We start from the raw sequence: 57671 nt of genomic DNA on the forward strand, positions 1-57671 counted from the left end.
TGATCGCCTGCAGCGGGTTGAAGATGCGGCTTTCCTGCACCGACACCCGCAGCAACGACAGGGCGTTGCGCACCGGCCCGATGATGTTCTGCGCCATGGGCGTGGGCACCATGCCCTGGGCGGTGCGCACGAACAGCGGGTCGTTGAAGGTTTCACGCAGCCGCGCCAGTGCGTTGGACACCGCAGGCTGGGTGATGCCGACGATCTGTCCGGCGCGGGTCAGGTTGGCCTCGGTGTAGATGGCATCGAACACGATGAAGAGGTTGAGATCGACCTTGCTCAGATTCATTGCTGCGCGCCCCCTGCGGATTTTTGTTGTCGGTTTTTTCGAGTCTTGCTGCTCGACCATTCGCCGATCATATATCGGTGATGAATGTTTATACACGCCGAGAATAGGTTAGATAAATAGAGAGGCGTGATCTAGCATCCGCTCATGTCTTGAAAACACCTCATCGGAAGGTAGCTGCCCATGGATTTCGCTTACTCCCCCAAGGTCCAGGAACTGCGCGAGCGCGTCACCGCGTTCATGGACGCTTACGTCTATCCCGCAGAGGCGGTGTTCGAGCGCCAGGTGGCCGAGGGGGATCGCTGGCAGCCCACCGCGATCATGGAAGAGCTCAAGGCCCGGGCCAAGGCCGAGGGCTTGTGGAACCTTTTCCTGCCCGAGTCGGAACTGGGGGCCGGGCTGACCAACCTGGAATACGCGCCGCTGGCGGAAATCATGGGTCGCTCGCTGCTGGGGCCTGAGCCGTTCAACTGCTCGGCGCCGGACACCGGCAACATGGAGGTGCTGGTGCGCTACGCCAGCGAAGCGCAGAAGCAGCAGTGGCTTGAGCCTTTGCTGCGCGGCGAGATCCGTTCGGCGTTCGCCATGACCGAGCCCGACGTTGCGTCGTCCGACGCCACCAACATGGCAGCCCGCGCGGTGCGCGACGGCGACCAGTGGGTGATCAACGGCCGTAAATGGTGGACTTCCGGTGCCTGCGATCCGCGCTGCAAGATCATGATTTTCATGGGCCTGAGCAACCCGGACGGCCCGCGCCATCAGCAGCATTCGATGATTCTGGTGCCTACTGATACGCCGGGCGTGAAGATCGTGCGGCCGTTGCCGGTGTTCGGTTACGACGACGCGCCCCACGGCCACGCCGAGGTGCTGTTCGAGAACGTGCGCGTGCCTTACGAGAACGTGCTGCTGGGCGAAGGGCGGGGCTTTGAGATCGCTCAGGGCCGCCTGGGGCCGGGGCGGATTCACCACTGCATGCGTTCGATCGGCATGGCCGAACGTGCGCTGGAACTGATGTGCAAACGTTCGGTGCAGCGTACGGCGTTTGGCCGACCTTTGGCGCGTTTGGGCGGCAATATCGACAAGATTGCCGATTCTCGCATGGAAATCGACATGGCCCGGCTGCTGACCCTCAAGGCCGCGTACATGATGGACACTGTCGGCAACAAGGTCGCCAAGAGCGAAATCGCCCAGATCAAGGTGGTCGCGCCCAACGTCGCGTTGCGGGTGATCGACCGGGCGATCCAGATCCACGGCGGCGCCGGCGTCAGCGGCGATTTCCCGCTGGCCTACATGTACGCGATGCAGCGTACCCTGCGCCTGGCGGACGGGCCGGACGAGGTGCATCGGGCGGCGATCGGCAAGTATGAAGTGGGCAAATATGTGCCCAAGGAGATGATGCGCAGCGAGCATCGTTGATACAGATACGGTGGGTAGGTGACATGTGGGAGTGAGCTTGCTCACGAAGGTGGTTCAGTCATGCGAATGTGTCGGTTTGACTGGGCATTCGTGAGCAAGCTCACTCCCACGATCAAAATTTTCGGCTGTCAGGGCGGTTATCACTCCACCCACACCTCGACCCGCCGGTTCTTGATCCGGCCCTCGTCGACTTCATTGGTCGCCACCGGCATTTCATCGCCCAATCCCTGCACATCGCGCAGGATCACCTGGCTTTTCAGCAATTCCCGGCGTACGGCCATGGCGCGCAGTTTCGACAGCAGCTGCGCCCGGGCCGGGTCGCTCTTGGCATCGCCGAAGCCCACCAGCGTGACCTTCTGATTGAGCTTGTCGTGGGATTTCAGGTATTCGACCACGCGCTTGATATCCAGCCGGGCCTTTGAGTCCAGCGTGGCGCTGCCCTGGGCGAAGCGGAAGTTCACCGACAGCCGCTCGGCCTCGCGGGTCAGTTCCTGATACTGCACGGGCATTTCCTGGGTCGGGCGCACCTTGACCGCTTGCACCGTCTGCGCGACGAATCCGTTCTGCGCCACGATCGACTGGCCTTGCGGGCTCTGGGCAAAGCGCACCAGCGCCTTGGCCCAGCGCTGCTGGCTGTCGGGCGGCAGATAGAAGTACAGGCGGCGGGAAAGCGGGTAGTCCTCGGTGGCGATCAGGCTGATGGTCGGCAGCATCGGCTTGGAATCCCCGTCGATGATCGCCACCGCTCGCGCCTTGCGCACGTAGGGCAGGCCGATGAAACCGATGCCTTGACGGTCACGGCTGACCTGGTCGGACAGTTCTTCGCTGGACTCGAAACGTTTGGCGTCAGGGTCCAGGGCCTTGCCGAACTTGGCCAGCACCAGCTCGAAGAAGGTGTCGAAGGTGCCGGACTGCTGATCCCGGGCATAGAGATGAATCGCGCCGCCGGTGCCTCCGACTTGTTCCCAATCGTGAATCGCTCCGGAAAAGATCCCGGCCAGATGGGCGGTGGTCAGCTCGCGCACGGGGTTGGCCGGGTTGAGGATCACCGCCACGCCGTCGATGGCGATCACTTGTTCGGCCTTGGGGTTGTGCAGGTTGCCCAGCGCCGCCAGTTCAGTGACTTCGCTGTCGCGGATGGGGCGGGAGGAGGCGGCAAGGTCCGCGCGGTTGGATTTCAGCGCGCTGAAACCGGTGCTGGAGCCGTGGGCGGCGATCTCGATATGCACCTGTTCACCGGACGGCAGTTGGCCCACGACGCGGGTTTCATTGGGGCGCGTGCCGGGTTGCTGCGCGACGGACCGCGCGCCTTGCTCGCCAAGCAGGCCCATGACCAGCGCCGGGCCCAGCTGCGCGCCAATGGTGTTGGAACCCTGGATGCGCAAGGCGGGGCTGCCGTCGGCGGGCGCGGGTAGCGGGGAGGCAAGAGAGAATCCCGGAAGCACTGCTGCCAGGGTGGCGGCGATGACCATGGAGAGAAAAGCGGTGCGCTGCATCTGCGGCATCTTCTTGTAAACAAAAGTTGCCGGAGAATAAGACAGTGGCGTTACAGGTATGTGACGAATGTGGGCCGATCATCACCCTCTGTAGGAGCGAATTTATTCGCGAAGCAATCGTGCATCCGACAAAAATGCGTCGGATGTACCGGCCATTCGCGAATGAATTCGCTCCTACAGAGCCGCCAGGGCCGCGTCAGCTCAATTCCAGCCAGATCGGCGCATGATCGGAAGGCTTTTCCATCCCGCGCAGTTCATAGTCCACGCCTGCGGCCTTGATCCGCGGCTGCAGGCCGTGGGACGCCATGATCAGATCGATGCGCAGGCCGCGCTTGGGTTCGTCTTCGAAACCGCGGCTGCGGTAGTCGAACCAGCTGAACTGGTCGATCACTTCCGGATACAGATGGCGGAAGCTGTCCACCAGGCCCCAGTTCTTCAGCTTGGCCATCCACTCGCGTTCTTCGGGCAGGAAGCTGCATTTGCCAGTCTTGAGCCAGCGCTTGGCGTTGTCGGGGCCGATGCCGATGTCGCTGTCTTCCGGGGAAATATTCACATCGCCCATCACCAGCAGCGGCTGATCGTTGGTGAAGCGGGTTTCCAGCAACTGCTGCAAGTCGGCGTAGAACTTGGTCTTGGCCGGGAACTTGGTGGGGTGATCGCGGCTTTCGCCCTGTGGGAAGTAGCCGTTCATGATCGTCACCGGCAAGCCGTTGCGATCAGCGAACGTGCCCCAGATGAAGCGGCGCTGGGCTTCCTCATCATCGGTGTCGAAACCTTTGTGCAGGCTCAGTGGCGCCTGGCGCGAGAGCAGGGCGACGCCGTAATGGCCCTTCTGGCCGTGGAAGTGAACGTGGTAGCCCAGCGCTTCGATTTCCGCTTGCGGGAACTGGTCGTCCGAGACCTTGGTTTCCTGCAGGCCGATGACGTCAGGCTGGTGTTTTTCAATCAGCGCCGCCAACTGGTGCGGACGGGCGCGCAGGCCGTTGATGTTGAAAGAAACAATTTTCATAGACGGCAGTCCTGGCAAAAAACAAAAAGCGATGCTAGCTGAGCGCGCCGTCAACGGCCAGCGCTGAGGCGTAATCTCGGATTGCGGGCTGCCTGCTACGCTGTAGGAAATGCCCAAAAAACTCGCCGGAACTGTCGTGGGAGCCCGCCACTCGAAGGTGTGGAATCAGTAAGGTGGCCGATCGACTCCGGCGGCCATGGAAAGGGACGACGCAAATGCCTGAATCAACCAATGCCACTGCCGACATTCGTCAACTGGACGGCGGCTATTCCCGAGAAGCCCGCTCCCTGCTGTATCAGGCCTATCTTGAAGAACCCAGCTTCGCCTACCTGTTCGAATCCCAGCGTCCCGGCTATGAGCAGCGGGTGCGCGCCACCATTCGCGAGCTGGTCAAACAGCATTTCAGCCAGGACCTTCCTGCCCTGGGCATGTTCATCGAAGACCGGTTGATTGGCGTCGCGCTGATTGCGCCGCCGCAGCGCCGGCTGGGCATCACCGAAAGCTGGGTGTGGCGTCTGCGCATGGTGATGAGCGCGGGATTGCGCTCCACTCAGCGCTATCTGGCGTACCACGAGTCAGTGTTGTCGTGCCTGCCGTCCGAGGCGGTGCATATCCTGCCACTTTTGGCCATCCGCCGGGATTTTCAGCATCAGCGCTACGGCGAGCAACTGTTGCAGGCGCTGCACGACTGGTGCGCGGTGGATGAAAATTCTCAGGGCGTAGTTCTCGACACCGGAAATGACAATTATCTGGAGTTCTACAGGCGACAGGGGTACGAGGAAATCGGTGAAATTGCTGTAGGACCTGTCCGAGAGCATGTGTTTTTTCACCCCAATCCCCAGGTTTCATTGGGTTCCATGGCTTGACCGCGGATTAATTCTCAATTACTGCGGGTTTCAGCAGTGCCCGCCGCTCGTGTAGCATCCGCGCCTATGAAGTTTCCCGGTCGATTCACCAGTGGTTTTCTCCTGATGGTTTCCAGCTGCGCGGTGTTTGCCGATGCGCAGCTGGATGTGAAGATAAAACCGTCCAATTCCGAGCTCAAATCCAACATTGAAGGGTACGTGGGCAGCCTCGGCGAGCGTGACGAGCCGGCGCTCGAGCGTTTCAGCGTGGGCGCCGTTGAGCAGGCGCAGAAAGCCGCCCAGGCCCTGGGCTATTACCAGGCGCAGATCGACAGCGAGGTCAAACGCATCGACAAGGACCTGCACCTGGTCCTCACCGTGCAGGCGGGCGAGCCGGTGCACCTGCGCAATGTCACCGTGCGCATCGAAGGCCCGGCCAGCCAGCTCAAGGCGTTCAGGGTGCCCAAGAGCGAAGCGCTCAAAACCGGCGCCGTGCTCAACCATGGCAACTATGAAGACGCCAAGAAGCTGATCCAGAACCAGGCCGCGCGCTACGGCTTTTTCAATGGCCGCTTCGTCACTCAGCGCCTGTCGGTCGATCCGCGTGCCGGGGTGGCCGACATCGAGCTGGTCTACGACAGCGGCGCGCGCTTTTCCCTGGGCAAGGTCAGTTTCAGCGGCGATGCGCCCTTCGATGAAGACCTGCTCAAGCGCATGGTGCCGTTCAAGGAAAACACCCCGTACGATTCCGAGCTGATCGCCGAACTCAATCAGGCGATGCAGTCCAGCGGCTATTTCGAAGGCGTGCGCGTCGATGCCTCGCCCACCGACGCGCAAGGCCAGATCATCCCGGTGAACGTGCAACTGCAGACCCGCAAGCCCCGCACCATGGGCCTGGGTGTCGGCTATTCCACTGACGTCGGCCCCAGGGTCAAGGCCAACTGGACGCGGCACTGGGTCAACCCGCAAGGGCACAGTTATGGCATCGAGTCGGAGCTGTCGGCGCCGCGGCAGAACGTCGGGCTGTTCTACGACATCCCGCTGGACCCGCCGCTCACCGACAAACTGCGCTTCGCCGGTGGCTATCAATATGAAGAAATCGCCGACACCGACAGCCTCAGCAAGCTGCTGACGGTGGGGCCGGAGTGGCACAGCAAGTTGCCCAGCGGCTGGGAGCGGGTGATTTCCCTGAAATGGCAGCGTGAGGAATACCGCCTGGGCAACGACTCGGGCTTGAGCACGCTGCTGATGCCCGGCATCAGTTATTCCTATCTGCGCAGCGACAACCGCATCGACCCGCACAATGGCTACCGCCTGCAATTCGACACGCAAGTGGCCAAGGAAGGGCTCGGCTCGGATGCCAACGTGTTGCACGGCACTGCGCTGGTCAAGGGCCTGACCACCATCGCCCAGAATCACCGGCTCCTCGGGCGGATTCAGGTCGGCGGCACTGCCACCAACGGCTATAAATCCATTCCGCCGTCGCTGCGTTTCTTCGCTGGTGGCGACCAGAGCGTGCGCGGTTATGACTACCAGTCGCTGTCCCCGGAGAACTCCGACGGCGACAAGATCGGCGGCCGCTACATGGTTGCCGGCAGCGCCGAATATCAGTACTCGATCGCCGAGAAATGGCGCATCGCAGCCTTCATCGACGAGGGCAACTCGTTCAACTCGCTGGACTTCCCCAGCCTCAAGACCGGTGTCGGCATCGGTATACGCTGGGTTTCACCGGTCGGCCCGCTGCGGCTGGACCTTGCACATGCACTGGATGATGACGGCGGTATTCGTCTGCACTTCTCGATGGGACCTGAACTGTGACGAGTACGGCCTTGCTCAAACGTATCGCAATCATCACTGCGATCACCCTGTTGGCAGTGTTGCTGCTGGTGGTCGCCGCCGTTGGCCTGATTCTGGGGACGCAACCGGGCAGCCGCATGGTCCTTGGCTGGGTGCCGGGTGTTCAGGTGGAAAACTTCTCGGGGCATCTGGCCGGGCACTGGCAGGCTGATTCGCTGGTCTGGCAGGACGGCGACAGCAAGGTTGAGGTCGACGCACCGGTCTTCGACTGGTCGCCGTCCTGCCTGACCCGCATGACGCTGTGCATCGACACCCTGCAGGCGGGCGACGTGCGCATGCACTTTGCACCTTCTGCGGCTGAAGAAAGCAGCGGCCCGATCACTTTGCCCGACCTCAAGCTGCCGCTGGCCATCGAGCTGGGTCAGGTGCAGGTCGGCAGCATTCACCTGGACGGCAGCGAGCAGGTGCGCGACCTGCAACTGGCGGCGCACTGGACCGCTGACGGCCTGAAGATTGATTCGGTTCACGCGCAACGCGACGACATCGTGGTGGACCTGAACGGCCTGCTCAAACCTTTCGCCGACTGGCCGTTGACCGCCAAAGGGCAGGTCAAACTGCCGGATATCAGCGGCAAGCCCTTGTCGCTGACGCTGGACGTGACGGGTGATCTGCTCAAGACGCTTAACTTGAATGCGCAGACCAGTGGCTACATCGACGCCCGACTGGTGGGGCAGTTGCAGCCGCTGGTGGAAAACCTCCCCGCTGAAGTGGCGATCACCAGCGACGCCTTCAAGCCCGCCGACGATCTGCCCGACACCCTGCAGCTCAACAAGCTGACCCTCAACGCCAAAGGCGATCTGGCCCAGGGTTACGCGATTCTCGGTAATGCGACGCTGCCCGCCGAGCAAGGCCTGGTGACCCTGGCGCTGCAAGGCCGCGTCGACGCCAAGGGCGCACAAATCGCCGCGCTGGACCTGACCGCCAGCAACGAACAGCGGCTGAAACTCAGCGCCAACCTGGACTGGCAGAAAGGCTTGAGCGCCGATGCGAAGGTCGACTGGCTGGATTTCCCCTGGCATCGCCTCTATCCGGTGGTCGACGAGCCAGCGGTGAGCGTTCACAGCTTCAAGGGCGAAGTGTCCTACACCGACGGCAAGTACCTGGGCAACTTTGCGGGCGACTTCAAGGGCCCGGCCGGCCCGTTCAGCCTGCAGAGCCCGTTCAGCGGCGACCTGCAGCAGATCTTCCTGCCGCAACTGGAGCTGGTGGCCGGGCAGGGCAAGGCCACGGGGCATCTGAATGTTCAATTCGCCGATGGCGTGGGCTGGGACACGGCGCTGGACCTGAGCGCCATCGATCCTGCGTTCTGGGTCGCCGAGTTGCCGGGCAATCTCGCGGGGCCGCTGCGCAGCAAGGGCACCTTCAAGAATGAACAACTGAACCTCAACGCCGACCTTGACCTCAAGGGCCGGCTGCGCGGGCAGCCCGCGGTGTTGCAGACCAAGGCCGATGGTGCCGGTGAAAAGTGGAACCTCAGCGCGCTGGACATCCGCCTGGGCGACAACCACATTCAGGGCAGCGGCAGCCTGCAACAGAAGCTGGCCGGGCAACTGGACATCAACCTGCCGCGCCTGGGCCAGCTCTGGCCGCGCTTGCAGGGGCAGGTCAAAGGCCGCCTCGATCTGGCCGGTACCCTGCAGGCGCCCCAAGGGCAACTGGGTTTGCAGGGCTCGCAACTGGCCTATGAAACCAACAAGCTGCAGAGCCTGAATCTGGCGGCCAGACTGGACGGCGCCCAGCGCGCCAACATTGAACTCAAGACCACCGGCATTCAGGCGGGCGACACCGCGCTGGGTACGCTGACCGTCGACGGCCAAGGCGATATCAAGCGTCAGCAGGTCAAGCTGGACCTGCAAGGCCCGCTGCTCAAACTGGCGTTGGCGCTGGATGGCAATCTGGACAAGGGCAGCTGGCGCGGGCGCCTGGCCAGCGGCGATGTGCAGACCGGCGGACAGGACTGGAAGCTTGCACAACCGGCAAAGCTGGAGCGGCTGGCCGACGGCAGGATCAACTTCGGCGCCCATTGTTGGATGTCCGGCAACGCCAGCCTGTGCGGCGAAGACCAGCGCCTGATGCCCGATCCGCGCTTGCGCTATCACCTCAAGCAGTTCCCGCTGGAGAGCCTGGCGCAATGGCTGCCCAAGGACTTCGCCTGGAAAGGCCTGCTCAACGCCGATGTGCAACTGGATGTTCCAGCCTCCGGGCCCAAGGGCCAGATCGTCATCGACGCCAGTGGCGGCACGTTGCGGGTCAAGGACAAGAATCAGTGGCTGGATTTCCCGTATCAGGCGTTGCGCCTGACCAGCAACCTGACACCGAAAAAAGTCGACACCAGTCTGGATTTCCGCGGCGGCAAGCTGGGTGACTTGATCGCACGCCTGAGCATCGATCCGCTGGCGAAGAACAAGACCGTCAACGGCGATTTCAACCTCAGCGGGCTGGACGTTTCGGTCGCGCGGCCGTTCGTGCCGATGGTGGAAAAACTCAACGGCAAGCTCAATGGCAGTGGCAGCATTACCGGCGGCCTGCTGGCGCCGCAGGTCAATGGCAACGTGACCTTGAGCGACGGCGAGGTGTCCGGGCCGGAACTGCCGATCAGCCTGGAAAAGCTCAACCTGCAGGCATTGATTGCCGGCGAGAACGTGCAACTCAAGGGCAACTGGAGCAGCGGCGCCGCCGGGCAGGGCAGCATTGGCGGGCATGTCGCCTGGACTCAGGGGCTGGATGTCGACATCGCCTTGCAGGGCTCGCGCCTGCCGATCACGGTGGAGCCCTACGCCAAACTGGAAGCGGCGCCTGATCTGAAAATCACATTGCTCAATGATCGGCTCGCGGTGTCCGGCAAGGTGCTGATCCCTAGAGGCGAGATCACTGTACGGCAATTGCCGCCCTCGACGGTCAAGGTCTCCGACGACACGGTCATCGTTGGTGCGCAGACACCGGAAGGCAAACCGCCCATGGCCATTGCCATGGACGTTAACGTCGAAGTGGGTCAGGACAAGCTCAGTTTCAGCGGCTTCGGCCTGACCGCCAATCTGGCCGGGCATGTGCACATCGGCGACAACCTCGACACCCGCGGCGAACTGAACCTCAACGACGGTCGCTACCGTGCCTACGGCCAGCGCCTGACCATCCGCAAGGCGCGGTTGCTGTTTGCAGGGCCCCTGGATCAGCCGTATCTGGACATCGAAGCGATTCGCCAGACCGACGACGTGATCGCCGGTATCCGCCTGACCGGCAGCGCCGAGCAACCCACCACCACGGTGTTCTCGGAACCGGCCATGAGCCAGGAGCAGGCGTTGTCCTATCTGGTACTGGGCCGGCCGCTGAGCACCAACGGCGAAGACAACAACATGATGGCCCAGGCCGCGCTGGCGCTGGGGCTGGCGGGCAGTTCGGGGACGGCTGGCAAGCTGGCATCGGGCCTTGGCATCAAGGATTTCGACCTGGACACCTCCGGCAGTGGCGACAAGACCTCGGTGGTCGCCAGCGGCAAGATCACCGACAAGCTCAGCCTGCGCTATGGGGTAGGGGTGTTCGAACCGGCCAATACCATTGCCTTGCGTTACATGCTCAGCAAGAAGGTGTATCTGGAAGCGGCGGGCGGCGTGGCCAGTTCGCTGGATATCTTCTACAAGCGGGATTTTTGAGTTTGTACATCTCACCCTCGTAGCAGCACGGCTTGCCGGCGGTCTGGGGCGAAGCGGCAGCAAATCCTGTGCATGCGGTGGGTCTGGTACAACGCGGTTGTATTTTCGACGTGAGGATCAAGATCAAGATCAAGAGCGTTCTTCCTAACGTCAGACCTGTTTCGACTTCGTCGAGTTACTTGAAAGGACCAAGTAACTCGACGAAGTCGAAACAGGTCTGACGTTAGGAAGAACGCCTTTGATCTTGATCTTCCAACAGCCGAACCTGTGAATGCGGTATGTCTGACACGCCCCGGTCGTCTGGATTTACTGCCGCTTTGCACCAGACCGCCGGCAATCCGCGCTGCTACGGGTCTGAGTCGTGGATCAGCCGTTAACCAGCTTCAACGCCGCCTCCGGATACCGCCCGCCGGCCACAGCCGTCACCGGGAACAGATCCTTCAGCGCCTGCAGTTCCGCAAGGCTGAGCTTGACGTCCAGCGCCGCCACGTTTTCCTCCAGGTACTTGCGCTGCTTGGTCCCCGGAATCGGGATCACGTCATTGCCTTGCGCCAGCACCCAGGCCAGCGCCAGTTGCCCGGCCGTGACGCCTTTCTCGGTCGCCATGTGTTGCACTTTTTCCACCAGCAGCAGGTTCTTGGCGAAGTTTTCGCCCTGAAAGCGCGGGCTGGTGCGGCGGTAGTCGTCGGCGGCGAAGTCGTCCGGGCTTTTCAGGGCGCCGGTCAGAAAACCCCGGCCCAGTGGGCTGTACGGCACAAAAGCGATGCCCAGCCGCCGGCAGGTCTCCAGCACGCCGTTTTCTTCGGGCTCGCGGCTCCACAGCGAGTACTCGGTCTGCAGCGCGGCGATCGGATGAACCTTGTGTGCGCGCTCCAGGGTTTTCGCCGACGCCTCGCTCAGCCCCACGTAACGCACTTTGCCTGCCTTGACCAGCTCGGCCAAGGCGCCCACCGATTCCTCGATGGCAATGTTCGGATCGATGCGGTGCTGGTAGTACAGGTCCAGGGTGTCGATCTTCAGCCGTTGCAGGGTGCCGTCGATGGCGGCGCGAATGTATTCGGGGCTGCCGTTCACGCTGCGGGCCGCGGCGTCGCCGGGCGTGCGTACGATACCGAACTTGCTGGCGATAAAGGCCTGATCGCGTTTGCCGGCCAGCGCCTTGCCGAGCAGTTCTTCGTTGGTGTGCGGGCCGTACATGTCGGCGGTGTCGAACAGGGTCACGCCCAGCTCCAGCGCGCGATGGATCGTGGCGACGGCTTCACGGGTGTCGCTGCCCCGGGTATAGAAGTCAGTCATGCCCATGCAGCCAAGGCCCATGGCTGAAACCTGCGGGCCGTTCTTGCCGAGTTGACGGGTTTGCATGTCGAGTTCCTTTTCAGTGTTTAAGACCTGCCCATTGTTGCCCTTGGGAAGAATCTTGATAAACCGGCTAAAAATGCTTTCACTATTGGTTATTTCTAAATAATCAGCGGGAAGCCACTGATGGATCGTCTCAATGCCATGCGCGCATTTACCCGGATCGTCGAGCTGGGCGGCTTTGCCAGGGCCGCCGACAGCCTGCACATGCCGCGTGCATCGGTGACCATTCTGATCAAGCAGCTGGAGGCCTACTTGGGCGTACAGTTGCTGCTGCGCACCACCCGGCAAGTGACGCCGACGCTGGACGGGCAGGCCTACTACCAGCGCTGTGTGAGCTTGCTCAATGATCTGGACGACGCCGAGTCAGCGTTTTCGTCAGTGGCCAGGCAGCCTCAGGGCGTGTTGCGGGTGGACATGCCCGCCGGGGTCGGCCGACTGATCGTGATGCCGGCGCTGCCGGAGTTCACTGAGCGTTATCCAGGGCTGGAGCTGGAAGTGGGCATGAACGACCGCCCGGTGGACCTGATTCGCGAAGGCTTCGATTGCGTGATTCGGGGCGGTCAGCCGCTGGATCATTCGTTGGTGGCAAGGCCTTTGGCGCAGATGCGTCAGGTGGTCTGTGCAAGCCCTGCGTATCTGGCGCGAGCTGGCGTGCCCCGAACGCTTGTGGACCTCGAAGATCACAAGGTCATCGAATATTTTTCCACGACCACCAATAAACGTTACGGCCTGGAATTCGTCATAGAGGGCAGGGACCAGGAGGTGAGCCTGGCCAAGACCCTGGCTACCAACAGCGCCGATGGTTATCTGGCGGCCTGCAAGGCGGGTTACGGTCTCGTGCAGACGCCGTACTACCACGCGGCCGGGCCATTGCGCCGGGGTGAGCTGGTCGAGGTGCTGGCAGACGTGCCGCAGCCGACCCTGGCCCTGACCGCGCTGTACCCGGCGCACCGGCAAATGTCACGGCGGGTGAGGGTGTTCGTCGACTGGCTGGTGGAGCTGTGTTCACGCCCCGGCCTTATCGACAGGCCCGAGACAGAGCGCACAGGCTGACAAACAAATTCATGTACAGCGGTAGGTCGCCCGGCGGTTTCGTGGTTAACTTCCGTCCTTGGCTTCACCACCTGCAACAAACCCGCAGCATTCTCAGAACTGCAACCTCAGAATAAGGACTCAGCTCATGGCTCAAGTGACTCGTAGAGGCTCCCCGGTACAGATCAGTGGCGAGTTGCCAAAGGTCGGCAGCAAGGCGCCTGCCTTCAAACTGGTCGGCGGCGATCTGGCTGACGTGACCCTGGAAACCTTCGCCGGCAAGCGCAAGGTGCTGAACATCTTCCCAAGCGTCGATACCCCGACCTGCGCCACCTCGGTGCGCAAGTTCAATGCCCAGGCCAACGAGCTGAACAACGCCGTCGTCCTGTGCATCTCCGCTGACCTGCCGTTCGCCCAGGCGCGTTTCTGCGGTGCCGAAGGCCTGGAAAACGTGAAGAACCTGTCGACCATGCGTGGCGCTGACTTCATGGAAAACTACGGCGTGGCCATCGCCGACGGCCCGATGGTCGGCCTGACCACCCGCGCGGTGGTGGTACTGGACGAAAACGACAACGTCCTGCACAGCGAGCTGGTTCCGGAGATCGGCCAGGAGCCGAACTACGACGCCGCGCTGGCCGTTCTGAAGTAAGCGGTCCGTTGCGTATTGTCCACGTGGTAACCGGCAATACAGCGCAACACAAAACGGCCTGACTTGATCAGGCCGTTTTCATTTGCACGTCAGCACCTTACCAAAGTAAGCGCTAGGTAAATTGCCGGTAAAGGCCCTTTGCTTGGCACGTATCTATGCTTATTGTTCAGCCTCCCGAAGACGCTCACGCGCACACTGGTCGACTCATTCATGCAATCGTCTGCTCCTCGCAAATCTCGTCGCTGGCTGTTCAGCCTGCTGGTTATCCTGATCGTCGCAGGTGTCTGCTGGCATTTCTGGCCCCGTCTGACCGGTGAGTCGTCGGCCGCCAAGACCGATGCCACCGCGCAGAAGAGCGAGCAGCCGCACAAGGGTGCGAGCCGCACTGGCGGGGCAGGCCGAATGGGCGGGGCGCGTCCCGGTTTCGGCGGCAGCACGGGCCCGGTGCCGGTGCGTGTGGCGGCGGCGACCACCGGCGATTTCCCGATCTACTACAAAGCACTGGGCACCGTCACGGCGATGAACACCATCAACGTGCGCAGCCGGGTGGCGGGCGAGCTGGTCAAGATCAACTTCCAGGAAGGCCAGCAGGTCAAGGCCGGCGACTTGCTGGCGGTGATCGACCCGCGCAGCTACCAGATCGCCCTGCAGCAGGCCGAAGGCTCGCTGATGCAGAACCAGGCGCTGCTCAAGAACGCGCAGATCGACGTACAGCGTTATCGGGACCTGTACAAAGAAGACAGCATCGCCAAGCAGACGCTGGACACCGCAGAATCCTTGGTGGGCCAGTATCAGGGCACGGTCAAGACCAATCAGGCGGCGGTGGGCGATGCCAAACTGAACCTGGATTTCACCCAGATCCGCGCGCCGATCTCCGGACGCATCGGCCTGCGCCAGCTGGACATCGGCAACCTGGTGGCGGCCAACGACACCACGGCGCTGGCGGTCATCACCCAGACCAAACCGATCACCGTCAACTTCACCCTGCCGGAAAAAGACCTGGCCGACGTGCTCAGCCACTATCGCAACGGCGACAAACTGGCCGTCGAAGCCTGGGACCGCGGCGACGTGAAACTGCAGGCCAAGGGCGTGCTGGCGAGCATCGACAACCAGATCGACATCACCACCGGCACCCTGAAGTTCAAGGCGCGCTTCGATAACGACAACGAAGCGCTGTTCCCCAACCAGTTCGTCAACGCGCGTCTTTTGGCCAACACCCTCAAGGGCGTGGTGCTGATTCCGTCGGCGGCTGTGCAGTTCGGCGTCAACGGCACCTTCGTCTACGTGATGGACGGCGACAAGAAGGTGCGCATTCGCCAGCTCAAGACCGGCCCCAGCGACGAAAACACCACGGTCATCAGCGATGGCCTGAATGCGGGCGACCGCGTGGTGCTGGAAGGCACCGACCGCCTGAAAGACGGCAGCGACGTGGAAGTGGTCAACGACAGCAAGGACGTACCGGCCACCCCGGGCCAGAAACTGCAGGGCAAACCGTCCAAGGACAAGGAATCCGGTGAGTCGGCCGCCGCCGACGCCGGGCAGAAAGGCAACGTATGAACCTGTCCCGCCTGTTCATCCTCAGGCCCGTCGCCACCACGCTGAGCATGCTGGCCATCGTCCTGGCCGGCCTGATCGCCTACACCTTGCTGCCGGTTTCGGCGTTGCCGCAGGTGGACTACCCGACCATCCGGGTCATGACGCTCTATCCCGGCGCCAGCCCGCAAGTGATGACCAGCGCGGTGACCGCGCCGCTGGAGCGCCAGTTCGGGCAGATGCCGGGCCTGACGCAGATGGCCTCGACCAGCTCCGGCGGCGCCTCGGTGATTACCCTGCGTTTCAGCCTGGACCTGAACATGGACGTCGCCGAGCAGGAAGTGCAGGCGGCGATCAATGGCGCGACCAACCTGTTGCCCAACGATTTGCCTGCGCCGCCGACCTATAACAAGGTCAACCCGGCCGACACGCCGGTGCTGACCCTGGCGATCACTTCGAAAACCATGCTGCTGCCCAAGCTCAACGATCTGGTCGACACGCGCATGGCGCAGAAGATCGCCCAGATCAGCGGAGTGGGCATGGTCAGCATCGCCGGCGGCCAGCGTCAGGCCGTGCGGATCAAAGTCAACCCTGAAGCGCTGGCAGCCAATGGCCTGAACCTGTCGGACGTGCGCACGCTAGTCAGCGCCTCCAACGTCAACACGCCCAAGGGCAACTTCGACGGCCCGACCCGGGTGTCGATGCTCGACGCCAACGACCAGCTCAAATCCCCTGACGAATACGCCAACCTGATCCTCGCCTACGCCAACGGCGGGCCGCTGCGGCTCAAGGACGTGGCGCAGATTGCCGACGGCGCGGAAAACGAGCGTCTGGCAGCCTGGGCCAATGAAAACCAGGCGGTGCTGCTGAACATCCAGCGTCAACCGGGCGCCAACGTCATCGAAGTGGTCGACCGGATCAAGACGCTGTTGCCGAGCATCACCGACAACCTGCCGGCCGGGATCGACGTCACGGTGCTGACCGACCGCACCCAGACCATCCGCGCCTCGGTCAGCGACGTGCAGCACGAACTGATGATTTCCATCGTGCTGGTGGTGCTGGTGACCTTCCTGTTCCTGCGCCGCCTGAGCGCGACCATTATCCCGTCGGTGGCTGTGCCGCTGTCGCTGGTCGGCACCTTTGGCGTGATGTACCTGGCCGGTTTCTCGGTCAACAACCTGACCCTGATGGCCATGACCATCGCCACCGGTTTCGTGGTGGACGACGCCATCGTCATGCTGGAGAACATTTCCCGGCATCTGGAGGAGGGCGAGACGCCGCTGCAGGCCGCGCTCAAGGGCGCCAAGCAGATCGGCTTCACCCTGATTTCCCTGACCATCTCGCTGATCGCGGTGCTGATTCCGCTGCTGTTCATGGCCGATGTGGTCGGGCGGCTGTTCCGTGAGTTCGCCATCACCCTGGCGGTGGCTATCCTGATTTCCCTGGTGGTGTCCCTGACCCTGACGCCGATGATGTGCGCGCGCCTGCTCAAGCGCGAGCCGAAGGAGGAAGAACAGGGCCGCTTCTACCACGCCAGCGGCGTGTGGATCGACTGGCTGATCGCCGCCTACGGGCGCAAGTTGCAGTGGGTACTCAAGCATCAGCCGCTGACCCTGCTGATCGCCATCGCCACCCTCGGCATCACCGTGCTGCTGTATCTGGCGGTGCCCAAAGGCTTCTTCCCGGTGCAGGACACCGGCGTGATCCAGGGCATCACCGAAGCGCCGCAGTCGGTGTCATTTGCGTCCATGAGTGCGCGTCAGCAGGAGCTGGCCAAAGTCATCCTGCAGGATCCGGCCGTGGTCAGCCTGTCGTCCTATATCGGCGTCGACGGCGACAACTCCACGTTGAACAGCGGGCGCATGCTGATCAACCTCAAGCCGCACAAGGAGCGTGACCTGTCGGCGACCCAGGTGATCCAGCGCCTGCAGCCGCAGGTCGATCAACTCTCGGACATCCGCCTGTTCATGCAGCCGGTGCAGGACCTGACCATCGAGGACAGCGTCAGCCGCACCCAGTACCAGTTCAGCATGTCCTCGCCGGACTCCGAGCTGCTGGCCCTGTGGAGCGGCAAGCTGGTCGACGCCTTGAGCGAGCGCCCGGAGCTGAGCGACGTGGCCAGCGACCTGCAGGACAAGGGCTTGCAGGTGTACCTCAATATCGACCGCGACGCCGCCAGCCGGGTAGGCGTTTCGGTGTCCAACATCACCGACGCGCTGTACGACGCTTTCGGCCAGCGGCAGATTTCCACCATTTACACCCAGGCCAGCCAGTACCGCGTGGTGCTGCAGGCTGCGGCTGGTAACGATCTGGGGCCCAAGGCGCTGGAGCAGATCCACGTCAAGACCACCGATGGCGGGCAGGTCAAGCTGTCGAGCCTGGCGCGCATCGAGCAGCGTCAGGCGCAGCTGGCGATTTCCCACATCGGCCAGTTCCCGGCGGTGACCATGTCGTTCAACCTGGCGCCCGGTGTGGCCCTGGGCGAGGCGGTCAAGGTCATCGAGCAGGTGCAGAAGGACATTGGCATGCCGATCGGCGTGCAGACCCAGTTCCAGGGCGCCGCCGAAGCGTTCCAGGCCTCGCTGTCGAGCACGCTGCTGCTGGTGCTGGCGGCGGTGATCACCATGTACATCGTGCTGGGCGTGCTCTACGAGAGCTACATCCACCCGATCACCATCCTCTCGACCCTGCCGTCGGCAGCCATCGGCGCCTTGTTGGCGCTGATCCTGAGTGGCAACGACCTGGGCATGATCGCCATCATCGGCATCATTCTGTTGATCGGCATCGTCAAGAAGAACGCGATCATGATGATCGACTTCGCCCTGGACGCTGAGCGCAATCGCGGCATCGACCCGCAGACGGCGATCTATGAGGCGGCGTTGTTGCGCTTCCGGCCGATCCTGATGACTACCCTGGCGGCGTTGTTCGGCGCCATTCCGCTGATGTTCGCCACCGGTTCCGGCGCAGAGCTGCGTCAGCCGCTGGGTCTGGTGATGGTCGGCGGGCTGCTGGTGAGTCAGGTGTTGACGCTGTTTACCACGCCGGTCATCTATCTGTTTTTCGATCGTCTGGGCCGCCGCTGGAACCGCAAGCCACAGGCGCCCGCCGCTCTGGATCGGGCTGACGCATGAACCTTTCAGCCCCGTTCATCCGCCGCCCCGTGGCGACCATGCTGCTGAGCCTGGCGATCATGCTGCTGGGCGGCCTGAGCTTCGGCCTGCTGCCGGTGTCGCCGCTGCCGAACATGGACTTCCCGGTGATCGTGGTCAGCGCCACGCTGCCCGGTGCCAGCCCGGAAATCATGGCTTCCAGCGTGGCGACACCGCTGGAGCGCTCCCTGGGCACCATCGCCGGGGTCAACACCATGAGCAGCCGCTCCAGCCAGGGCACCACGCGGGTGATTCTGCAGTTCGACATGGACCGCGACATCAACGGCGCGGCGCGGGAGGTGCAGGCGGCGATCAACGCTTCGCGCAACCTGCTGCCCAGCGGGATGCGCAGCATGCCGACCTACAAGAAGGTCAACCCGTCCCAGGCGCCGATCATGGTGCTGTCGCTGACCTCCGATGTGCTGGAAAAGGGCCAGCTGTACGACCTGGCGTCGACCATCCTGTCCCAGAGCCTGTCCCAGGTCAGCGGCGTGGGCGAGGTGCAGATCGGCGGCAGCTCGCTGCCGGCGGTGCGGGTCGAGCTGGAACCCAAGTTGCTGGACCAGTACGGCGTGTCGCTGGACGACGTGCGCACCACCATTTCCAATTCCAACGTGCGGCGGCCCAAGGGCTTCGTGGAAAACCCCGACCACAACTGGCAGGTGCAGGCCAATGACCAGCTGGAAAAGGCCAAGGACTACGAGCCGCTGATCATCCACTACCAGAACGGCGCGGCGCTGCGCTTGAAAGACGTGGCCAAGGTCAAGGATTCGGTGGAAGACCGCTACAACAGCGGCTTCTTCAACAAGGACGCCGCCGTATTGCTGGTGATCAACCGCCAGGCCGGGGCCAACATCATCGAAACCGTGGCTGCGATCAAGGCCCAGCTGCCGGCGTTGCAGGCCGTTTTGCCCGCCAGCGTCAAGCTCGACCTGGCCATGGACCGCTCGCCGGTGATCAAGGCCACCTTGCATGAAGCGGAAATGACCCTGTTGATCGCCGTGGTGCTGGTGATCCTGGTGGTGTTCCTGTTTCTGGGTAATTTCCGCGCCTCGCTGATCCCGACCCTGGCAGTGCCGGTGTCGCTGGTGGGCACCTTCGCCATCATGTACCTGTGCGGGTTCTCGTTGAACAACCTGTCGCTGATGGCGCTGATCCTGGCCACGGGGCTGGTGGTGGACGATGCCATCGTGGTGCTGGAGAACATCTCCCGGCACATGGACGAGGGCGTGCCGCCGATGCAGGCCGCTTATAAGGGCGCGGAGGAGGTGGGTTTTACCCTGCTGTCGATGAACGTGTCGCTGGTGGCGGTGTTCATCTCGATCCTGTTCATGGGCGGGCTGGTGGAAAACCTGTTCCGCGAATTCTCGATCACGCTCTCGGTGTCGATCATCGTCTCGCTGGTGGTGTCCCTGACATTGACGCCGATGCTCTGCGCGCGCTGGCTCAAACCCCATGTGCCGGGCAGCGAGAACCGCCTGCAACGCTGGACCCAGCGGGTCAACGAGCGCATGGTCGCCGGGTACGACAAGAGCCTGCAGTGGGCCTTGCGTCATCGGCGCCTGACCATGATCACGCTGTTGATCACCATCGGCGTCAACATCGCGCTGTACGTGGTGGTGCCCAAGACCTTCCTGCCGCAGCAGGACACCGGTCAGTTGATGGGCTTTGTGCGCGGCGACGACGGCCTGTCGTTCTCGGTCATGCAGCCGAAGATGGACGTGTTCCGCAACGCAATCCTCAAGGACCCGGCGGTGGAAAGCGTGGCTGGTTTCATCGGCGGCAACGGTGGCACCGGCAACGCGTTCATCATCGTGCGCCTCAAGCCGATCGCCGAGCGCAAGATCGGCGCCGAGCAGGTGGTCGAGCGCCTGCGCAAGGAAATGCCGCAAGTGCCGGGCGGGCGCCTGTTCCTGCAGCCTGACCAGGACCTGCAACTGGGCGGCGGTCGCGAGCAGACCACCTCGCAGTACCAGTACATCCTGCAAAGCGGCGACCTGGAAATGCTCCGGGCCTGGTACCCGAAAGTGGTCACCGCGCTGAAATCCCTCCAGGAGCTGACCGCCATCGACGCCAACGACGGCGGCGGCACCCAGCAAGTGACGCTCATCGTCGATCGCGACGCGGCCAAGCGCCTGGGCATCGACATGAACATGGTCACCACGGTGCTGAACAACGCCTACAGCCAGCGCCAGGTGTCGACCATCTATGACCCGCTGAACCAGTATCAGGTGGTCATGGAGGTCAATCCGAAGTACGCGCTGGACCCGGTGACCCTGGAGCAGGTGCAGGTCATCACCGCCGACGGCGCGCGGGTGCCGCTGTCGACCATCGCCCATTACGAGCGCAGCCTGGAAGACGACCGCGTGACCCACGACGGGCAGTTCGCCTCGGACAACATCTCGTTCGACCTGGCCGACGGCGTGACCCTGGATCAGGCCACTGCGGCCATCGAGCGCGCCGTGGCGGCTGTCGGCTTGCCGGAAGACGTGATCGCCAAGATGGCCGGCACCGCCGACGCCTTCGCCGCCACGCAAAAGAGCCAGCCGTGGATGATTCTCGGCGCGCTGGTCGCGGTGTACCTGGTGCTGGGGATTCTCTATGAGAGCTACATCCACCCGCTGACCATCCTGTCGACGCTGCCGTCGGCCGGGGTCGGCGCGCTGCTGAGCATCTACCTCACCGGCGGGCAGTTCAGCCTGATTTCGCTGCTGGGGCTGTTCCTGCTGATCGGCGTGGTGAAAAAGAACGCGATCCTGATGATCGACCTGGCCCTGCAACTGGAACGCGGCAGCGGCATGACCCCGCTGGAATCGATCCGCAATGCCTGCCTGCAGCGTCTGCGGCCGATTCTGATGACCACATTGGCGGCGATTCTCGGCGCCGTGCCCTTGCTGCTCAGCAGCGCCGAAGGTGCGGAAATGCGCCGCCCGCTGGGCCTGACCATCATTGGCGGCCTGATTCTCAGCCAGATTCTCACGCTGTACACCACGCCTGTGGTTTACCTTTACCTCGACCGTCTGCGCCATCGCTTCAACAAGTGGCGCGGGGTGCAGACGGATGCCGCTCTGGAAACGCCGCTATGAACACTCGTCCGACTCTTTCTGCCTGCAAGCGGCCGCTGCCATTTCGGCGCATCTTCGGCGTCAGCCTTTGCGCGCTGCTGCTCAGTGCCTGCGCCGTCGGCCCGGACTATAAAAAGCCGGACGTGGCCTCGCCTGCGCACTTCAAACAGGCCGACGGCTGGACCCAGGCCAACCCCAGCGATGCGATCACCAAGGGGGCCTGGTGGGAAATCTACGGCGATGCGCAGCTGAACGCGTTGGTCGAAAAGCTCAACACGTCCAACCAGACCATCGCCCAGAACGAGGCGCAGTACCGCCAGGCGCTTGCCTTGGTGAAAAGCGCCCGGGGCGCGTTCTTCCCGACGCTGGACCTGACCACCAGCAAGAACCGTTCGAGCCAGGGCACCGGCAGCAGCAATTCGAGCCTGAGCAGCTCCAGCAGCGGAATTCGCGACACCTACAACGCCCAATTGGGCGTGAGCTGGGAAGCGGACGTCTGGGGCAAGCTGCGTCGTGGCCTTGAAGCCGACAAGGCCAGCGCCCAGGCGAGCCTGGCCGACTGGGCGTCGATTCGTCTCAGCCAGCAGTCGCAACTGGTGCAGAACTACCTGCAGTTGCGGGTGATCGATGAGCAGAAGCGCCTGCTGGAGGCCACGGTCGAGGCTTACGAGCGTTCGCTGAAACTGACCCAGAACCAGTACCGCGCCGGGATTTCCGGGCGTGACGCCGTGGCCCAGGCGCAAACCCAGCTCAAGAGCACCCAGGCCGACCTGATCGACCTGGCCTGGCAGCGGGCGCAGTTCGAGAGCGCGATTGCCGTGCTGATGGGCCAGCCGCCGGCAGATTTCACCCTGGCGCCGACCACCAGCATTCCCGCACTGCCGCAGATTCCGGCGCAGTTGCCGTCGCAACTGCTTGAGCGCCGCCCTGACATCGCCGCCGCCGAGCGCTCGGTGATGGCCGCCAACGCCAACATCGGCGTGGCCAAGGCCGCCTATTACCCGGACCTGACCCTGAGCATGAACGGCGGCTACAGCAGCAGTACCTTCAGCAACTGGATCAGCCTGCCGAACCGTTTCTGGTCGGTAGGGCCGCAACTGGCCATGACCCTGTTCGATGGCGGCCAGCGCTCCGCGGAGGTCGACCGCACCGAGGCGGTGTATGACCAGACCGTGGCGCAATACCGCCAGACCGTGCTCGACGGCTTCAAGGAAGTCGAGGACTACATGGCGCAATTGCGCGTGTATGAACAGGAGGCCGGGGTGCGCAAGGAGGCGCTGGATGCCGCCCGCGAATCGCTGCGTCTGACCAGTAACCAGTACAAAGCCGGATTGATTGGCTATCTTGATGTAGTGAACGTACAGACCACTGCATTGAGTAACGAACGCAGCGTGTTGACACTGCTGCAAAGCCGACTGATTGCCAGCGTCCAGTTGATCGCGGCATTGGGTGGCGGCTGGGATTCGCACGCCGGGCTGGAACAGGAACCTGCTTTTAGCCGTCGCTGATCAAGGGTCAAGGCCTTTTGCCATGATTGCGACGGATAGACCGCGACTTTCCTGGGAAAACCGGTAGAATCCGCCGCCGTATTCCTGGGCTGTCAGAGCCTTTCCTGGTTGAGTCATGAGTCGCGCCCCATGCTGATTGGACACTACACGTTGTCGCTGGTCCTGGTCTCCATTCTGGTGGCGATCCTGGCGTCCTACACCGCGCTGGACCTGGCCGGGCGCATCGTGGCTTCCAGTGGCCGATCACGGGCCATGTGGATTGGCGGTGGTGCCTTGTCCATGGGCATCGGCGTGTGGTCGATGCACTTTATCGGCATGCTCGCCTTCAGCCTGCCGATCGATCTGGGTTTTGATCTCTCCCTGACCCTGTTCTCGCTGCTGGTGGCCGTGGCCTCGTCGGGGTTTGCCTTGTGGCTGGTCAGCCACAAGCACGTGCCGCTGCTGCATGTGCTGTTCGGCGCGCTGGTGATGGGTACCGGCATCAGCACCATGCATTACACCGGCATGGCTGCCTTGCACATGCAGCCGGGCATCGATTACGACCCCACGCTGTTCGTCGCTTCACTGATCATTGCCGTGACGGCGTCGGCCGCTGCACTGCTCATCGCTCTACGCCTGCGCAAGGAAACGCCCTACGTGCGCCTGTGGCGTGGCGGTGCGGCAGTCGTGATGGGCTTTGCCATCGTCGGCATGCATTACACCGGCATGGCGGCGGCGAACTTCCCGGAAGGCAGTTTCTGTGGCGCGGCCATCACCGGCCTGCGCGCCGACGGCCTGGACAAACTGGTGCTGGTCACCAGCCTTGCGGTGATGGCCATCTCGCTGCTCACTTCGGTGCTGGATGCGCGTCTGGAAGCGCGCACCGCGCAGCTGGCCAAATCCCTGAGCGAAGCCAACCGCGAGCTGACCCAGCTGGCCTTGCACGACACCCTGACCGGGCTGCCCAACCGCATCCTGCTGGCCGACCGGATCGAGCAGGCCATGCGCAAGGTTGATTCCCAGGGCGGGCTGTTCGCGCTGATGTTCATGGACCTGGACGGCTTCAAGCCAGTCAACGATGCCTTCGGCCACCACGTGGGCGATCTGCTGCTCAAGGAAGTGGCGGCGCGTATGCGCGAGAATTTCCACCGCCACGACACCCTGGCCCGTATCGGCGGCGACGAATTCGTGCTGCTGGTGGAACTGGAAGAAATCGACGACGCCACCACAGTCGCCTCGCGCCAGGTGGCGCTGGTCAGCAAGCCGTTCAACGTCCAGGACCACGATCTGCAAGTGACGGTGAGCATCGGCATCAGTCTGTACCCGGGCAACGGCCGCACCCAGCAGGAGCTGCTGATGAACGCCGACGCCGCGATGTACCACGCCAAGAGCGCGGGTAAGAACGGCTACAGCTTCTTCGACGCCTCGATGAACACCAACGCACGCAATCAACTGCAACTGCTGCAGGACTTGCGCATCGGCCTGCGCGAAAACCAGTTCTGCCTGCATTATCAGCCCAAGTTCGCTGCAGGTTCCGGCGATCCGGTGGGCGCCGAGGCGCTGGTGCGCTGGAATCACCCCGAACACGGCCTGCTGATGCCGGACAAATTCATCGGTCTGGCCGAAAAGACCGGCCTGATCATCAACATCGGCGAGTGGGTGCTCAACGAAGCCTGCCGGCAGATGCGCGTCTGGTACGACGGTGGATTCACTCACTGGCGCATCGCGGTGAACCTCTCGGCGCTGCAGTTCTGCCATGCGGGGCTGGTGAAAAACGTCGCGCAAGCTCTGGCAACGCACGGGCTGCCGGCTAACTGCCTGACCCTGGAGATCACCGAAACCACCGCCATGAGCGACGCCGATGCCAGCATGACCGTGCTGCAGAAGTTGTCGGACATGGGCGTGGACCTGTCGATCGACGATTTTGGCACCGGTTATTCGAGCCTGATGTACCTCAAGCGCTTGCCGGCCAACGAGCTGAAGATCGACCGCGGCTTCGTGCGCGAGCTGGAGCGCGACAGCGATGACGCGGCGATTGTCTCGGCCATCGTCGCCCTGGGCCAGGCGCTGAACCTGCGCATCGTCGCCGAGGGCGTGGAGACCACCAGCCAGCAAAGCTTCCTGACGCAGCTGGGATGTGACTCGCTGCAAGGTTATCTGCTGGGGCATCCATTGCCAGCGGACCGCTTCATGGCGGATATTAGCGCGGCGCGCAAACGCATCGAAGAGAGCACCCTCTAGCAACGACACGCTCTGACGTACCACGTGTGGCACCCCTCTAAAAGGCTTGGATTTTTAATCGGAAATTCCATGGATAAAAACCTCCTCATCACTGGCGGCTCCAGAGGTATCGGCGCGGCCACGGCAGTTTTGGCGGCATCGCAGGGTTATCGCGTCTGTATCAACTACCTTTCCGATCACGCCGCAGCCGAACGGGTCTGCGGGCAGATTCGCGAGGCGGGCGGGCATGCCATCGCGGTCCAGGCCGACGTCAGCAACGAAGACGAAATCATCCGCCTGTTTTCCCGGGTCGACTCCGAACTTGGGCGCATCACCGCGCTGGTCAACAATGCCGGCACCGTGGGCGAGACGTCCCGGGTCGATACCATGTCCGAGTTTCGCCTGCTCAAGATCATGATGAGCAACGTGGTCGGCCCCATGCTGTGCAGCAAACACGCGCTGCTGCGCATGCTGCCGCGCCACGGCGGCCACGGTGGCAGCATCGTCAACGTGTCCTCGGTGGCGGCGCGGCTGGGCTCGCCGGGCGAATACGTCGACTACGCCGCCTCCAAGGGCGCGCTGGACACCTTCACCATTGGTCTTGCCAAGGAAGTGGCGGGCGAGGGCGTGCGGGTCAATGCGGTGCGTCCCGGTTACATCTTCACCGAGTTCCACACCCTCAGCGGCGATCCGCAACGGGTCAGCAAGCTGGAGCCGACCATTCCCATGGGCCGTGGTGGCCTGGCTGACGAAGTGGCCGAGGCGATTGTCTGGCTGCTGTCGGACAAGGCGTCGTACTCCACCGGGACTTTCATTGATCTGGGTGGCGGCCGCTAGTCGTCTTCTGGCATCGCGATCACGGCGCGACGGGTTATCGCGACTCAGTCTAACCACCGGTCAACCTCCACCCTTGGCCCTGGTGGAGACCTTCTAGCCTGAAAGGACTGCATAAGGAAGTTGCACTCCGGGCCCGGTACACGCTGTGCCGGGCAATGAGCCGTCGAAAGACGGTGACAGGCCAGAAAGGACTCCGCCATGGACCAGGGACGGCTCGCGCTCTTCAATACTCTTGCCGCACAGAGCGGCTTTTCTTCCCTTGCCGCCGTATCGCTGCTGGCACCGGCTGCGTTCATTCAGCGTATGCAAGACCAGTTGGCGCCTGATGACGCGTTGGCCATGCACGCCAGCGCAAGGCAGGCTCATGACGAGCTGCGTTTGCTGGAAAAAAACATTCTGGTGCGCAGTTCGCCGCGCCTGCCGGAAGCCGTGCGGCTGGGCCTGCGTTACCCCGATGTGTCGCTGGACGATTACCAGGAATGGTTCGGCGGGCGGGCCATGGCCTACGTCAGCCAGGGCAGCGTGGCCTCTATGTTTTCCCCGGCGGCCTATCTCACAGAGCTGTATCGCGCAGCCTGTACGCTGTACCCGGCGGACAGCCGGTGGAGCATCCAGACCCGGCGCCCGGACCTCGCAGGACTGGCGCTGAGCCAGTTCAACATGGATACCGAAGTCACCGCCCTGACGTTGTCCAACGAGATCCTGATGAGCCACGGGCGAGACGTGCTGACAGCCGCGGGCGAAGAGGAGGTGACTGACGATGCGGTGATGCAGGTATTGGCGACCCACGACACCAGTAGCGCCACCCCTTGGCACTACCACCATGCGCGGCTGCGCCAGGTGCGCGAGCTGCAGGACCCGTCATTCAAGCATCTTTTGCTGTCCCCGGCAGTCACCGGCGAACTGAGCGGTCCTACCCGAGCGGGCATGTACTACGACGTTTCGCCCTCGCTGTATGCGCTGCTGACGGAGGAGGTGACGGCCGAAAATGCCGAGGAGTTGTTCGCTGAACACTTTGGCGATATCGAGCCCGAGATGTTTTTGCAGCCCAGTCAGTTGCGGCGGTGGTATGACCTGACTGACGAGGAGCTGCGGGCGTTTTTGGTCGAGGCAAGGGGGGAGGGCTCCCGGTATGTCGACAGGACGTTAAACACTTGGTTGGGTGGGCAGCTGTTGCGATTAAGTTATACACACGGTGCCAGCAATCCCGGGAGTGCTATCAATTACATGAACATCTTTCCGCTCTCAGCGACCGAGTGGCGGATTGAGGCAAGCAGAACAGCGATTAATCCCGCTGGTTGTTTTTTCGTTCTGTACGGAGAGGCGTTCGATGAAAGCATTACGGTTCGAGATGATGCCCCAGTGGCCAGTAACGAGCCGACGATCCAGGTCATTACGAACGCGAGAGGTTTTCCCACCTACGGCAGTTTCACGTTGCAGGTCGGCAACGCTGACAATGGCGGTGCATCGACGGCCAACTACAACATCCAGACGCTACCCGCACACGCTTTCGCCCTCAAACTGAACAAGGCCATCCGCCTCTACAAGGCCACTGGCCTGGCACCGCGGGTTCTGGAAAACCTCGTCAACAGCGTCAACCCTTCGCAGATCACCGATGAAACCTTGAGTCTGTTGTTCCAAAGCGCAGTGGTAACAGAGCGGTATTCCATCGCCCATGACGACGCCATCGTTCTGTGTGCCGGGTTGATTTCGGTGCAGGGGCACAATGACCAAGCGAGTCAGTTCGACCGTTTGTTCAATCTGCCACCGTTGATCGAGGGCGGCTTTTACCCTGATACAACCCTCCAGATTGACCTGAGGCTCGACGCAGTTCAGACACACAGCGCGATCAAAGCAGTGCTCAAACGCGCCTGCCATACTGATGATGCCGGGTTGTATGCGTTGAAATTGATCATGCACTCGGGATCCCCCGCTGCAACTCTGCCCCTTAAGCTCATCGATCTGTCGCGGATGTACACCCTCAGCCTGTGGGCACGGTTGCACGGTCTGTCCCCCGATGAACTGCTACGCCTCTTGGGTATGCTTGGACTTCCCACGAATTTTTATACCAAGCCCACGCAAGACTGGCTGGACCTGCTAACCCGGCTTTATGCGGCCTGTCAGTGGCTGTCTGCCCGACACTGGCGGGTCAGCGACCTGGAATTGCTCACCCGGGACGTCAGCCAATTGCCATCCAACGCGGAAATCGACGGGCTGCGCCAGAGCCTTGCAGACCGGCTGATGGCTACGGGCTCGGCAACCTGGACCCTTGATGAGGCGATCAAACTGTTAGCGCCGGTCCTCAGTGCGCTGTTTCAGCTGCCCGGCGAGGCAGTGGGCGCCACGCTGTTGCGTTGGGCTGATAAAGCCCAACCGGCAGCGCTTACCGTCGCACAGTTTTGCGCGCTGTTGATTGAGCTTGAACCCACAGCAGATGAACAACAGAACATCACCGCGTTCTGCTACAACCTGGCGCAGATGGCACTGATCTACCACGGCAGTGGTGCGACCCCTGACGCCATGACGCTATTTGTCGACAAGCCTGAATCGCTGGCCGCCGACGCTGCCGAAACCGGAGGTGCGTTGAAACGCAGTACGGCCGTGGTCATGGCATTGTGCGATTTCAGCGCCTGGCTAAAAGGCCTGCCGGGCGATGCCGGTGTTCTGCTGACAGCACTGGCAGGGGCGTCGGGCGTAACGCCCGAGATATTGGCGCAGGCGTGTGGTATCGACCCGGCCACGGTGGCTCAGGCCTGCTCGGCAGCAGCGCTACCCGCCGCCCTGGCCAGCCACGAACAACTGCAAGCGGCGATGCAGTGGCTGACGTTGGCTAGAACCTACAATGTCATGCCCTCCAACCTGGCCCAGTTGCTGACCTTGGATTACACCGCAGAACCCCAAGCTCTATGGGGCACCTGGAAAACCGTGGCCGATGCTTTTGAAGCGGGTTTGAGCCCCGCTCAATCCACTCAACTGCAACGGGCGCTGTCCGAAGGCAAAAGCGCTGCCCTGAGCGGCTGGCTGCTGGCCGAACATATGCCGTTCCAGGTGCTGACCGGCCGTGAGGCACTCTCCGACTATCTATTGTCGGACAACACCAACGGCGCCCAGGTCATCACCTCGCGCATTGCCGAAGCCATGGCCTGCCTGCAAGCGTTTGTTCACCGGACCCTGCAAGCCCCGGAAAGCAGCGCTGAACTCGATAAAACGGCGTTGTCCGGCGAGTTTTTCACCAACTGGGCACGATGGAATGCGCGCTACAGCACCTGGGCCGGCGGGCGCAAATTGATCCACTACCCCGAGAACTACATCGACCCCACCGTCCGCCTCGGGCAAACCCCGATGATGGACAACCTGCTGCAGAACCTGGGCCAGGCGCAAGTCAACACCGACACCGTAGGCGATGCCTTTCTGGGTTACCTGAGCGGCTTCGAAGAGGTCGCCAACCTGGAAACCCTCAGCGCCTACCACGACAGTTTCGACCACGACAACGGCAAGACCTGGTTCATCGGCCGCAGCCAGGAAGCGCGAACCGGCGATGATTTCGCCCAGGCTGGCCAGTATTGGTGGCGCTGGGTCGATGAAGGCAAGCGAGGGCCCGAGGGCAAACTGCCGGCCAATGCCTGGTCCGCCTGGACCCGGATCACCTGCGGGCCGCAGCCTTGGGGTGATTGCATTCGTCCGGTGATCTACAAGAAGCGTCTTTATGTGGTGTGGCTGGAGAAACAGCTTAAGGAACCCGAGAGCGAAACCGGCACAGAAGCCACGGCTGCCAAATGGACGTTCCGGCTTTGCATCAGTTATCTGCGTTATGACGGCGGGTGGAGCGTGCCGTTGGTGAAGGTGATCGAGGGCGCTGTTACTCAAGTATGGGCTGACGCGAGCGTTCCCCATTCGTTGTATCTGAGCGACTACGAAACCGTGAATGCGGTGATGATCACTTTTTATGATCGTGTGAAAACAGGCACCAACCGGGTGCCCACCTTGGCATTACGGCTGCATGAAAACATGACGTTTTCCACCGTCGATACAGTGATTGCAACCGCCGAACTGAGAGCGGTGGACGTGCAATTGGATACCCCGTTGCGGCAGGGGTGTAATTATAAATATGGAATGTCGTTCAATGCTGAAAATACGTTGAAGCCCTTCAATTCCCTTGGTGGAGTGCCTGCCGGGTTTGAGAAATTCGAAGCGCGGATTACCAATGTTGAGGTGGTAGCGGACAGTGTTGTTCCCGAGGAAAAGTACGCACTTAGACTGAGCACGAATCTGACGGTGGATAAAAATAGCAATGCGTTGACAAAGTTGCTGTCGTATTATCCTGAGCTCGCAGAAATCGTCGGGCCTGTCAAATGCTTGGAGTGGTATGACGATGTCGCAGTGATCCACTCGAGTGGAACGAGTTATCTGATTGTGCGTGAAGACATCAGCAGTTGGCTTTCTCGTATGTTGTGGGTCAACGTTATAGATCCCGTACCTGTGCATCATGTTCACTTCAATGATAAGAATTATGTTTGCGCACAGTTTCCTCACCGCGTGGAAAATCTTGAATGGGCTGAAGTTATTTTTACCGGAAACTGGTTGGAACGGCACAGGATTCAATTCTCGTTGTGGTGGCCGAGTGCGTCCGAACAGAGCGTAGAACCAGCTTCTATGCAACCCATCGTTCCGGGCGAGCAAGTACGAAGATGGCATCAGAAGGATGATGGCAGTTGGATGCATTTTTACAAAACCTCCCCATTGGACTTGAGTGCCGGGGAGGTCACTGTCTCGCATTCGGCGACTACGCCAACCTATGACATCAGCGCGTGGGAAGGAAAGAACGAGCGCCTTCACACCATAGGATTCGAGTGCGGCATCGGCAACAGACGCAACTACACCCTGCGCGTCTTCAGAACGCTTGAAGGCGAACTCGCCGCCGACGTTCTTCAAACCCACGACAACGGTGCTCAATACTTGCAGCACAGTGCTTATCGCACGCGGCTCAATACCCTGTTCGCCCGCTCCTTGACCGAGAAAGCCGAAGCCGGCATCGACAGCATTCTGGCCTACGACACCCAGACCGATTCCCGGGAACCGCAGCCCGGTGAGGGGGTGTATCTGGAAGTCGGGCTGCCTCGGTACAACGCCGAGGACCATGGCAATTCCCGGGCAACGGCAATCTGGTTGAACAACGGCAACTATTGCTTCTGGTCAGGCAACCTGCTGGATACCGAAGCACAAAGTATTCGCGTGTTCGCCCCGTATTCATGGGCAGCCGTCAATGGCATTGGCTTTCCTTCCGGCGCTGAGCTGAAGGTGTTTGTCACCTCCAAGGGGGTGAAACCGCAGTTGGGCACTGTCAAGTTCACTCTGGACAGTGCGCTTTACAAAGTCACTGGTGCCACCTTTGAAACCGCTGTCACGCCAGCGCCACCGACCGGTTTCACCGCCCAGATACTCGATGACAACACCGAACCCATGGACTTCGCCGGGGCCAACGCGCTGTATTTCTGGGAGTTGTTCTATTACACGCCAATGATGGTGATGCAGCGTTTCCTGCAGGAGCAGCGCTTCGATCAGGCTGAGCAGTGGCTCGATTACGTCTGGCAACCCGGCGGCTACATCGTGCGCGGCACGCACACACCGCGTATGTGGAACGTGCGGCCCTTGCAGGACGACCAGAGCTGGAACAGCGAGCCGCTGCTGGCCTATGACCCGGACGCCGTGGCGCAGAACGACCCGATGCATTACAAGCTCAACGCCTTCATGCGCAGGCTGGACATCCTCATCGGCCGTGGCGACGCCGCGTACCGGCGGCTGCAACGCGACACTCTGGTGGAGGCTCGCGTCTGGTATGGCCAGGCCCTGCGGCTGTTGGGCGAGGCACCGTGGGAAGGGGCGGCGGACAGCTGGAGCGATCCGTCTCTGAGCGCCGCGGCCAGCGATACCGTGCAAGCGGCGCACCTTGAGGCGTTGGCGCTGTTGCGCGAGGGCCAGGTTCACGATGCGGCTCGCAGTGCGCAGGTTCAGGAGACTATCCGCACCGCGTCACTGTTTTTCCCTGAGCTCAATGAGCAAATGCAAGGCTATTGGCAAACCCTGGCGCTGCGGCTTTACAACCTGCGGCACAACCTGACCATCGATGGCTTGCCACTGATGTTGCCGTTGTATGCGCAACCAGCGGACCCCAACGCGTTGCTGGCCAGTGCCGTGGCGGCCGAAGGCGGTGCGGGCAGCGAATTGCCGGAGATCAACGACGTGCCGGCGCTGCGTTTCCAACCCTTGCTGGAAAGCGCCCGGGGTGTGGTGGGCCAGTTGATCCAGTTCGGCAGCAACTTGCTGCAGATTCTCGAGCGCCAGGATGGCGAGGCACTGTCCGAACTGTTGACTACCCAAGGTGTGGAGCTGGCCAAAAGCAGCGTGGAGGTCCAGAAGCAAACGCTCAACGAACTGGCCGCCGAACGCGCGGTACTGCTGCGCACCCAGCAAACCGCCCGCATGCGCCTGAGCCACTATCAGGTGCTTTACGACGAAGACATCAACAGCCGTGAAACTCAGGCGATGAACCTGATCAGCAGCGCCCAGACGTTTACCTCGGTTGCCCAGGGCCTTTTCGCAGCGGGTGCGGCCATTTCTGCGGTGCCCAATATTTTTGGTCTTGCCAACGGGGGCCATCAACCGGGGCAGATCCCGATTGCCATCGGGCACGGCCACTTACTGATCGGTGAAGCGCAGCAGGTCGCGGGCACCCGTATCGCCCAGGAAGAGGCCTACCGCCGCCGTCGGCAGGAGTGGGATGTGCAGCGCAAGCAAGCCGAGTACGAATGCGCGATGGTGCAGACACAACTCGACGCCTTGAGCGTGCGCGAGGAGTCGGCGCGCATGAACATCCAGCATCTGACCCTGCAGCACAGTAACGCCGAGGCGCAACTGGCGCTGTTCCAGGACAAGTTCACCGGCAAGGCGCTCTACAGCTGGCTGCGTGGACGGCTGGCCACGGTGTATTTCCAGTATTACGACCTGGCCATTTCGCGCTGCATGATGGCGCAGAAATCCCTGCAGTGGGAGAAAGGCGACACCACCGCCTACCTGAGGGCCGGGACCTGGCAGGGCACCCGGGCGGGCCTGATGTGCGGTGAAGGTCTGTTGTTGGCGCTGGCACAAATGGACGACGCCTGGCTCAAGTGGAGCCAGCGCGGGCGGGAAATCACCCGTACGGTGTCGTTCAATGCGCTGTATCTGGAAAAACGCGCCGAGGAGGATCCTGCGACCCTGGCCGATGCCATCGCCAGCGTGCTGGACAGCAGTGGCGGCGAGCCGGTCGGACCAGACGAGCTGAAGCTGTACATCACCGGAGGGCAACTGGCGATCGAGCTCAACCCCAGCGCCCTGAATATCGCCAGTGATTTCCCCATGGAAGGCAAGCGCCGGGTGCACAGCCTGGCAATGACCCTGCCTGCATTACTGGGGCCTTATCAGGACATCAGGGCAGTCCTGCACAGCAGCGACACCAGCCTGCCCGCCGGTTGCCGGGACGTGGTCATCTCCCGCGGCATGCTGGACAGCGGCACCTTCCCGGCGGAGGTGGACAACGGTCGCTGGTTGCCGTTTGGCGGGCGCTGGTTCCCCTTCGAGGGCATGGATTTGAGCAGCCAGGACACCCGGCTGACGCTGAGCTTCCCGGATGCCAGGACTGATCAGCGGGCGATGCTGGAGAGTCTGACGGATGCCATCCTGCACGTGCACTACACGCTGCGCAGTTGAGCGGTCGGCGAGGTCATTCACTCGACCAGCAGCGAGCGAATGATCTTGCCCAGGGTTTCCATCGCCCGTTCCGCGGTGTCGCTCCACGGAGTGCCGTAGTTCAGGCGGATGCAGTTCTTGAAGCGCCGGGTCGGCGAGAACATCGGCCCCGGCGCGATGCTGATGCCTTGGGCCAGGGCGATCTGGAACACTTTCAGTGAGTCGACCTGTTCCGGCAGTTCCAGCCAGAGAAAGTAGCCGCCTGAGGGCTGGCTGACCCGGGTCTGCGCCGGGAAATAGCGCGCGACGGCACCCAGCATCGCCCGCAGTTGATCTTCCAGGCTGTTGCGCAGTTTGCGCAGGTGTCGGTCGTAGCCGCCATGTTGCAGGTAGTCGGCGATGGCGGCCTGGGCGGGCATCGAGGCGCACAGCGAGGTCATCAGCTTCAGCCGCTCGACCTTCTGCGCGTAGCGTCCGGCAGCGACCCAGCCCACGCGATAGCCCGGGGCCAGGCTCTTGGCGAACGAGCCGCAATGCAGCACCAGTCCTTCGGTGTCGAAGGCCTTGGCCGGTTTCGGCGCATTCTGGCCGTAATAGAGCTCGGCGTAGACGTCATCCTCGATCAGCGGCACCTGATGCTTGCGCAGCAGTTCCACCAGGTCGCGCTTGTGTGATTCGGAAACCGACGCGCCAGTGGGGTTCTGGAAGCTGGTCATGCTCCAGCAGGCCTTGATCGGGTAGCGTTGCAGCGTCTGTTCCAGCACCGCCAGATCGATGCCGGTCTGCGGATGCACCGGAATCTCCACGGCCTTGAGCTTGAGCCGTTCCAGCACCTGCAGGCAGGCGTAAAACGCCGGGGCTTCGATGGCTACCAAGTCGCCCGGCTCGGTGACGGCCTGCAGACACAGGTTCAGCGCCTCCAGCGCGCCGTTGGTGATCAGCAGTTCTTCCATGGGCAGAATCTGCCCGGCCACCATATAGCGCAGGGCAATCTGCCGGCGCAGCACCGGGTTGCCCGGCGACAGGTCGCTGACCACCATGCTCGGGTCCATATCGCGGGTGGCGCTGGCCAATGAGCGTGCCAGGCGCTGCAGGGGGAACAGTCCGGCGCTGGGGAACGCCGAGCCAAATGGCACGGTGTTCGGGTCCTTGATCGACTCCAGCACCGAAAACACCAGTTCGCTGACGTCCACTTCGGTGCTCTCGCTGACCTGGCCTTCAGGGGCGACTGGCTGCGGTGCGGGCATCTGGAAGTGCTGGCGAGTGAAGGTGTCGTTGACGAAGCTGTCGTTGACGAAATACCCCGAACGCGGCCGGGCGCGGATCAGGCCGCGCCGTTCCAGCAGGTAATAGGCCTGGAAGACGGTGGAAGGGCTGATGCCGTGGGTCTGGCTGGCATAACGCACCGAAGGCACGCGCTGACCGGCGGCGAGTACGCCGGAACGGATCATTTCGGCGATGTCGTCGGCAAACTTTTCATAACGCTTCATGGAGGGCTCGCGAATATTCGGTGCAGACAGGCGCTGAATATGCGCGTCAGACTGTTTTCAGTACAGAGGCAGTTTTTGCGATAAACACCGGATCAGATCGGGTCCCCATCGCCCCCGTAGCAGTCCGGCTTGCCGGCGGAAGCGGTGTGTCAGTCAACATCGTCGTCACAGATACATCGCCCCGCCGGCAAGCCGTGCTGCTACGGGGCTGTGCTGGCCTTCAGATGACTGGCGAGTCCTCGCCAGGCTCCACGCCAATGGTGTGATGGCGCATGTCTTTCGCTTTGTACACCGTCAACGCATCGGCCTCGGCCTCGGTGATCGGCACTTTCTTGCCGCCGATCTCGGCTTCGGACATGTGCGTCGCGTCGTTGGTGGTGATCACCACATCGACCACCGCGCTGCGATGTTGCGCGCCGTCAATGTACGCCGAGCAGTATTCATGGGTGCTGTCGAATTCCAGAGGCATGATCGCGCTCCTTCAAGGGGTATGAAGGTGCGACTGCGTGCATGCCTGCATCGTTTCCGGATTCCGACCACCAGCACTCTGGCAGTGCTGCGCGGTCCATGGGTTATCAGCGCCCGGAAGAACTTGCGATGAACACCTGGTGGCAAGAAGTCGTCGACACACTGCAAACCGAATTCTCGGACATTACCGATGCGAAACAACTGACTCAGGTGGTGATCCGGCTGGTCATCGCGGCGGTACTGGGCGGCGTTCTAGGGTTTGAACGCGAACACAAGGGCAAGGCGGCGGGCGTGCGAACGCACATGCTCGTGTGCATGGGCGCGGCGTTGTTTGTGCTGGTGCCCCGGCTGGCGGGGGCCGACGATGCGGCGATGAGCCGGGTGGTGCAGGGCATCGTTGCCGGGATCGGCTTTCTCGGCGCGGGCACCATCCTCAAGGGCCAAAAGCTCGACATCGCTCAAGTGAAGGGCCTGACCACGGCGGCAGGGTTATGGATGACGGCGGCCATCGGCATTGCGGCGGGCATGGGGCGCGAAATGACAGCGGTGGTGAGCACCATTCTGGCGCTGGGGATTTTCAGTCTGGTGCCATTGATTACCGACAGGTTTGATCATCCCGAAGAAGACACACACCAACCGTAGCAGCACGGCTTGCCGGCGGGGCAATGTATCTATGACGACGATGTCGACTGACACACCGCTCCCGCCAGCAAGCCGTGTTGCTACGGACCGCGTTTATTCACACAAAATGGCGGGCGGCTCCTGATTGGGCGGATCGCCCTTGGGCGGTTCGATCACCGGCGGCATGGTCGGCGGCGGTGGTTCTTCGGGCTTGGGCACCGGCAATTCAGGGTCGTCGATGTTCGGGTCGGGCGTCTCTGCGGGAATGGGAATGTTCATTGCTTCTCCTTCTTCCAAGCGCAGGGTGAACAGGCGGGAATACCGGGTTTCAGCGCGCTTGCAAGCTTGGACAGCACAGCTTTTTGAAGATTTCCCGAGATTTTCCGGTGCATCGCGATCGTGCGTCTAAGCTGGGCAACGGATCGAATTTTTGCCGCACAAGCTCTTTGAACTTTTCCCCGGGGCAGGCTTCGGAACCTATGCGGCCGCGTGGAGACAGCCTTCGGCGCGGTGGTTTTGCTTTATGTGTTCAAGGATTCGATGTCGATGGAAAGGACTCTCAGCTCTCAGTTTTCAACAAGGAACGTCCGTGGGGCGTGAGGAGTGATGCTCGATGAATGTGACTGCTGATCAGCCATACGGCCCTGATTCTCTGGCCACCGATGTTCCCCACCCAACCAAGCCCATCCCCCTGACCCAGGCCTTGCAGCTGCCGCGCATCATCATTGAAGACACGCAGCCGGTGATCGAGTCCGGCAAGCTGGCGGCCAAGGCGATCATCGGCCAGCCGGTGACTGTGACCAGCAAGGTGTTCGCCGACGGCCACGACAAGATGTCGGTGCGCATCCGCTATCGCGCCGCCGATGAAGAGCAATGGCACCAGGCGCCGATGCGCGACCTGGGCAATGACAGCTGGATCGGCGAATTCACCCCGAGCCGGGTCAGCCGCTATCTGTTTCGCCTCGAAGCCTGGATCGACCAGTTCGCCAGTTATCGCTACGAGCTTGAGAAGAAGTACGCCGCCGGGGTGTCCATCGCCCTGGAGCTGGAAGAAGGGCGCCTGCACCTGGTGCATGCCGCCGAACGCAGCCAGAAGGAACTGCGCGGGCAGATCGACAGCCTGCTGCGGCGCTTGGGCGAGAACACCGATCACGAAGCCCAGGTCGCGTTGCTGCTCAACAGCGAAACCGCGGCGATCATGGCCCATGCCGACAATCACGCGTTCTTGAGCCGCAGCCTGGAATTTCCGCTGGACGTGGAGCGCGAACTGGCGCAGTTCGCCAGCTGGTACGAACTGTTCCCGCGCTCGATCACCGACGACAAGCAGCGCCACGGCACCTTCAACGACGTGCACAGCCGCCTGCCGATGATCCGCGATATGGGCTTTGACGTGCTGTATTTCCCGCCGATCCACCCGATTGGCCGGGCCCACCGCAAGGGTCCGAACAACTCACTGAAGGCAGGCCCCGACGATCCGGGCAGCCCGTACGCCATCGGCAGTGCCGACGGTGGCCATGAGGCGATCCATCCGCAACTGGGCAGCCGCGAGGATTTCCGCAATCTGGTCAAGGCCGCGGCCGAGCATGGCCTGGAAATCGCCCTGGACTTCGCCATCCAGTGCTCTCAGGACCACCTGTGGCTCAAGGAGCATCCGGGCTGGTTCTCGTGGCGGCCGGACGGCACGATTCGTTACGCGGAAAACCCGCCGAAGAAATACCAGGACATCGTCAACGTCGATTTCTACGCGCCCGATGCCATTCCCAGCCTGTGGCTGGAATTGCGTGACGTAGTGGTGGGCTGGGTCGAGGAGGGCGTAAAGATCTTCCGCGTCGACAACCCGCACACCAAGCCGTTGCCGTTCTGGCAGTGGATGATCGCCGATGTGCGCGCCCAGTACCCGGACGTGATGTTCCTCGCCGAGGCCTTCACCAAGCCGGCGATGATGGCGCGCCTGGGCAAGGTCGGTTATTCCCAGAGCTACACCTATTTCACCTGGCGCAACACCAAGGCCGAGCTCTCCGAGTACTTCACCCAGCTCAACCAGTCGCCGTGGCGCGAGTGCTACCGGCCGAACTTCTTCGTCAACACGCCGGACATCAACCCGTACTTCCTGCATGACTCGGGGCGCGCGGGCTTTCTGATCCGTGCCGCGCTGGCGACCATGGGCTCGGGCCTGTGGGGCATGTATTCGGGCTTCGAGCTGTGCGAATCGGCGCCGGTGCCGGGCAAGGAGGAGTACCTGGATTCGGAGAAATACGAAATCCGCCCGCGGGATTTCACTGCACCGGGCAACATCATCGCCGAGATCGCCCAGCTCAACCGCATCCGCCGGCAGAACCCGGCGCTGCAGAGCCACTTGGGCCTCAAGGTGTACAACGCCTGGAACGACAACATCTTCTACTTCGGCAAACGCAGCCACGATGGCAGCAATTTCGTGCTGGTGGCGGTCAGCCTCGACCCGCACCACGCGCAGGAGGCGCACTTCGAATTGCCACTGTGGGAAATGGGCCTGCCCGATGACGCCGCCACCTTTGGCGAAGACCTGATGACCGGCCACTCCTGGACCTGGTACGGCAAGACCCAGTGGATGCGTATCGACCCTTCTTATCAGCCGTTCGGTATCTGGCGCATCAAAGCCCCATACCCATAATTCGAAGGACGTGGTCATGGCCAAGAAAACCCGGAACGCAGCCTTTATCGACGACCCGCTCTGGTACAAGGACGCGGTGATTTACCAGGTTCATGTGAAGTCCTACTTCGATTCCAATGACGACGGAATCGGTGATTTTCCAGGCCTGATCGCCAAGCTGGACTACATCGCCCAGCTTGGCGTCAACACCATCTGGCTGCTGCCGTTCTACCCCTCGCCACGGCGCGACGACGGCTACGACATTTCCGACTATCGCGGCGTACACCCCGATTACGGAACCATGGCCGATGCGAAGAAATTCATCGCCGAGGCCCACAAGCGCGGGCTGCGAGTGATCAGCGAGCTGGTCATCAACCACACCTCGGACCAGCACCCGTGGTTCCAGCGCGCGCGGCACGCGAAAAAGGGCTCCAAGGCGCGGGACTTCTACGTCTGGTCCGATGACGACCAGAAATACGACGGCACGCGCATCATCTTTCTCGACACCGAGAAATCCAACTGGACCTGGGACCCGGTGGCCGGGCAGTACTTCTGGCACCGGTTCTACTCCCATCAGCCGGACCTCAACTTCGACAACCCGCAAGTGATGAAAGCGGTGCTGGAGGTGATGCGCTACTGGCTGGACATGGGCGTCGACGGCCTGCGCCTCGACGCCATTCCTTACCTGATCGAGCGCGATGGCACCAACAACGAGAACCTGCAGGAAACCCATGAGGTCCTGAAGAAGATCCGCGCTGAGATCGACGCCAATTACCCGGACCGCATGCTGCTGGCCGAGGCCAATCAGTGGCCGGAAGACACCCAGCTGTATTTCGGCGATCGCAAGGGCAAGGACGGCGATGAATGCCACATGGCGTTTCACTTCCCGCTGATGCCACGCATGTACATGGCCGTGGCCCAGGAAGATCGATTCCCGATCACCGACATCCTGCGCCAGACCCCGGAAATCCCGGAAAACTGCCAGTGGGCGATTTTCCTGCGCAACCACGATGAGCTGACCCTGGAAATGGTCACCGACCGTGAACGCGATTACTTGTGGAACTACTACGCCGCCGACCGCCGGGCGCGGATCAACCTCGGCATTCGCCGCAGGCTGGCGCCGCTGCTGGAGCGCGACCGGCGCCGTGTGGAGCTCCTCAACAGCATGTTGTTGTCCATGCCAGGCACGCCGACCCTGTATTACGGCGACGAAATCGGCATGGGTGACAACATTTACCTGGGCGATCGCGACGGTGTGCGCACGCCCATGCAATGGTCCATCGACCGCAACGGCGGCTTCTCCCGCGCCAACCCGGCAAGCCTGGTGCTGCCGCCGATCATGGACCCGCTTTACGGCTTTGCCTCGGTCAACGTCGAGGCGCAGGACCACGACCCGCACTCGCTGCTCAACTGGACCCGGCGCATGCTCGCCGTGCGCAAACAGCAGAAGGCGTTCGGCCGCGGCACCCTGAAAATGCTCTCGCCGAGCAACCGCCGGATCCTGGCGTATACCCGGGAGTACACCGGGCCCGATGGCAAGAGCGAAATCATCCTGTGCGTTGCCAACGTCTCGGCCGCCTCCCAGGCCGCCGAGCTCGAGCTGTCCCACTACTCCGGCACGGTGCCGGTGGAGATGCTCGGTGGCAGCGCCTTTCCCCCTATCGGCCAGCTCAATTACCTGCTGACGTTGCCACCCTACGGCTTCTACTGGTTCTTATTGGCCGCGGAGAATCAAATGCCCAGCTGGCACGTCGAACCGGCCGAAAGCATGCCGGATTTCCCGACCTTGGTGCTTAAACAGCGCCTGGAAGAACTGCTCGAACAACCCCTGCGCCAGACCATGGAGCAGACCTCGCTGTCGGTCTACCTGCCCAAGCGCCGCTGGTTCGCCGGCAAGAGCACGGCCATCGATAACGTGCACATTGCCTACGCGGTGCGCTTTGGTACTGCCCAGCGGCCGGTGCTGCTCAGCGAGATCGAAGTCAGCGCGGGCGGCGAAGTCAGCCGTTACCAGCTGCCATTCGGCTTTCTTGCCGAGGACGACTTCAGCAGCGCCTTGCCGCAACAACTGGCGCTGGCGCGGGTGCGTCGCGGGCGGCAGGTCGGGTTGATTACCGATGCCTTCACCCTTGAGCCGTTCATTCGAGCGGTGATCAAGGGCATGCAGGACCAGACGGCGTTGCCGACCGACGACGGCGAACTGCGCTTCCAGCAGACGTCGAAACTGGCGCCCCTGGGGCTGAACGATGAGTCCGAAGTGCGTTACTTGTCCGCCGAGCAGTCCAACAGTTCGGTGGTGGTGGGCAGCAGCCTGGTGCTGAAGATGATTCGCCGGGTCAGCGCCGGGGTCCACCCGGAACTGGAGATGGGCGCGTACCTGACTGACGCTGGTTACCCGCACATTTCGCCATTGCTGGGCGCCGTGGTGCGGGTCGACAACGACGGCCAAAGCAATCTGCTGATGATCGCCCAAGGCTACCTGAGCAATCAGGGCGACGCCTGGGAGTGGACCCAGAACAACCTCGAGCGCGCGGTGCGCGATGAAATGGCTCACGGGCATTCGAACCTTGAGCAACACGCCAATGCGTTGATCGAACTCCAGGATTTCGCCGCCTTGCTGGGGCAGCGTCTGGGCGAAATGCACGCGGTCCTCAGCGCACCTACGGGAAATCCTGATTTCAAGGCCGAGGTCACCACAGCCCAAGATGCCGAGGCGACGGCAAAAAGCGTGTCGGCGCAGGTCGAGCGGGCGCTGGGATTACTGGAGCAGCATCAGGATTCCTTTGAACCGCAGGACCGGCAACTGGTCAGTGAATTGCTTGGCCAGCGCAAGGCGTTGCTGGCGCAGGTCCAGGCGCTGGCCAAACAGTCGGTCGGTGGCCTGCGCATGCGGGTGCATGGTGACCTACACCTGGGCCAGGTGCTGGTGGTCAAGGGCGATGCGTATCTGATTGATTTCGAGGGCGAACCGGCGCGGCCGCTGGAAGAACGACGGGGCAAATACAGTCCGTTCAAGGATGTTGGCGGCGTACTGCGATCTTTCGACTACGCTGGCGCCATGGCCATGCGAAATGCGCTGGCGGCAGACACCTCGCCCGAGGCCAATGCTGCGCGCAAAACCGTTGCACAGACGTATTTGACGCAGGCACGCGAGGCGTTCATGCAAGGCTACAACGAAGCTGCCGCCGACGTCGCTCATGCCTGGAAAGATGCCAAGGGAGAGGCCGCCGCACTGGCGTTGTTCACCCTGGAAAAAGCCGCTTATGAAGTGGCCTACGAAGCCGAGAATCGGCCGGCCTGGTTGTCGGTACCGCTTCAAGGTCTGCGCGGGCTGTTGAACTTGTCTGATGGAGAATGAAAATGAGTGCGTCTGACCCCTTCGGTAAAGGCAATCACGCTGTGTTGCCAAACGCCGGCGACATGGACGCGTTGATCCGCGCCGAACACCCTGATCCGTTCTCCATACTCGGCCCCCACAGCGACGGGAAAAGCGGGCAGGTGATCCGTGCCTACCTGCCCAATGCGCTGGGGGTGCGAGTGTTGTCCCGGGATGGCGAGCGCGATCTGGGTGAATTGAGCATGAGCGACAAACCCGGCTTTTTTGCCGGGCATTTCGAGACCCGCGAGCCGTACCTGCTGAAGATCAACTGGGCCACTGGCGAGCAGATCACCGAGGATCCCTACAGCTTCGGCCAGCAACTGGGCGAGATGGATTTGTACCTGTTCGCCGAGGGCAACCATCGGGATCTGAGCAGCGCGCTTGGCGCACAGGTCAAGAACGTGGACGGCGTCGAGGGCGTGCGCTTCTCGGTCTGGGCGCCCAATGCCCGACGGGTGTCGGTGGTGGGCGACTTCAACAGTTGGGACGGGCGTCGCCACCCGATGCGGTCGCGGCACCCGACCGGCGTTTGGGAAATCTTCATCCCGCGCATCGGGCCGGGTGAACATTACAAGTACGAAATCCTCGGCCAGCACGGCGTATTGCCGCTCAAGGCCGACCCCATGGCGCTGGCGACCAGCATGCCGCCGGACACCGCTTCCAAGGTGGGGGCGCCGCTGCGTTTCGACTGGCAGGACCATGACTGGATGCAGTCCCGCGGTGACAAGCAGGACGTGCACAAACCGTTGTCGATCTACGAGCTGCACGCCGGTTCCTGGCGCTGGCACCACGGCGGCGAAGATGAGCCGGATCGCCCGTTCAACTGGCTGGAACTGGCCGACCAGTTGATTCCTTACGTGAAAGATCTGGGCTTCACCCACATCGAACTGATGCCGATCATGGAGCACCCGTTCGGCGGCTCCTGGGGTTACCAGTTGCTCTCGCAATTCGCCCCGAGCGCGCGTTACGGCACCGCCGAGCAGTTCGCCGCGTTCGTCAACGCCTGTCACCAGAACGACATCGGCGTGATTCTCGACTGGGTGCCCGCGCATTTCCCCACCGACACCCATGGCCTGGCGCAATTCGACGGCACCGCGCTGTACGAATACGGTAACCCGCAAGAGGGTTTCCATCAGGACTGGGACACGCTGATCTACAATCTGGGCCGCACCGAAGTCCACGGCTTCATGATTGCCTCGGGCCTGCACTGGCTCAAACACTTCCACGTCGACGGCCTGCGGGTCGATGCCGTGGCCTCGATGCTGTACCGCGACTATTCGCGCAAGGCCGGGGAGTGGGTGCCGAACCGCTACGGCGGCCGGGAGAATCTGGAAGCCATCGATTTCCTGCGTCACCTCAACGATGTGGTCGCCTTGGAGGCTCCGGGCGCGCTGGTCATCGCCGAGGAATCCACGGCCTGGCCGGGCGTCAGCCAGCCGACCCAGCAGGGTGGGTTGGGGTTCTCGTACAAGTGGAACATGGGCTGGATGCACGACACGCTCAAGTACATCGAACAGGACCCGATCCATCGTCAGCACCACCATGACCGGCTGAGCTTCGGGCTGGTGTATGCGTGGTCTGAGCGTTTCATCCTGCCGATTTCCCACGACGAGGTGGTGCACGGCAAGCATTCACTGATCGACAAGATGCCGGGGGACCGCTGGCAGAAATTCGCCAACCTGCGGGCCTATCTGACGTTCATGTGGACCCATCCGGGCAAGAAGCTGTTGTTCATGGGTTGCGAGTTCGGCCAGTGGCGCGAGTGGAATCATGACACCGAACTGGACTGGCATTTCCTGCAATACGCCGAGCACAAGGGTGTGCACACGCTGGTGGGCGACCTGAACCGGCTGTATCGCTCGGAGAAAGCGTTGCATGAGCAGGACTGCCAACCGCAGGGGTTCCAGTGGGTGATCGGTGATGACGCCGGCAACAGCGTGTATGCGTACCTGCGCTGGAGTCGTGAGGGTGAGCCGCTGCTGGTGGTGGCGAACCTGACACCGGTGCCGCGCCATGGTTATCGGGTGGGGGTGCCGTTCAGTGGCAAGTGGGCCGAATTGCTCAACACCGATGCCGGAGTGTATGCCGGCTCGAACGTCGGCAACGGCGGGGCGGTGATCGCCGATGAGGTCAAGAGCCACGGGCAGGCGGTGTCGCTGGAGCTGAATCTGCCGCCGTTGGCGGTGGTGGTGTTGAAGCCGGTTCGGGAGGGCTGATCGAGCTTTTTGTGTTTCAGGGTTGCCTCTGTTGTTGGGGGCAACCTGGATCTTGGGTTGGGGCGGACATCATCAAGATCAAGAGCGTTCTTCCTAACGTCAGACCTGTTTCGACTTCGTCGAGTTACTTGAAGGGACCAAGTAACCAAGTCCTTGTGCTCCTGGTTTGGGTCCTCCTTCGTCGGACTCCCTTCACTCCGGTCCCGCTCCGTGGGCCCGGCGCGAATGGGCCATCCATGGCCCCGCGCCTCTCGCCGCATCCATGCGGCTCGACCCACTCCACGAGACCTCCATTCAGCCTGCACCGAAGTCGCGTTTTGTGTCGTCTGGGCTATCGCGTACGAAGATCAAGATCAAGATCAACGGCATCGGCTGGGTTTTGTGATCTGCCTTTGATTCTGCCCGGGGGCGTAGGAGCCCGGCTTGCCGGCGATCTGCCGGGCACCGGCAGCAAATCCTGTGCATGCGGTATGTCTGACATGGCCTGGGTGAATGATTTTGCTGCCGCTGCGCGCCAGATCGCGAGCAAGCTCGGCTCCCACGCCCTCTGGGCAGAATCAAAAGCAGATCGCATAACACCAAGCCGTTGCCGTTGCCGTTGCCGTTGCCGTTGCCGTTGATCTTCGTGCGCGATAGCCCAGACACCACAAATCGCGACTTGGGTGCAGGCCGAGCGGAGGCGATGTGGAGTGGGCCAAGCGGCAGGATGCCGCGCGAGGCGCGGGGCCATGGATGGCCCATTCGCGCCGGGCCCACGGAACATCGCCGGAGTGGAGGGAAGTCCGACGAAGGAGGACCCAAACCAGGAGCAAAAGCCCTTGGTTACTTGGGGCTTTTCCAAGTAACTCGACGAAGTCGAAACAGGTCTGACGTTAGGAAGAACGCTCTTGATCTTGAGGAAACCAAGTCACCCGACGAAGTCGAAACAGGTCTGGCGTTAGCCAGAACATTGCGGCCATCACACAAAACCCGGATCAGCGCATAAAACCACCAGCCATCAGCTTTCATGGTACTGCTGGCCATCTGAACTATCGTTACTCAATCGGCGCCCAACCCGCCGAAAAACCGTGATCGAACACCGCCCGGCAACGTACCGGGCTCCAAACCTGATCAGGAGTGCACGATGGACCTCAACCGTCGGCAGTTCTTCAAGGTCGCTGCAGTCGGCCTTGGAGGCTCGAGCCTGGCGGCGCTGGGCATGGCGCCCGCGCCGGCATTCGCCGAGCAGATCCGCCACTTCAAGCTCGCCCACACCCATGAAACCCGCAACACCTGCCCGTACTGCTCGGTGGGCTGCGGGCTGATCATGTACAGCCAGGGCGATGCCGCCAAGAACGTGGCACAAAACATCATCCACATCGAAGGCGACGCCGACCACCCGGTCAATCGCGGCACCCTGTGCCCCAAAGGCGCGGGCCTTTTGGACTTCATTCACAGCCCCAGCCGCCTCCAATACCCGCAAGTGCGCAAGCCGGGCAGCAAGGAATGGACGCGCATCTCCTGGGACGACGCCCTGGACCGCGTGGCCGAGCTGATGAAAGAAGATCGCGACGCCAACTTCATCGAGAAGAACGCCAAGGGCGAGACCGTCAACCGCTGGCTCACCACCGGTTTTCTGGCTGCGTCCGCCGCGTCCAACGAAGCGGGTTACATGACCCACAAGGTCATTCGTGCAACCGGCATGCTGGGGTTCGATAACCAGGCACGTGTCTGACATGGCCCGACGGTGGCAAGTCTTGCCCCGACGTATGGCCGTGGTGCCATGACCAATACCTGGACCGATATCGCCAACGCGAACCTGATCCTGGTGATGGGCGGCAACTCCGCGGAAGCGCACCCGTGCGGCTTCAAATGGGTGACCGAAGCCAAGGCGCACAACCAGGCGCGGCTGATCGTGGTCGACCCGCGTTTTACCCGCACCGCCTCGGTGGCCGACTACTACGCGCCGATTCGCACCGGCAGCGACATCGCCTTCATGGGCGGGTTGATCAACTACCTGCTGACCCAGGACAAGATCCAGCACGAATACGTGCGCAACTACACCGACGTCTCGTTCATCGTCAAAGCCGGCTACAGCTTCGAGGACGGCATTTTCAGCGGCTACGATGCGAGCAAACGGGTGTATGCGGACAAGTCCGGCTGGGGTTACGAGCTGGGTGAGGACGGCTTTGCCAAGGTCGACCCGACCCTGCAGGACCCGCGCTGCGTCTATCAATTGATGAAGCAGCACTACAGCCGCTACACGCCAGAGATCGCCAGCCAGACCTGCGGCATGCCACAGGCGCAAATGATGAAGATCTGGGACGAGATCGCCACCTGCTCGGTGCCGGGCAAGACCATGACGATTCTCTACGCCCTGGGTTGGACCCAACACTCCATTGGCGCGCAGATCATTCGCAGCGCGGCGATGGTGCAACTGCTGCTGGGCAATATCGGCATGCCGGGCGGTGGGATGAACGCCTTGCGTGGCCATTCCAACATTCAGGGGCTGACCGACCTGGGGCTGCTGTCCAATTCGCTGCCGGGCTACCTGACCCTGGCCAGCGACGCCGAGCAGGACTACGACGCCTACATCGCCAAACGCACGCAGAAACCGCTGCGTCCGGGCCAATTGTCCTACTACCAGAACTACAGCAAGTTCCACGTCAGCCTGATGAAGTCCTGGTACGGCGCCAATGCCACTGCCGAGAACAAGTGGGGCTACGACTGGCTGCCCAAGCTGGATATTCCTGGCTACGACGTGCTGAAGATGTTCGACCTGATGGGCAGTGGCAAGGTCAACGGCTACATGTGCCAGGGGTTCAACCCGATCGCTGCGTTGCCGGACAAAAATCGAGTGATGAAGGCCCTGGCCAAGCTGAAATGGCTGGTGGTGATGGACCCGCTGGCCACCGAGACCTCGGAGTTCTGGCACAACGTCGGCCCTTACAATGACGTGCAAAGCGAAAACATCCAGACCGAAGTGATTCGCCTGCCCACCACTTGTTTTGCCGAAGAGGACGGCTCGCTGGTCAACAGCAGCCGCTGGCTGCAATGGCACTTCAAGGGCGCGGAAGGCCCCGGCGAGGCGATCACCGACGTACGCATCATGAGCGAGCTGTTCCTGCGCCTGCGCAAGCTGTATCAGGACAAAGGCGGGGCCTACGCCGAACCGCTGCTCAAGCTCAGCTGGCCGTACAAGATCCCCGAAGAGCCGTCGCCGGAAGAGATCGCCAAGGAAATCAACGGCTCCGCCACCACTGACTTCACCGACGCCACAGGCGCGGCGGTCAAGGGCGGGGCGCAGTTGTCGGCGTTTGCCCAGCTCAAGGATGACGGCAGCACGGCGTCCGGTTGCTGGATCTTCTGCGGCAGCTGGACCGAAGCCGGTAACCAGATGGCGCGGCGTGACAACAGCGATCCGTTCGGCATGCATCAGCATCAGGGCTGGGCCTGGGCGTGGCCAGCCAACCGGCGGATTCTCTACAACCGCGCCTCGGCAGACGTGTCCGGCAAGCCCTGGGATCCGAAAAAACGCCTGGTCTGGTGGAACGGCAAGGCCTGGACCGGCACTGATGTGCCGGACTTCGCCGCCACCTCGGCGCCGGAAGCGGGCATGAACCCGTTCATCATGAACCCCGAAGGCGTGGCGCGGTTCTTCGCCGTCGACAAGATGAACGAGGGGCCATTCCCCGAGCACTACGAGCCCTTCGAGACGCCCATCGGCATCAACCCGCTGCACCCGAACAACAAGCAGGCCACCAGCAATCCGGCCGGGCGCGTGTTCGATTCGGTGTGGGACACCCTCGGTGTGGCCAAGGACTTCCCCTACGCGGGCACCAGTTACCGGCTGACCGAGCATTTCCACTACTGGAGCAAGCATTGCACCCTCAATGCGATCGCCCAGCCGGAACAGTTCGTCGAGATCGGCGAGGCGCTGGCCAGGGAGAAGGGCATCGTCGCCGGGGATCGCGTGCGGGTCAGCAGCAAGCGCGGCTTCATCGAGGCCGTGGCGGTGGTGACCAAGCGTATCCGGCCGCTGCAGGTGAACAATCAGACCGTGCACCAGATCGGCATTCCGATTCACTGGGGTTTCACCGGCACCACGCGCAACGGCTACCTGGCCAACACGCTGGTGCCGTTTCTGGGTGACGGCAATTCCCAGACCCCGGAATCCAAGTCGTTTCTGGTCAACCTGGAGAAAATCTGATGGCCATTCAGGATGTGATTGCCCGCTCGGCCACCACCACGGTGCCGTCCTCGGTACGCCAGCTTGAGCCGGTTGCCAAGCTGATCGACACCACCAAATGCATTGGCTGCAAGGCCTGCCAGGTCGCCTGCTCGGAGTGGAACGAGCTGCGCGACGAGGTCGGCCACAACCACGGCACCTACAACAACCCGCAGGACCTGAGCGCACAGACCTGGACCCTGATGCGCTTCACCGAGCACGAAACCGCCGACAACAACCTCGAATGGCTGATCCGCAAGGACGGCTGCATGCACTGCGCCGAGCCCGGTTGCCTGAAAGCCTGCCCCAGCCCAGGTGCGATCATCCAGCACGCCAACGGCATCGTCGACTTCAACCAGGACCACTGCATCGGCTGCGGCTATTGCATCACCGGTTGCCCGTTCAACATCCCGCGCATCTCGCAGAAAGACCACAAGGCGTACAAATGTACTCTTTGTTCGGATCGGGTCTCGGTGGGCCTGGAGCCTGCCTGCGTGAAAACCTGCCCGACCGGCGCCATCGTCTTCGGCACCAAGGAAGACATGAAGGTGCACGCTGCCGAGCGGGTGGTGGACCTCAAATCCCGCGGCTTCGACAACGCCGGCCTCTATGACCCGGCCGGTGTCGGCGGCACCCATGTGATGTACGTGCTGCACCATGCCGACGATCCGAAACTTTACGCGGGCCTGCCGCTGGACCCGCAAATCAGCCCGCTGGTGGGCCTGTGGAAGGGCGTGAGCAAGCCGCTGGGCCTGCTGGCGATGGGGCTGGCGGTGCTGGCCGGGTTCTTCCATTACGTGCGCATCGGCCCGCAACGGGAGGAAGAAGAGAACGGCAGGGACCCGGACGTGCATGAGGTTGATCCAGCGGTGCACGTCTTCGACCCACGTCAACCCGGGACTGAAGAGGGGCGTCGGCCATGAGCGAGAACCGCGAACCGGGCAAGACCATCCTGCGCTACAACGCCAACGAACGGACCAACCACTGGATCGTCGCCATCCTGTTTTTCATGGCCGGGCTGTCGGGCCTGGCGCTGTTTCACCCGGCGATGTTCTGGCTGACCCACCTGTTCGGCGGCGGCCCCTGGACACGCATCCTGCACCCGTTCATGGGCGTAGCGATGTTCGTGTTTTTCATGGGGCTGGTGATCCGCTTCTGGCGCGCCAACCTTTTCATCGCCAACGACCGGCTGTGGCTCAAGCGCATCGACCGGGTGATGAAGAACGAGGAAGAGGGCGTGCCACCGATCGGCAAGTACAACCCCGGTCAGAAGCTGCTGTTCTGGACCTTGCTGCTGTGCATGTTGGGGCTTTTGGTCAGCGGCATCGTGATCTGGCGAGCGTACTTCAGCGAGTACTTCGACATCACGGTGATCCGCCTCGGCGCGTTGATTCATGCGCTGGCGGGGTTTGTGTTGATCACCAGCATCATCGTGCACATCTACGCCGGGATCTGGATCAAGGGCTCGGTGGGGGCGATGCTGCACGGCTGGGTCAGCCGCCGCTGGGCGAAAAAACATCATGAATTGTGGTATCGCCAGGTGGCGGATAAAGAGCAGGGCGCTCGCGTGACAAAAAAAGGATGAGCCATTGAGCCAGATTCTCGAACCCGGAGAAATCGAAGCGGCGGCCAGCTCGCCGCCGTTTCTGCACCTGCCTCCCTTCAACCTGTTCGCCTTGCGCGCCCATCGGCTGGAAGTGCTCGCCGAAGGGCATCCGTTGGGTGATTACCTGCGGCTGATCGCCGGGCTGTGCCGGGTGCAGCAGGATTTGCTGGATCATCCGCCGGATGACTGGAGGTTGAGCGATGAGCGTTTGGCGCAATGCATCCAGCACGGCCTGCCGCCGCTGGCCGCCGACAGCCTGGCGCGCGAGCCGCACTGGCAGCTGTTTCTGAGCGCCTTGCTGGAACGCTATCCGCAGCCCGCTGCTGTCCAGGTTGCGCAGGCGCTGAATCAGTTGCGCAGCGCCAGCGAGGGCCAGCACAAGGCTTGGGGCGTTTCCCTGCTCAGCGGTCAGTACGCCGGAGTGCCGGTTGCCGTGGTGCCGTTTCTCGGGGCGGCGTTGCAGGCGGCGTGGAGCCATTGGTTCCTGCAACTGCCAACCAGCACGCTGAAGCCCGCCGACAGCCTGTCGCAGTGCCCGGCCTGCGGCTCGCCGGCGATGGCCGGGGTGATTCGCCACAGGGGTAAACACAATGGCCTGCGCTATCTGGCCTGTTCGTTGTGCGCATGCGAATGGCATGTGGTGCGGGTCAAGTGCGTGTATTGCGAGCAGAGCAAAGGCCTCAAGTACATGAGTCTGAACGATGACCGCGTGGCCGTGGACAAGGCGCCGCTGCGCGCCGAGGTGTGCCCCGGCTGCAACACCTACCTCAAGCAGATCTACCTGGAATGCGACGCCGACGCCGAGCCCCTGTCGGCGGACCTGGCCAGCCTCGCGCTGGACATGCGCCTGGACCTGGAAGGCATCGCGCGCCTGGCGCCCAATCTCATGCTGGCGCCGGGAGGGGAGTGAGAGCGGGGTCTACACTCTTTTCGTCCAGTCCGAATACGGCGCAAGCCTGTAGGAGCGAATTCATTCGCGAACGATTTGCCAGGCGACAGAGATGTATCGGATGCGCTTGCGGTTCGCGAATAAATTCGCTCCTACAGATCGGTGCTCGGCGAACGATTTGAGCGGTAATGATTTTTGGAGTCATTGAATGCCCGAAAGCCTCGCCTCATCCACACCACGCTTGCCCTCCATCGACAGCCTCTTGCGTCACCCCGCCTGCCATCCGTTGCTTGAGCGCTACGGTCGCGACGCGGTGCTCGCCACCCTGCGCCAGTTGCTCGACGACCTGCGCGAATCGGTGCAGCGCGGCCAGATGAGCGCCAGCGAACTGGGCACTAAGGTACTGGCGGGCAGGGCCGCCGAGCGCCTGGCCGTCCAGCATCGCAGCCGGGTGCAGCGGGTGTTCAACCTCACCGGCACCGTACTGCACACCAATCTGGGTAGGGCCTTGCTGCCGGAAGAGGCCATCGAAGCGATCCAGACCGCTGCGCGTTACCCGCTGAATCTGGAGTTCGACCTGGCCACCGGCAAGCGCGGCGATCGCGACGATTTGATCGAAGGCCTGATCCGCGAACTGACCGGCGCCGAGGCCGTCACCGTGGTCAACAACAACGCGGCGGCCGTGTTGCTGGCGTTGAACAGCCTCGGCGCGCGCAAGGAAGGGATCATCTCCCGTGGTGAACTGATCGAGATCGGCGGAGCCTTTCGCATCCCCGACATCATGGCCCGCGCGGGCGTCAAACTGCATGAGATCGGCACCACCAACCGCACCCACGCCAAGGATTACGAGGCAGCGGTCAACCCGCGCACGGGTCTGTTGATGCGCGTGCACACCAGCAACTACAGCATTCAAGGCTTCACCAGCAGCGTACCCACCACCGAGATCGCCCGGATTGCCCACGCCCATGATTTACCGCTGCTGGAAGACCTGGGCAGCGGCAGCCTGCTGGACCTGACGCGCTGGGGCCTGCCCGCCGAACCTACCGTGCGCCAGACGCTGCTGGACGGCGCGGACATCGTCACCTTCAGCGGCGACAAACTGCTCGGCGGCCCGCAGGCTGGGGTGATCGTGGGCAGCAAGGCGCTGATCGGCAAAATCAAGAAGAACCCGCTCAAGCGCGCCTTGCGCGTGGACAAGCTGACCCTCGCTGCACTGGAAGCCGTGTTGAGCCTGTATCGCAACCCCGATCGCCTGGCACAGCGCCTGCCCAGCCTGCGCCTGTTGACCCGTCCGCAGCCCGAAATCCTCGCTCAGGCGGAGCGCTTGCGGCCGTTGCTGGCCGCCGTGCTGGGTCCGAACTGGAGCGTGCTGGTGCAGCCCAGCCTGGGCATGATCGGCAGCGGCAGCCAGCCGGTGGCGCGACTGCCCAGTGCCGCGCTGTGTTTACGACCGATCGTCTCAAAACGTCTGCGCGGTCGTCAGTTGCATGCTTTGGAGGCGAGTTTGCGCACGTTGCCGATCCCGGTGCTGGGCCGCATCGACGATGACGCGCTGTGGCTGGATCTGCGCCAACTGGACGACGAGCCAGCCTGGATCGCGCAACTGGATCAACTGCAATGGGAGGGCCGGGCACAGTGATCGTCGGCACGGCGGGGCATATCGACCATGGCAAGACTGCGCTGCTCGAAGCGCTGACCGGGCAGGCCGGCGACCGGCGTCGGGAAGAGCGCGAGCGGGGCATCACCATCGATCTGGGTTATCTCTATGCGCCGCTCAAGCCCGGCGCGCCCTTGACCGGTTTCATTGACGTGCCGGGCCACGAGCGCTTCATTCACAACATGCTGGTCGGTGCCCAGGGCATCGATCTGGTGCTGCTGGTGGTCGCCGCCGACGACGGTGTGATGCCGCAAACCCGTGAGCATCTTGCGATTGTCGAGTTGCTGGGCATCCCCGAACTGCTGGTGGTCATCAGCAAATGCGACCGCGCTGAAGCCGTGCGGGTGCACCAGGTGAGCACGCAAATCAGTCAGCTGCTTGAAGCGGGGCCCTACGCCGATGCGTTGCAGTTCGAGGTATCCAGCCACAGCGGCGACGGCATTGAGGCCTTGCGTCAGGCCTTAATGCTGGCGCAGCAGGAGGTGGCCGAGCGCAGCGATCGCGGCGGGTTCCGGCTGGACATCGACCGCGCGTTCAGCGTGGCCGGGGCGGGAATTGTGGTGACCGGCACCGCGCTGGCGGGGCAGGTGACGGTGGGCGACAGCCTGGCGCTGGGGCAGGCCGGCAAACCGGTGCGGGTGCGTGGGCTGCATGCGCAGAACCAGAGCGCAGCCCAGGCCTGGGTCGGGCAGCGGGTGGCGCTGAACCTGAGCGCGGAAAAGCTCAGCCTTGAGCAGATTCATCGTGGCGACTGGCTGCTGGCGCCGTGGCTGTTCGCGCCGACCCAGCGCATCGACATCGAGCTGCAGTTGCTTGCCAGCGAAACCCGGGCCTTCGAGCACTTCAGCCCGGTGCATGTGCACCTTGCCACACAGGACGTGACGGCCCGAGTCGCGTTGCTCGAAGGCACCGCGCTGCTGCCCGGCCAGCGCATGTTCGCCCAGCTTTTGCTCAACGCGCCGGTGCACGGCGTGCATGGCGACCGGTTGGTGCTGCGCGATCAGAGCGCCCAGCGCACCCTGGGCGGCGGCCGTGTGCTCGACCCGTTCGCCCCGTCACGCCAGCGCCGCAGCGAGGCCCGGCTTGAGCAACTGAGGATTCTGGCCGCTGCAGAAAACCTGGAGCAGGCGCTGCCACCGTTGATTGCCAGCAGTAATAGCGGGCTCGACCCGCAGCGGCTGGAGCGCCAGTTCAACCGGCTGCGCGCCACCTGGCGGCTGCCGGCCGATATCCGCATCATCGCCACCCGGCAGGGGCAATTGCTGTTCAGCGAAGCGCGCTGGCAGGCGTTGCGTGACGAGCTGCTGGGCCAGCTTGAGCGCTTTCATCAGCAGGAGCCCGACCAGTTGGGCCCGGATCGCGACCGCCTGCGCCGCTTTGCCGCCATGGCCCTGGAGCGCCCGGCGTTCATTGCGCTGGTCGATGAGTTGCTCAGTGCAGGGCTGATCGCCAACAGCGGCCCGTGGCTGCACCTGCCCGGGCATCAGGTCAGGCTCAATGAGGACGACGAGGCGTTGTGGCAACTGATCGAACCGTTGATGCGCGCCGCAGGCTTCGACCCGCCCTGGGTCCGCGATTTGGCCACGGCCACCGGGCACTCGGAGGCGGACGTGCGCTTGTTGCTGCGCAAGCTGGCGCGAATCGGCCAGGTGCATCAGGTGGTGCGCGATCTGTTCTATCTTGAGTCTACCGCCGCACAAATGGTGACTATGCTGTTGCGACTGTCAGCGCAGGATCCGGTGATCCAGGCCGCGGCGTTTCGCGACAGACTGGGCATCGGGCGCAAGCGCAGTATCCAGATTCTCGAGTTTTTCGACCGTATCGGGCTGACCCGGCGCATCGGCGATCAACGCCGCATCCGCCCGGACAACGCGCTGGCACAAGGCGGCGCCGGTACGTTCTGATCGATCATGGAAGGCAATCGCGCCCGGTGGCGCGGCCGGGCTTCAAACCCGGTTGGGGACGGCAGCCGTTCCCGGGCAGGTTCGACTCCCGCTGCCTTCCGCCAGTTTCAATCTCCGGACAACCCCATCTCACCTGACGATGATGTGCAAAACCTGTAGGAGCGAATTCATTCGCGAACGATTGGACAGGCGAAACAGATGTATTGCCTGTCCCGGCCATTCGCGAATGAATTCGCTCCTACAGGTCACTCATCGCTCTCTGAAGCAGACGAACGTCACCCGCCCGCAGTGAACCTGAAACCATTTGCACTGTCTGTAGACCACTGTGCGCGCAGCGCGTCGGTCCTGCGATCCCGACGATAGGCTGTATTTCCTGTGCGTTCGGCTGCCTTTTCCAGCAGTTGCAGCGTATCGCATGCGCCGCCGACGAGGTTTTCTGACCATTGCAACGGGGCCCGACCATCCGGCCTTTCTTTTTTATTTTTGCCGAAGATCTTTCATGTCTCTATTTCGTCCCGTCACCGCCATCTCCCGTTTTCTCCCCCTGGCAGGCGCTGTCCTGAGCCTCGGTATCGCCGCGCAGGCGCAGGCCGAAGGCAAGGATCGCTGGGTCACCGACACCTTGAGCACCTATGTGCGCAGCGGTCCCACCGATGGCTATCGCATCGTCGGCACCCTCAAGTCCGGGCAAAAAGTGGAGCTTCTGACCACCCAGGGCGACTACAGCCAGGTCAAGGGCGCATCCGGCGACACCGTGTGGATTCCGTCGTCTGACCTGCAGGAAGTCCCAGGCCCCGCCGAGCGCGTGCCGCAGCTGACCCAGCAGGTCGACGAACTCAGCGCCAAATTGAAAACCATTGATGACGACTGGAAAACCAAGGTGCAGGGCATGCAGGAAACCCTGGACTCGCGCAAGAAACTGGTGGATGAACTGGAGTCGCGCACCAAGGACCTCAACGCCCAGCTGACCGACGCCCAGTCGGAACTGCGCGCGACCCAGGCCAAACTCGGCGACGAGAACAATCAGGTGCTGATGCGCTACATGGTCTACGGCGGCAGCATCGCCGGCGCGGGCCTGTTGCTGGGCCTGATCCTGCCGTCGCTGACCCGCGGGCGCAAACGCAACGATCGCTGGTTCTGAATCACACAGCGGGGCGGGCGACTCTCTGAAATATTCTGTCAAAGTCTGTTTCAGCCGCTACTTTTACAGGGCCTCAATCGAACATTGAAGTTCCTATCAAAAAGAAAAAGAGAGTCGCCCCATGAAGTACGAACCTTTGGCCAAGTCGCTGCTCGCGACGGCCCTTGCACTGTCGGTTTCTGTTTCCTTCGCTGCCTCCGTGGCCCCGGTTGCCGGGGAAAACGGCATGGTGGTCACTGCCCAGCACCTGGCGACACACGTAGGCGTGGATGTGCTCAAGTCCGGCGGCAATGCGGTGGACGCCGCGGTTGCCGTGGGTTACGCACTGGCGGTGGTGTACCCGGCCGCAGGCAACCTGGGCGGTGGCGGTTTCATGACCGTGCAACTGGCCGATGGCCGCAAGACCTTCCTCGACTTCCGCGAAAAGGCCCCGCTGGCGGCCACTGCCAACATGTACCTGGACAAGGACGGCAACGTCGTCCCGGACCTCAGTTCCAAAGGGCACTTGGCCGTGGGCGTGCCGGGCACCGTGTCCGGCATGGAGTTGGCACTGAAGAAATACGGCACCAAGAAACGCGCTGAAGTCATCGCCCCGGCGATCAAGCTCGCCGAGAACGGCTTCGCGCTGGAGCAGGGCGACGTCGATCTGCTGGACTACGCCACCAAGGAATTCCAGGCCGACAAGGACCTCTCGGGGATCTTCCTGAACAAGGGCCAGCCGCTGAAAGTGGGCGACAAGCTGGTGCAGAAGGACCTGGCGAAAACCCTCAAGGAAATTTCCGCCAAGGGCACCGACGGTTTCTACAAGGGCTGGGTGGCCAAGGCCATCGTCGATTCGAGCAAGGCGGGCAAGGGGATTATCGTCCAGGCCGACCTGGACAAATACAAGACCCGGGAATTGGCGCCCATCGAGTGCGATTACCGGGGTTATCACGTGATCTCCGCGCCACCGCCCAGCTCGGGCGGGGTGGTGATCTGCGAGATCATGAACATTCTCGAAGGCTACCCGATGAAGGACCTGGGCTATCACTCGGCCCAGGGCATGCATTACCAGATCGAAGCCATGCGCCACGCCTACGTGGACCGCAACAGCTATCTGGGCGACCCGGATTTCGTCAAGAACCCTATCTCGCACCTGCTCGATCGTGACTACGCGGCCAAGCTGCGTGCGGCCATCGAACCGCAAAAGGCCGGTGACTCCCAGGCCATCAAGCCTGGCGTCGCGCCCCACGAAGGCAACAACACCACCCATTACTCGATTGTCGACAAATGGGGCAACGCGGTGTCGGTCACTTACACCCTCAACGACTGGTTCGGCGCGGGCGTGATGGCGAGCAAGACCGGGGTGATCCTCAACGACGAAATGGACGACTTCACCTCCAAGGTTGGCGTGCCGAACATGTACGGCCTGATCCAGGGCGAAGCCAACGCCATCGCACCGGGCAAGGCGCCGCTGTCGTCGATGAGCCCGACCATCGTCACCAAGGATGGCAAGACCGTGATGGTGGTGGGCACGCCGGGCGGCAGCCGGATCATCACCGCGACCTTGCTGACCATGCTCAACGTGATCGATTACGGCATGAACATTCAGGAAGCCGTGGACGCGCCGCGTTTCCACCAGCAGTGGATGCCGGAGACCACTAACCTTGAGAACTTCGCAGTCAGCCCTGACACGCAGAAGATCCTCGAAAGCTGGGGCCACAAGTTCGCCGAGCCGCAGGACGCCAACCACCTGGCCGCCATTCTGGTCGGCGCGCCGTCGCTGGGTGGCAAGCCGGTGGGCAACAACCGTTTCTACGGAGCGAACGATCCGCGTCGCAATACCGGGTTGTCGTTGGGGTATTAATTT

Annotated in this window: 32 protein-coding genes and 1 tRNA gene (1 of these 33 only partly in view); 26 read left to right on the plus strand and 7 right to left on the minus strand. The window is 62.4% G+C overall.

Annotated elements, in window-relative coordinates:
- On the minus strand, positions 1 to 289 hold the beginning of the coding sequence (locus tag AC1MEK_RS10025) for a LysR family transcriptional regulator (RefSeq protein WP_480396115.1). Its footprint begins 644 nt before the window's first position; the window shows 289 of its 933 coding nt (coding positions 1-289); it begins with the start codon at positions 287 to 289; the stop codon falls past the left edge of the window.
- Between the two features lie 180 nt (positions 290 to 469).
- Between AC1MEK_RS10025 and AC1MEK_RS10030 the strand changes: the two genes are divergently transcribed.
- On the plus strand, positions 470 to 1702 hold the full coding sequence (locus AC1MEK_RS10030; RefSeq protein ID WP_480396116.1) for an acyl-CoA dehydrogenase: 1233 nt from the start codon (positions 470 to 472) through the stop codon (positions 1700 to 1702).
- 140 nt (positions 1703 to 1842) lie between these two features.
- Here the strand turns inward: AC1MEK_RS10030 and AC1MEK_RS10035 are convergent, their stop codons facing one another.
- A complete protein-coding gene (locus AC1MEK_RS10035) occupies positions 1843 to 3198 on the minus strand; it encodes a substrate-binding domain-containing protein (RefSeq protein WP_480396117.1) in 1356 nt (451 codons plus the stop codon).
- Between the two features lie 196 nt (positions 3199 to 3394).
- Complete coding sequence (gene xthA, locus AC1MEK_RS10040) at positions 3395 to 4207, minus strand: exodeoxyribonuclease III (protein WP_480396118.1); 813 nt, start codon at positions 4205 to 4207, stop codon at positions 3395 to 3397.
- Positions 4208 to 4422: 215 nt separating this feature from the next.
- On the opposite strand from xthA, the gene AC1MEK_RS10045 reads away from it, so the two are divergent.
- From AC1MEK_RS10045 to AC1MEK_RS10055, 3 genes are all read left to right on the plus strand, one after another.
- Positions 4423 to 5073 (plus strand): GNAT family N-acetyltransferase, encoded by a 651-nt coding sequence (locus AC1MEK_RS10045; protein ID WP_480396119.1) that lies wholly within the window; start codon positions 4423 to 4425, stop codon positions 5071 to 5073.
- A gap of 66 nt (positions 5074 to 5139) precedes the next feature.
- Positions 5140 to 6870: an autotransporter assembly complex protein TamA gene (locus AC1MEK_RS10050; RefSeq protein WP_480396120.1), complete on the plus strand. Its 1731-nt coding sequence runs from the start codon at positions 5140 to 5142 to the stop codon at positions 6868 to 6870.
- Between the two features lie 11 nt (positions 6871 to 6881).
- Positions 6882 to 10559 (plus strand): translocation/assembly module TamB domain-containing protein, encoded by a 3678-nt coding sequence (locus AC1MEK_RS10055; protein WP_480396121.1) that lies wholly within the window; start codon positions 6882 to 6884, stop codon positions 10557 to 10559.
- 366 nt (positions 10560 to 10925) lie between these two features.
- On the opposite strand, the gene AC1MEK_RS10060 is transcribed toward AC1MEK_RS10055, so the two are convergent.
- Positions 10926 to 11921, minus strand: a complete 996-nt coding sequence (locus tag AC1MEK_RS10060; RefSeq protein ID WP_480396122.1) for an aldo/keto reductase — start codon at positions 11919 to 11921, stop codon at positions 10926 to 10928.
- Positions 11922 to 12041: 120 nt separating this feature from the next.
- Here AC1MEK_RS10060 and AC1MEK_RS10065 point away from each other — a divergent pair, with 120 nt between their 5' ends.
- The 9 genes from AC1MEK_RS10065 to AC1MEK_RS10105 all read left to right on the plus strand — a co-directional run bounded on the left by AC1MEK_RS10065 (position 12042) and on the right by AC1MEK_RS10105 (position 33636).
- Entirely contained in the window at positions 12042 to 12971 is a 930-nt protein-coding gene (locus AC1MEK_RS10065; protein ID WP_480396123.1) for a LysR family transcriptional regulator, read from the plus strand.
- Positions 12972 to 13098: 127 nt separating this feature from the next.
- Positions 13099 to 13599: a thiol peroxidase gene (tpx, locus tag AC1MEK_RS10070; protein ID WP_480396124.1), complete on the plus strand. Its 501-nt coding sequence runs from the start codon at positions 13099 to 13101 to the stop codon at positions 13597 to 13599.
- A gap of 210 nt (positions 13600 to 13809) precedes the next feature.
- Complete coding sequence (locus AC1MEK_RS10075; protein ID WP_480396125.1) at positions 13810 to 15156, plus strand: MdtA/MuxA family multidrug efflux RND transporter periplasmic adaptor subunit; 1347 nt, start codon at positions 13810 to 13812, stop codon at positions 15154 to 15156.
- Positions 15153 to 18263: an MdtB/MuxB family multidrug efflux RND transporter permease subunit gene (locus AC1MEK_RS10080; protein ID WP_480396126.1), complete on the plus strand. Its 3111-nt coding sequence runs from the start codon at positions 15153 to 15155 to the stop codon at positions 18261 to 18263. Before AC1MEK_RS10075 ends, AC1MEK_RS10080 begins: the two co-directional genes overlap by 4 nt.
- Complete coding sequence (locus tag AC1MEK_RS10085) at positions 18260 to 21367, plus strand: efflux RND transporter permease subunit (RefSeq protein WP_480396127.1); 3108 nt, start codon at positions 18260 to 18262, stop codon at positions 21365 to 21367. The genes AC1MEK_RS10080 and AC1MEK_RS10085 overlap by 4 nt, the downstream gene beginning before the upstream one ends.
- Positions 21364 to 22854, plus strand: coding sequence for an efflux transporter outer membrane subunit (locus AC1MEK_RS10090; protein ID WP_480396128.1), 1491 nt, complete (start codon positions 21364 to 21366; stop codon positions 22852 to 22854). The genes AC1MEK_RS10085 and AC1MEK_RS10090 overlap by 4 nt, the downstream gene beginning before the upstream one ends.
- A gap of 129 nt (positions 22855 to 22983) precedes the next feature.
- Positions 22984 to 25074 (plus strand): putative bifunctional diguanylate cyclase/phosphodiesterase, encoded by a 2091-nt coding sequence (locus AC1MEK_RS10095; RefSeq protein ID WP_480396129.1) that lies wholly within the window; start codon positions 22984 to 22986, stop codon positions 25072 to 25074.
- 69 nt (positions 25075 to 25143) lie between these two features.
- Positions 25144 to 25890 (plus strand): SDR family oxidoreductase, encoded by a 747-nt coding sequence (locus AC1MEK_RS10100; protein WP_480396130.1) that lies wholly within the window; start codon positions 25144 to 25146, stop codon positions 25888 to 25890.
- Positions 25891 to 26088: 198 nt separating this feature from the next.
- A complete protein-coding gene (locus tag AC1MEK_RS10105; RefSeq protein ID WP_480396131.1) occupies positions 26089 to 33636 on the plus strand; it encodes a Tc toxin subunit A-related protein in 7548 nt (2515 codons plus the stop codon).
- Between the two features lie 17 nt (positions 33637 to 33653).
- On the opposite strand, the gene mapR is transcribed toward AC1MEK_RS10105, so the two are convergent.
- Together mapR and AC1MEK_RS10115 are read right to left on the minus strand one after the other, a co-directional pair.
- Positions 33654 to 35105 (minus strand): GntR family transcriptional regulator MpaR, encoded by a 1452-nt coding sequence (mapR, locus tag AC1MEK_RS10110; protein WP_480396132.1) that lies wholly within the window; start codon positions 35103 to 35105, stop codon positions 33654 to 33656.
- Between the two features lie 220 nt (positions 35106 to 35325).
- Complete coding sequence (locus AC1MEK_RS10115; RefSeq protein ID WP_480396133.1) at positions 35326 to 35574, minus strand: DUF3203 family protein; 249 nt, start codon at positions 35572 to 35574, stop codon at positions 35326 to 35328.
- A 128-nt stretch (positions 35575 to 35702) separates the two neighbouring features.
- On the opposite strand from AC1MEK_RS10115, the gene AC1MEK_RS10120 reads away from it, so the two are divergent.
- Positions 35703 to 36215 carry an MgtC/SapB family protein gene (locus AC1MEK_RS10120; protein WP_480396134.1) on the plus strand — a complete coding sequence of 171 codons (513 nt, stop codon included), beginning with the start codon at positions 35703 to 35705 and terminating at the stop codon, positions 36213 to 36215.
- Positions 36216 to 36308: 93 nt separating this feature from the next.
- On the opposite strand, the gene AC1MEK_RS10125 is transcribed toward AC1MEK_RS10120, so the two are convergent.
- Entirely contained in the window at positions 36309 to 36473 is a 165-nt protein-coding gene (locus AC1MEK_RS10125; protein WP_480396135.1) for a hypothetical protein, read from the minus strand.
- Between the two features lie 334 nt (positions 36474 to 36807).
- Between AC1MEK_RS10125 and AC1MEK_RS10130 the strand changes: the two genes are divergently transcribed.
- The 12 genes from AC1MEK_RS10130 to ggt all read left to right on the plus strand — a co-directional run bounded on the left by AC1MEK_RS10130 (position 36808) and on the right by ggt (position 57668).
- Positions 36808 to 38844: an alpha-1,4-glucan--maltose-1-phosphate maltosyltransferase gene (locus tag AC1MEK_RS10130; RefSeq protein WP_480396136.1), complete on the plus strand. Its 2037-nt coding sequence runs from the start codon at positions 36808 to 36810 to the stop codon at positions 38842 to 38844.
- Between the two features lie 16 nt (positions 38845 to 38860).
- Positions 38861 to 42181, plus strand: coding sequence for a maltose alpha-D-glucosyltransferase (gene treS, locus AC1MEK_RS10135; protein ID WP_480396137.1), 3321 nt, complete (start codon positions 38861 to 38863; stop codon positions 42179 to 42181).
- A 2-nt stretch (positions 42182 to 42183) separates the two neighbouring features.
- On the plus strand, positions 42184 to 44418 hold the full coding sequence (glgB, locus tag AC1MEK_RS10140; RefSeq protein WP_480396138.1) for a 1,4-alpha-glucan branching protein GlgB: 2235 nt from the start codon (positions 42184 to 42186) through the stop codon (positions 44416 to 44418).
- A gap of 1123 nt (positions 44419 to 45541) precedes the next feature.
- Positions 45542 to 48607 (plus strand): formate dehydrogenase-N subunit alpha, encoded by a 3066-nt coding sequence (gene fdnG / locus AC1MEK_RS10145; RefSeq protein WP_480396139.1) that lies wholly within the window; start codon positions 45542 to 45544, stop codon positions 48605 to 48607.
- Entirely contained in the window at positions 48607 to 49548 is a 942-nt protein-coding gene (gene fdxH, locus AC1MEK_RS10150) for a formate dehydrogenase subunit beta (protein ID WP_480396140.1), read from the plus strand. The genes fdnG and fdxH overlap by 1 nt, the downstream gene beginning before the upstream one ends.
- Complete coding sequence (locus AC1MEK_RS10155; protein ID WP_480396141.1) at positions 49545 to 50210, plus strand: formate dehydrogenase subunit gamma; 666 nt, start codon at positions 49545 to 49547, stop codon at positions 50208 to 50210. Before fdxH ends, AC1MEK_RS10155 begins: the two co-directional genes overlap by 4 nt.
- 4 nt (positions 50211 to 50214) lie before the next feature.
- On the plus strand, positions 50215 to 51141 hold the full coding sequence (gene fdhE / locus AC1MEK_RS10160) for a formate dehydrogenase accessory protein FdhE (RefSeq protein ID WP_480396142.1): 927 nt from the start codon (positions 50215 to 50217) through the stop codon (positions 51139 to 51141).
- Between the two features lie 187 nt (positions 51142 to 51328).
- Positions 51329 to 52759 (plus strand): L-seryl-tRNA(Sec) selenium transferase, encoded by a 1431-nt coding sequence (selA, locus tag AC1MEK_RS10165; RefSeq protein WP_480396143.1) that lies wholly within the window; start codon positions 51329 to 51331, stop codon positions 52757 to 52759.
- Positions 52756 to 54681, plus strand: a complete 1926-nt coding sequence (gene selB / locus AC1MEK_RS10170) for a selenocysteine-specific translation elongation factor (RefSeq protein ID WP_480396417.1) — start codon at positions 52756 to 52758, stop codon at positions 54679 to 54681. Before selA ends, selB begins: the two co-directional genes overlap by 4 nt.
- Before the next feature lie 8 nt (positions 54682 to 54689).
- Positions 54690 to 54785, plus strand: a tRNA-Sec gene (locus AC1MEK_RS10175).
- A gap of 395 nt (positions 54786 to 55180) precedes the next feature.
- Complete coding sequence (locus AC1MEK_RS10180) at positions 55181 to 55822, plus strand: TIGR04211 family SH3 domain-containing protein (RefSeq protein WP_480396144.1); 642 nt, start codon at positions 55181 to 55183, stop codon at positions 55820 to 55822.
- A 121-nt stretch (positions 55823 to 55943) separates the two neighbouring features.
- Positions 55944 to 57668: a gamma-glutamyltransferase gene (gene ggt, locus AC1MEK_RS10185; protein WP_480396145.1), complete on the plus strand. Its 1725-nt coding sequence runs from the start codon at positions 55944 to 55946 to the stop codon at positions 57666 to 57668.
- The last annotated feature ends 3 nt before the right edge of the window (positions 57669 to 57671 follow it).

The organism is Pseudomonas sp. 2 (assembly GCF_056627435.1).

Bases quoted from the DNA above. Each gene is read 5' to 3' on its own strand.
- AC1MEK_RS10030 (WP_480396116.1), top strand. From the start codon at position 470: ATGGATTTCGCTTACTCCCCCAAGGTCCAGGAACTGCGCGAGCGCGTC.
- AC1MEK_RS10035 (WP_480396117.1), bottom strand. From the start codon at position 3,198: ATGCAGCGCACCGCTTTTCTCTCCATGGTCATCGCCGCCACCCTGGCA.
- xthA (WP_480396118.1), bottom strand. From the start codon at position 4,207: ATGAAAATTGTTTCTTTCAACATCAACGGCCTGCGCGCCCGTCCGCAC.
- AC1MEK_RS10045 (WP_480396119.1), top strand. From the start codon at position 4,423: ATGCCTGAATCAACCAATGCCACTGCCGACATTCGTCAACTGGACGGC.
- AC1MEK_RS10050 (WP_480396120.1), top strand. From the start codon at position 5,140: ATGAAGTTTCCCGGTCGATTCACCAGTGGTTTTCTCCTGATGGTTTCC.
- AC1MEK_RS10060 (WP_480396122.1), bottom strand. From the start codon at position 11,921: ATGCAAACCCGTCAACTCGGCAAGAACGGCCCGCAGGTTTCAGCCATG.
- AC1MEK_RS10065 (WP_480396123.1), top strand. From the start codon at position 12,042: ATGGATCGTCTCAATGCCATGCGCGCATTTACCCGGATCGTCGAGCTG.
- tpx (WP_480396124.1), top strand. From the start codon at position 13,099: ATGGCTCAAGTGACTCGTAGAGGCTCCCCGGTACAGATCAGTGGCGAG.
- AC1MEK_RS10075 (WP_480396125.1), top strand. From the start codon at position 13,810: ATGCAATCGTCTGCTCCTCGCAAATCTCGTCGCTGGCTGTTCAGCCTG.
- AC1MEK_RS10080 (WP_480396126.1), top strand. From the start codon at position 15,153: ATGAACCTGTCCCGCCTGTTCATCCTCAGGCCCGTCGCCACCACGCTG.
- AC1MEK_RS10085 (WP_480396127.1), top strand. From the start codon at position 18,260: ATGAACCTTTCAGCCCCGTTCATCCGCCGCCCCGTGGCGACCATGCTG.
- AC1MEK_RS10090 (WP_480396128.1), top strand. From the start codon at position 21,364: ATGAACACTCGTCCGACTCTTTCTGCCTGCAAGCGGCCGCTGCCATTT.
- AC1MEK_RS10095 (WP_480396129.1), top strand. From the start codon at position 22,984: ATGCTGATTGGACACTACACGTTGTCGCTGGTCCTGGTCTCCATTCTG.
- AC1MEK_RS10100 (WP_480396130.1), top strand. From the start codon at position 25,144: ATGGATAAAAACCTCCTCATCACTGGCGGCTCCAGAGGTATCGGCGCG.
- AC1MEK_RS10105 (WP_480396131.1), top strand. From the start codon at position 26,089: ATGGACCAGGGACGGCTCGCGCTCTTCAATACTCTTGCCGCACAGAGC.
- mapR (WP_480396132.1), bottom strand. From the start codon at position 35,105: ATGAAGCGTTATGAAAAGTTTGCCGACGACATCGCCGAAATGATCCGT.
- AC1MEK_RS10115 (WP_480396133.1), bottom strand. From the start codon at position 35,574: ATGCCTCTGGAATTCGACAGCACCCATGAATACTGCTCGGCGTACATT.
- AC1MEK_RS10120 (WP_480396134.1), top strand. From the start codon at position 35,703: ATGAACACCTGGTGGCAAGAAGTCGTCGACACACTGCAAACCGAATTC.
- AC1MEK_RS10125 (WP_480396135.1), bottom strand. From the start codon at position 36,473: ATGAACATTCCCATTCCCGCAGAGACGCCCGACCCGAACATCGACGAC.
- AC1MEK_RS10130 (WP_480396136.1), top strand. From the start codon at position 36,808: ATGAATGTGACTGCTGATCAGCCATACGGCCCTGATTCTCTGGCCACC.
- treS (WP_480396137.1), top strand. From the start codon at position 38,861: ATGGCCAAGAAAACCCGGAACGCAGCCTTTATCGACGACCCGCTCTGG.
- glgB (WP_480396138.1), top strand. From the start codon at position 42,184: ATGAGTGCGTCTGACCCCTTCGGTAAAGGCAATCACGCTGTGTTGCCA.
- fdxH (WP_480396140.1), top strand. From the start codon at position 48,607: ATGGCCATTCAGGATGTGATTGCCCGCTCGGCCACCACCACGGTGCCG.
- AC1MEK_RS10155 (WP_480396141.1), top strand. From the start codon at position 49,545: ATGAGCGAGAACCGCGAACCGGGCAAGACCATCCTGCGCTACAACGCC.
- selA (WP_480396143.1), top strand. From the start codon at position 51,329: ATGCCCGAAAGCCTCGCCTCATCCACACCACGCTTGCCCTCCATCGAC.
- AC1MEK_RS10180 (WP_480396144.1), top strand. From the start codon at position 55,181: ATGTCTCTATTTCGTCCCGTCACCGCCATCTCCCGTTTTCTCCCCCTG.
- ggt (WP_480396145.1), top strand. From the start codon at position 55,944: ATGAAGTACGAACCTTTGGCCAAGTCGCTGCTCGCGACGGCCCTTGCA.